This window comes from Vagococcus sp. AM17-17, from assembly GCF_003471765.1.
GTDB classification, from domain to species: domain Bacteria; phylum Bacillota; class Bacilli; order Lactobacillales; family Vagococcaceae; genus Vagococcus; species Vagococcus teuberi.
The window spans coordinates 57,672-115,342 of the sequence record NZ_QRJY01000004.1 but is presented as its reverse complement, the minus strand read 5'-3'; the positions used below and the strand labels follow the sequence as shown (position 1 = coordinate 115,342).

58 protein-coding genes, 3 pseudogenes, 1 riboswitch and 2 other annotated features (2 of these 64 cut by a window edge) are annotated in these 57,671 nt (G+C 33.7%); of the genes and pseudogenes, 25 read left to right on the top strand and 36 right to left on the bottom strand.

Annotated features, from left to right (window positions below; all coding sequences use genetic code 11):
• The 4 genes from DW196_RS07380 to DW196_RS07365 form a co-directional block, all read left to right on the top strand.
• Positions 1 to 1,267: the 3' portion of a helix-turn-helix domain-containing protein gene (locus DW196_RS07380; protein ID WP_118250802.1), read on the top strand. The gene continues 239 nt to the left of window position 1, outside the view; the window shows 1,267 of its 1,506 coding nt (coding positions 240-1,506); the start codon falls outside the window, past its left edge; its stop codon occupies positions 1,265 to 1,267.
• A gap of 11 nt (positions 1,268 to 1,278) precedes the next feature.
• Positions 1,279 to 2,457, top strand: a complete 1,179-nt coding sequence (locus DW196_RS07375; protein WP_118250801.1) for a GGDEF domain-containing protein — start codon at positions 1,279 to 1,281, stop codon at positions 2,455 to 2,457.
• Between the two features lie 69 nt (positions 2,458 to 2,526).
• A complete protein-coding gene (locus DW196_RS07370) occupies positions 2,527 to 3,309 on the top strand; it encodes a PHP domain-containing protein (protein WP_118250800.1) in 783 nt (260 codons plus the stop codon).
• Between the two features lie 132 nt (positions 3,310 to 3,441).
• Positions 3,442 to 4,392 (top strand): AEC family transporter, encoded by a 951-nt coding sequence (locus DW196_RS07365; RefSeq protein ID WP_158563546.1) that lies wholly within the window; start codon positions 3,442 to 3,444, stop codon positions 4,390 to 4,392.
• A gap of 85 nt (positions 4,393 to 4,477) precedes the next feature.
• Here the strand turns inward: DW196_RS07365 and DW196_RS11765 are convergent.
• The 11 genes and pseudogenes from DW196_RS11765 to pepA all read right to left on the bottom strand — a co-directional run bounded on the left by DW196_RS11765 (position 4,478) and on the right by pepA (position 11,455).
• Positions 4,478 to 5,095 (bottom strand): annotated as a pseudogene (locus tag DW196_RS11765) (transposase).
• A 17-nt stretch (positions 5,096 to 5,112) separates the two neighbouring features.
• Positions 5,113 to 5,757, bottom strand: coding sequence for a transposase family protein (locus DW196_RS11760; RefSeq protein ID WP_370447147.1), 645 nt, complete (start codon positions 5,755 to 5,757; stop codon positions 5,113 to 5,115).
• Between the two features lie 176 nt (positions 5,758 to 5,933).
• Positions 5,934 to 6,092: pseudogene (locus DW196_RS07355) on the bottom strand (transposase); the annotation flags it as partial.
• A gap of 1,046 nt (positions 6,093 to 7,138) precedes the next feature.
• Positions 7,139 to 7,591, bottom strand: a pseudogene (gene tnpA, locus DW196_RS07345) (IS200/IS605 family transposase).
• Positions 7,592 to 7,778: 187 nt separating this feature from the next.
• Entirely contained in the window at positions 7,779 to 8,096 is a 318-nt protein-coding gene (locus tag DW196_RS07340; RefSeq protein ID WP_118250798.1) for a DUF1292 domain-containing protein, read from the bottom strand.
• A 68-nt stretch (positions 8,097 to 8,164) separates the two neighbouring features.
• Positions 8,165 to 8,584, bottom strand: coding sequence for a Holliday junction resolvase RuvX (ruvX, locus tag DW196_RS07335; protein WP_079347260.1), 420 nt, complete (start codon positions 8,582 to 8,584; stop codon positions 8,165 to 8,167).
• Complete coding sequence (locus tag DW196_RS07330) at positions 8,581 to 8,850, bottom strand: IreB family regulatory phosphoprotein (protein ID WP_071456343.1); 270 nt, start codon at positions 8,848 to 8,850, stop codon at positions 8,581 to 8,583. The genes ruvX and DW196_RS07330 overlap by 4 nt, the downstream gene beginning before the upstream one ends.
• A 92-nt stretch (positions 8,851 to 8,942) precedes the next feature.
• Positions 8,943 to 9,560, bottom strand: coding sequence for a YtpR family tRNA-binding protein (gene ytpR / locus DW196_RS07325; RefSeq protein ID WP_118250797.1), 618 nt, complete (start codon positions 9,558 to 9,560; stop codon positions 8,943 to 8,945).
• A 29-nt stretch (positions 9,561 to 9,589) separates the two neighbouring features.
• Positions 9,590 to 10,045, bottom strand: a complete 456-nt coding sequence (locus DW196_RS07320; protein WP_118250796.1) for a universal stress protein — start codon at positions 10,043 to 10,045, stop codon at positions 9,590 to 9,592.
• Between the two features lie 14 nt (positions 10,046 to 10,059).
• Positions 10,060 to 10,371 (bottom strand): thioredoxin family protein, encoded by a 312-nt coding sequence (locus tag DW196_RS07315; RefSeq protein WP_071456340.1) that lies wholly within the window; start codon positions 10,369 to 10,371, stop codon positions 10,060 to 10,062.
• Positions 10,372 to 10,378: 7 nt separating this feature from the next.
• The gene (gene pepA / locus DW196_RS07310) at positions 10,379 to 11,455 is read right to left on the bottom strand and encodes a glutamyl aminopeptidase (protein ID WP_118250795.1); all 1,077 of its coding nucleotides are present in this window, start codon (positions 11,453 to 11,455) and stop codon (positions 10,379 to 10,381) included.
• Between the two features lie 174 nt (positions 11,456 to 11,629).
• On the opposite strand from pepA, the gene DW196_RS07305 reads away from it, so the two are divergent.
• On the top strand, positions 11,630 to 11,989 hold the full coding sequence (locus tag DW196_RS07305; RefSeq protein ID WP_071456338.1) for a PepSY domain-containing protein: 360 nt from the start codon (positions 11,630 to 11,632) through the stop codon (positions 11,987 to 11,989).
• Positions 11,990 to 12,087: 98 nt separating this feature from the next.
• Here the strand turns inward: DW196_RS07305 and DW196_RS07300 are convergent, their stop codons facing one another.
• From DW196_RS07300 to DW196_RS07250, 12 genes are all read right to left on the bottom strand, one after another.
• Positions 12,088 to 12,849, bottom strand: coding sequence for a (S)-acetoin forming diacetyl reductase (locus tag DW196_RS07300; RefSeq protein WP_118250794.1), 762 nt, complete (start codon positions 12,847 to 12,849; stop codon positions 12,088 to 12,090).
• Positions 12,850 to 13,073: 224 nt separating this feature from the next.
• The gene (locus DW196_RS07295) at positions 13,074 to 15,776 is read right to left on the bottom strand and encodes a YhgE/Pip domain-containing protein (RefSeq protein WP_118250793.1); all 2,703 of its coding nucleotides are present in this window, start codon (positions 15,774 to 15,776) and stop codon (positions 13,074 to 13,076) included.
• A complete protein-coding gene (locus tag DW196_RS07290; protein ID WP_071456335.1) occupies positions 15,770 to 16,267 on the bottom strand; it encodes an Rrf2 family transcriptional regulator in 498 nt (165 codons plus the stop codon). Before DW196_RS07290 ends, DW196_RS07295 begins: the two co-directional genes overlap by 7 nt.
• 158 nt (positions 16,268 to 16,425) lie before the next feature.
• Complete coding sequence (locus DW196_RS07285) at positions 16,426 to 17,109, bottom strand: metal-dependent hydrolase (protein WP_118250792.1); 684 nt, start codon at positions 17,107 to 17,109, stop codon at positions 16,426 to 16,428.
• 336 nt (positions 17,110 to 17,445) lie between these two features.
• Positions 17,446 to 18,651, bottom strand: a complete 1,206-nt coding sequence (locus DW196_RS07280; protein ID WP_118250791.1) for a M20 family metallopeptidase — start codon at positions 18,649 to 18,651, stop codon at positions 17,446 to 17,448.
• 24 nt (positions 18,652 to 18,675) lie between these two features.
• On the bottom strand, positions 18,676 to 19,524 hold the full coding sequence (locus tag DW196_RS07275) for a MetQ/NlpA family ABC transporter substrate-binding protein (RefSeq protein WP_118250790.1): 849 nt from the start codon (positions 19,522 to 19,524) through the stop codon (positions 18,676 to 18,678).
• A 21-nt stretch (positions 19,525 to 19,545) separates the two neighbouring features.
• Positions 19,546 to 20,226: a methionine ABC transporter permease gene (locus tag DW196_RS07270; RefSeq protein ID WP_071456326.1), complete on the bottom strand. Its 681-nt coding sequence runs from the start codon at positions 20,224 to 20,226 to the stop codon at positions 19,546 to 19,548.
• On the bottom strand, positions 20,210 to 21,289 hold the full coding sequence (locus DW196_RS07265; RefSeq protein WP_071456325.1) for a methionine ABC transporter ATP-binding protein: 1,080 nt from the start codon (positions 21,287 to 21,289) through the stop codon (positions 20,210 to 20,212). Before DW196_RS07265 ends, DW196_RS07270 begins: the two co-directional genes overlap by 17 nt.
• A 65-nt stretch (positions 21,290 to 21,354) precedes the next feature.
• Positions 21,355 to 21,595: a binding site (T-box leader), on the bottom strand.
• A gap of 37 nt (positions 21,596 to 21,632) precedes the next feature.
• Positions 21,633 to 21,865 (bottom strand) — a binding site (T-box leader).
• A 70-nt stretch (positions 21,866 to 21,935) separates the two neighbouring features.
• Positions 21,936 to 22,946, bottom strand: a complete 1,011-nt coding sequence (locus DW196_RS07260; RefSeq protein ID WP_118250789.1) for a branched-chain amino acid aminotransferase — start codon at positions 22,944 to 22,946, stop codon at positions 21,936 to 21,938.
• A gap of 128 nt (positions 22,947 to 23,074) precedes the next feature.
• Complete coding sequence (locus tag DW196_RS11480) at positions 23,075 to 23,773, bottom strand: MFS transporter (RefSeq protein WP_199566564.1); 699 nt, start codon at positions 23,771 to 23,773, stop codon at positions 23,075 to 23,077.
• Positions 23,746 to 24,240: an MFS transporter gene (locus tag DW196_RS11475; protein WP_199566563.1), complete on the bottom strand. Its 495-nt coding sequence runs from the start codon at positions 24,238 to 24,240 to the stop codon at positions 23,746 to 23,748. The genes DW196_RS11480 and DW196_RS11475 overlap by 28 nt, the downstream gene beginning before the upstream one ends.
• A gap of 63 nt (positions 24,241 to 24,303) precedes the next feature.
• Positions 24,304 to 24,858, bottom strand: a complete 555-nt coding sequence (locus tag DW196_RS07250) for a helix-turn-helix domain-containing protein (protein WP_158563545.1) — start codon at positions 24,856 to 24,858, stop codon at positions 24,304 to 24,306.
• 192 nt (positions 24,859 to 25,050) lie between these two features.
• On the opposite strand from DW196_RS07250, the gene DW196_RS07245 reads away from it, so the two are divergent.
• Complete coding sequence (locus DW196_RS07245) at positions 25,051 to 26,469, top strand: MFS transporter (RefSeq protein ID WP_118250787.1); 1,419 nt, start codon at positions 25,051 to 25,053, stop codon at positions 26,467 to 26,469.
• 45 nt (positions 26,470 to 26,514) lie between these two features.
• Here the strand turns inward: DW196_RS07245 and truA are convergent, their stop codons facing one another.
• From truA to DW196_RS11265, 6 genes are all read right to left on the bottom strand, one after another.
• Positions 26,515 to 27,252: a tRNA pseudouridine(38-40) synthase TruA gene (gene truA / locus DW196_RS07240; RefSeq protein ID WP_118250786.1), complete on the bottom strand. Its 738-nt coding sequence runs from the start codon at positions 27,250 to 27,252 to the stop codon at positions 26,515 to 26,517.
• 433 nt (positions 27,253 to 27,685) lie between these two features.
• Positions 27,686 to 28,678 (bottom strand): LacI family DNA-binding transcriptional regulator, encoded by a 993-nt coding sequence (locus tag DW196_RS07230; RefSeq protein WP_118250785.1) that lies wholly within the window; start codon positions 28,676 to 28,678, stop codon positions 27,686 to 27,688.
• Between the two features lie 87 nt (positions 28,679 to 28,765).
• Positions 28,766 to 29,638: a fructokinase ScrK gene (gene scrK / locus DW196_RS07225; protein ID WP_071456319.1), complete on the bottom strand. Its 873-nt coding sequence runs from the start codon at positions 29,636 to 29,638 to the stop codon at positions 28,766 to 28,768.
• A gap of 12 nt (positions 29,639 to 29,650) precedes the next feature.
• On the bottom strand, positions 29,651 to 31,081 hold the full coding sequence (locus DW196_RS07220) for a sucrose-6-phosphate hydrolase (RefSeq protein ID WP_118250784.1): 1,431 nt from the start codon (positions 31,079 to 31,081) through the stop codon (positions 29,651 to 29,653).
• Positions 31,082 to 31,123: 42 nt separating this feature from the next.
• Positions 31,124 to 32,401 (bottom strand): MFS transporter, encoded by a 1,278-nt coding sequence (locus DW196_RS07215; RefSeq protein WP_071456317.1) that lies wholly within the window; start codon positions 32,399 to 32,401, stop codon positions 31,124 to 31,126.
• A 192-nt stretch (positions 32,402 to 32,593) separates the two neighbouring features.
• Positions 32,594 to 32,890 (bottom strand): hypothetical protein, encoded by a 297-nt coding sequence (locus DW196_RS11265; RefSeq protein ID WP_147408677.1) that lies wholly within the window; start codon positions 32,888 to 32,890, stop codon positions 32,594 to 32,596.
• Positions 32,891 to 33,390: 500 nt separating this feature from the next.
• On the opposite strand from DW196_RS11265, the gene asnA reads away from it, so the two are divergent.
• Entirely contained in the window at positions 33,391 to 34,398 is a 1,008-nt protein-coding gene (asnA, locus tag DW196_RS07205) for an aspartate--ammonia ligase (protein WP_118250782.1), read from the top strand.
• Positions 34,399 to 34,424: 26 nt separating this feature from the next.
• On the opposite strand, the gene DW196_RS07200 is transcribed toward asnA, so the two are convergent.
• Both DW196_RS07200 and DW196_RS07195 read right to left on the bottom strand, forming a co-directional pair.
• Positions 34,425 to 34,991: an LURP-one-related/scramblase family protein gene (locus DW196_RS07200; protein WP_118250781.1), complete on the bottom strand. Its 567-nt coding sequence runs from the start codon at positions 34,989 to 34,991 to the stop codon at positions 34,425 to 34,427.
• 33 nt (positions 34,992 to 35,024) lie between these two features.
• On the bottom strand, positions 35,025 to 35,894 hold the full coding sequence (locus DW196_RS07195) for a Cof-type HAD-IIB family hydrolase (RefSeq protein WP_118250780.1): 870 nt from the start codon (positions 35,892 to 35,894) through the stop codon (positions 35,025 to 35,027).
• Positions 35,895 to 35,997: 103 nt separating this feature from the next.
• Here DW196_RS07195 and DW196_RS07190 point away from each other — a divergent pair, with 103 nt between their 5' ends.
• The 4 genes from DW196_RS07190 to DW196_RS07175 all read left to right on the top strand — a co-directional run bounded on the left by DW196_RS07190 (position 35,998) and on the right by DW196_RS07175 (position 38,926).
• Positions 35,998 to 36,672, top strand: coding sequence for a uracil-DNA glycosylase (locus tag DW196_RS07190; protein WP_071456309.1), 675 nt, complete (start codon positions 35,998 to 36,000; stop codon positions 36,670 to 36,672).
• 173 nt (positions 36,673 to 36,845) lie between these two features.
• Positions 36,846 to 37,829, top strand: coding sequence for a phosphate acetyltransferase (pta, locus tag DW196_RS07185; protein ID WP_071456308.1), 984 nt, complete (start codon positions 36,846 to 36,848; stop codon positions 37,827 to 37,829).
• Positions 37,830 to 37,932: 103 nt separating this feature from the next.
• Complete coding sequence (gene tsaE, locus DW196_RS07180; RefSeq protein WP_118250779.1) at positions 37,933 to 38,394, top strand: tRNA (adenosine(37)-N6)-threonylcarbamoyltransferase complex ATPase subunit type 1 TsaE; 462 nt, start codon at positions 37,933 to 37,935, stop codon at positions 38,392 to 38,394.
• On the top strand, positions 38,387 to 38,926 hold the full coding sequence (locus DW196_RS07175; RefSeq protein WP_118250778.1) for a GNAT family N-acetyltransferase: 540 nt from the start codon (positions 38,387 to 38,389) through the stop codon (positions 38,924 to 38,926). The genes tsaE and DW196_RS07175 overlap by 8 nt, the downstream gene beginning before the upstream one ends.
• Before the next feature lie 21 nt (positions 38,927 to 38,947).
• Here the strand turns inward: DW196_RS07175 and DW196_RS07170 are convergent, their stop codons facing one another.
• Positions 38,948 to 39,760, bottom strand: a complete 813-nt coding sequence (locus DW196_RS07170; RefSeq protein ID WP_158563544.1) for a CD1107 family mobile element protein — start codon at positions 39,758 to 39,760, stop codon at positions 38,948 to 38,950.
• A gap of 12 nt (positions 39,761 to 39,772) precedes the next feature.
• Entirely contained in the window at positions 39,773 to 40,531 is a 759-nt protein-coding gene (locus DW196_RS07165) for an exodeoxyribonuclease III (protein WP_071456304.1), read from the bottom strand.
• A 169-nt stretch (positions 40,532 to 40,700) separates the two neighbouring features.
• Here DW196_RS07165 and murB point away from each other — a divergent pair, with 169 nt between their 5' ends.
• The gene (gene murB, locus DW196_RS07160) at positions 40,701 to 41,600 is read left to right on the top strand and encodes a UDP-N-acetylmuramate dehydrogenase (protein WP_118250776.1); all 900 of its coding nucleotides are present in this window, start codon (positions 40,701 to 40,703) and stop codon (positions 41,598 to 41,600) included.
• A gap of 30 nt (positions 41,601 to 41,630) precedes the next feature.
• Here the strand turns inward: murB and DW196_RS07155 are convergent, their stop codons facing one another.
• Positions 41,631 to 42,833 carry a chloride channel protein gene (locus DW196_RS07155; protein WP_118250775.1) on the bottom strand — a complete coding sequence of 401 codons (1,203 nt, stop codon included), beginning with the start codon at positions 42,831 to 42,833 and terminating at the stop codon, positions 41,631 to 41,633.
• A 46-nt stretch (positions 42,834 to 42,879) separates the two neighbouring features.
• Positions 42,880 to 42,957: riboswitch (Fluoride riboswitch) on the bottom strand.
• Positions 42,958 to 43,194: 237 nt separating this feature from the next.
• On the opposite strand from DW196_RS07155, the gene DW196_RS07150 reads away from it, so the two are divergent.
• Positions 43,195 to 44,481, top strand: a complete 1,287-nt coding sequence (locus tag DW196_RS07150) for an anaerobic C4-dicarboxylate transporter family protein (RefSeq protein ID WP_071456301.1) — start codon at positions 43,195 to 43,197, stop codon at positions 44,479 to 44,481.
• A 27-nt stretch (positions 44,482 to 44,508) separates the two neighbouring features.
• Positions 44,509 to 45,951 carry a M20 family metallopeptidase gene (locus DW196_RS07145; protein WP_118250774.1) on the top strand — a complete coding sequence of 481 codons (1,443 nt, stop codon included), beginning with the start codon at positions 44,509 to 44,511 and terminating at the stop codon, positions 45,949 to 45,951.
• Positions 45,952 to 45,992: 41 nt separating this feature from the next.
• On the opposite strand, the gene DW196_RS07140 is transcribed toward DW196_RS07145, so the two are convergent.
• Positions 45,993 to 46,991: a YhdH/YhfP family quinone oxidoreductase gene (locus tag DW196_RS07140; protein ID WP_233541936.1), complete on the bottom strand. Its 999-nt coding sequence runs from the start codon at positions 46,989 to 46,991 to the stop codon at positions 45,993 to 45,995.
• Between the two features lie 198 nt (positions 46,992 to 47,189).
• Here DW196_RS07140 and DW196_RS07135 point away from each other — a divergent pair, with 198 nt between their 5' ends.
• The 11 genes from DW196_RS07135 to DW196_RS07085 all read left to right on the top strand — a co-directional run bounded on the left by DW196_RS07135 (position 47,190) and on the right by DW196_RS07085 (position 57,633).
• Positions 47,190 to 47,732 (top strand): helix-turn-helix domain-containing protein, encoded by a 543-nt coding sequence (locus DW196_RS07135; protein WP_118250826.1) that lies wholly within the window; start codon positions 47,190 to 47,192, stop codon positions 47,730 to 47,732.
• Between the two features lie 15 nt (positions 47,733 to 47,747).
• Positions 47,748 to 48,833, top strand: coding sequence for an ABC transporter ATP-binding protein (locus DW196_RS07130; RefSeq protein WP_118250773.1), 1,086 nt, complete (start codon positions 47,748 to 47,750; stop codon positions 48,831 to 48,833).
• A 13-nt stretch (positions 48,834 to 48,846) separates the two neighbouring features.
• The gene (locus DW196_RS07125) at positions 48,847 to 49,659 is read left to right on the top strand and encodes an ABC transporter permease (RefSeq protein WP_118250772.1); all 813 of its coding nucleotides are present in this window, start codon (positions 48,847 to 48,849) and stop codon (positions 49,657 to 49,659) included.
• Positions 49,656 to 50,489 carry an ABC transporter permease gene (locus tag DW196_RS07120; protein ID WP_071456297.1) on the top strand — a complete coding sequence of 278 codons (834 nt, stop codon included), beginning with the start codon at positions 49,656 to 49,658 and terminating at the stop codon, positions 50,487 to 50,489. Before DW196_RS07125 ends, DW196_RS07120 begins: the two co-directional genes overlap by 4 nt.
• Position 50,490: 1 nt before the next feature.
• Entirely contained in the window at positions 50,491 to 51,561 is a 1,071-nt protein-coding gene (locus DW196_RS07115; protein WP_118250771.1) for a PotD/PotF family extracellular solute-binding protein, read from the top strand.
• Between the two features lie 132 nt (positions 51,562 to 51,693).
• Positions 51,694 to 52,551, top strand: a complete 858-nt coding sequence (ispE, locus tag DW196_RS07110) for a 4-(cytidine 5'-diphospho)-2-C-methyl-D-erythritol kinase (RefSeq protein ID WP_071456295.1) — start codon at positions 51,694 to 51,696, stop codon at positions 52,549 to 52,551.
• Between the two features lie 132 nt (positions 52,552 to 52,683).
• Positions 52,684 to 53,364 carry a metal ABC transporter ATP-binding protein gene (locus DW196_RS07105; protein WP_118250770.1) on the top strand — a complete coding sequence of 227 codons (681 nt, stop codon included), beginning with the start codon at positions 52,684 to 52,686 and terminating at the stop codon, positions 53,362 to 53,364.
• Positions 53,337 to 54,161: a metal ABC transporter permease gene (locus DW196_RS07100; protein WP_118250769.1), complete on the top strand. Its 825-nt coding sequence runs from the start codon at positions 53,337 to 53,339 to the stop codon at positions 54,159 to 54,161. Before DW196_RS07105 ends, DW196_RS07100 begins: the two co-directional genes overlap by 28 nt.
• A gap of 114 nt (positions 54,162 to 54,275) precedes the next feature.
• A complete protein-coding gene (gene purR / locus DW196_RS07095; protein ID WP_071456292.1) occupies positions 54,276 to 55,115 on the top strand; it encodes a pur operon repressor in 840 nt (279 codons plus the stop codon).
• Between the two features lie 80 nt (positions 55,116 to 55,195).
• On the top strand, positions 55,196 to 56,569 hold the full coding sequence (glmU, locus tag DW196_RS07090) for a bifunctional UDP-N-acetylglucosamine diphosphorylase/glucosamine-1-phosphate N-acetyltransferase GlmU (protein WP_071456291.1): 1,374 nt from the start codon (positions 55,196 to 55,198) through the stop codon (positions 56,567 to 56,569).
• A gap of 92 nt (positions 56,570 to 56,661) precedes the next feature.
• Positions 56,662 to 57,633 (top strand): ribose-phosphate diphosphokinase, encoded by a 972-nt coding sequence (locus DW196_RS07085; RefSeq protein ID WP_071456290.1) that lies wholly within the window; start codon positions 56,662 to 56,664, stop codon positions 57,631 to 57,633.
• Positions 57,634 to 57,669: 36 nt separating this feature from the next.
• Here the strand turns inward: DW196_RS07085 and mscL are convergent, their stop codons facing one another.
• Positions 57,670 to 57,671, bottom strand: partial view of a large conductance mechanosensitive channel protein MscL gene (gene mscL, locus DW196_RS07080; RefSeq protein ID WP_118250768.1) — a 2-nt sliver only. 448 nt of this gene lie beyond the right edge of the window; only 2 of the gene's 450 nt are visible here; its start codon lies off the right edge, out of view — the gene reads right to left on this strand; the stop codon is cut by the window's right edge — 2 of its three bases fall inside, at positions 57,670 to 57,671.

The window sequence follows — 57,671 nt, the reverse complement described above, 5'->3', positions numbered from 1 at the left end:
TTATCGCTATGTTTTAAAAAATTCTGAAGCATTTCGCTTAATTGAATCAGTTTTCTTTGATACTACATTGAGCATTGAAAAATGGGGAGAAAAGCTCTTTATCAGTGAATCTTCTCTTTATAGAATTACTAGTGATATTTCTAAATCATTAAGTAAATATGGACTGACTTTAGAAAAAAAACCATGTCGAATTGTTGGAAAAGATGAATTTTTTGTACGGTTTTTCTATACTAGTTATTTTTTTGAAGCCTATCAAATAACCGAATGGCCTTTTCCTTCAGATAAAAAGAAAACAATTCAGTTTGTGAAAGATATTATCAATTACTATAATGAAGATGTTTCTGAAAAAGACATCCTATTAATAAGCTACATTTTATGTATTTCGCTTACTCGTCAAAGTCAAGAATATTTTATTGAAGGTTACGATAAAGGAATATTTACAAAAAAAATGTATCATTCTATTGATAGAAAATCAGATGATTTGGAAGAGATTGTGAAATATTATGGTTTAGTCGTCAATGACCAACTGATTTATGATTTAATGTTTTCTCTTTACTATCATTTAATTAATTGGCACTCGGAAGAAGAATATCTTCACATAACAAAGGAAGTTAAACGCTTGATGAAAAACATTCGTAATGTTTTTGATTTTACATTAACAAATAAATTATCTGATAAAATAGAAAAGTCACTGAAACATATTTATTTACAACATACCATCTATCCTTTTCCAAACTATATTATTTTCAATAAAAATTTTTATAATGCTGTAGCTATTAAAAAATTATTCCCGACAATGTCTTTAGTGATTGAACAAGAACTAATTAAACTTGAAAAGTCGACTAATTTTCCTTGGCATACAGATTATTTTTATGAAGTTCTCTGTACTATGATGATCCAATGGACTGACTTGCCTACTCTTTTAGAAACAAAAAAACAAAAAGCTAAAATATTAGTCATGAGTAGTTTAGGGCAAGATCATTCAGACTTTTTATCGAAAATGATTCACAAGAACTTTGAAAACAAAGCAATTATTGAACCATATATGAAATCAGTTATTTTTATTGAGGATATTCCTAAAGAGTATTTTTTAAGCTATGATATTATAGTGAGTACTTTTGACTCTGAATTATTACCACAAGATAAATTAGTAGTCATTGATGATATTCCTTCAAATTCGGATTGGGGAACTATTCGTAGAGCTATAAACAATACACATCAATTAGATGAAAAAGTTATTACTTATTTAAACAATAATTATTATTAGGGAGCTTTAATATGCTTAATTTTGTTAATGCAATATTGGTAAATTTGTCTATTATCGTCAGTATTTCTTTGACACTCTACTTTCTATCCATCAGACAATCCTTAAAGGACAGCCAGCTCGAGACTGATTTTATTAATACTTCGGGTATGCTTTCATTAACTAAGACACATCAACTTATTTTAGGAGTAATCGTTGGTATTTTATGCTTTTTTATTTCTTTAAATAAAATACCGGTTCCTTTATATAGGGGTATTTCAGTAGATGTAAGATATCTTCCTATTTTCTTTTCTATCTATTATGGTTCTATTTTAATTGGCGTTACGAATGGTACCACTTTAATAATTCTTAAATTGATACAATACTCTCTTAGGGGTGCTTTTGCGTATGAGTATTTTAATAATGTTTTTCTAACGTTATCACTTGTAATATTAGCTTCTATTATTAAAAAACAGCTTCTACCTCAAAAAAGGGCTGTTTTTACATTTTTAATAGTTGCGCTAACTATTCGATTTATTATATTTTCTATTATTTTTTATCCAATTTGGCATTTAGACAAATTCATGAACTTAGTCGTATACATGACTATTTTTTCCCTCGTTTTTCTTTTTACAGCTTGGTTAATTGACTCTTCTATTTCTATTTCAAAGAGGGTACATATTTACAGAACTGCTTCTATCTATGATCATCTCACAAAATTATATAATAAAGAATCCTTTTATTTTTTCTTAGATCATGCTTATAATGACTTAATTATAAACCAATCATCTTGCGGTGTAGCTGTTATAGATATCGACAACTTTAAATCTATAAATGATAAATATGGGCATCTAGCCGGAGATCAGGCATTAACTCATGTAGCGAATTTTTTGACTAAAGATAAAGCACCAACTGAATCTCCTAGAATATGTCGTATTGGAGGAGATGAATTTGCAATGGTCTTTAAAGCACCAATTGACGATCCTGAAAGTTACCTTAAAAAAAAGTTATCTAGCATTCATCATGTGGAATTTAGTTTTAATAATCAGTCAATTGATATTAATCTATCATGTGGTCTAGCTATTATTAGTAAAAATCCATATTCTGATAGCGAAATTAGTACAAATGATTTATTTACTTTAGCAGATACAGCTCTATATGATGCAAAACGAAATGGAAAAAATCAGTTAATTGTTACTCATCATAATATATAAAAAAGCTTTAAAACTGGAATGAATCCAATTTTAAAGCTTTTTTATAAATACAGACTATGGAGGCTTTTTATGAACTACTACGATCAACACTTGCACACACACCATTTGTTTGATTCAAACGAAACTTTTGAAAACTATTTAAAAACTTATTCTCCTACTTACTTCGTTTCGACAGAACATTTAGATTTTGATAATCCATATGTCAAAGGTGCTGATAGCATCCCGGAATTCGAGGCATATAAAAAGGAGATTGAGTCATTAGATAAAAAACATGAGACAACGTTACTTAAAGGAATTGAAGTAGGTTATGTTGACTATCAGCATGATAGAATTACTTCTTTTTTAAATGAAAAGGACTATGATATTATTTTACTTAGCATTCATCAAAATGGCAGATTTGATTATATGGATGATGATGTTCTAGCACTAGAGGTTGTCGATTTAATTGATGATTATTATTCTCGTATGTTAGATGCCGTGAAAAAAGCAGATTTCGCTAACGTGTTAACCCATTTTGATTACGGAATGAGACGATTAGACTTATCTGTTGATGAATTTAAAAAATATGCTGAACCGTATTTGATTGATATTTTTAAAACAATCATTGAGAAAGATATGGCATTTGAATTAAATGCTAAAAGTTTTATCAAATATGGAAATAAAGCGCTGTATGAATATGCCATCCCTTTATACATTTCATTAGGTGGAAAGTTGTTTACACTAGGGTCTGATGCTCATGTTGCTGAAGATTACGAACTTGGGTTTGAAGAGATGGGTTCCTTACTAAAGAAACACGGTATAAATGAGTTAGCTATTTACCAAAAACAAGAATTAACTAATGTTGAATTATAAAAGAGCAGAGTTTCCCTCCTCTTTTATAATTAAAACCACACACAAAATATATAGAAATTTCTTATAATATTAATCAATGTGTTTCATCTCTAAGTTAAACTATTAATTGACTATCGTAAGGAGATGACTTCTATGTTAACAAGCTATTCAACGATTCTTGTTTTGTTTATTATTATTGCACTGGGTTATATATTGGCGAAAAGAGGTATTTTCACAAATGACGTCAGTTCTGCCCTTTCATTCTTTGTGATTAACTTTGCCCTACCTTTAGAAATATTCCTTCGAATTATGCGTGATTTTAACAAACAAAAACTAGAAAACTTATTTAAAGAATCTTTTTTTCCAATCCTCGTTATTTGTTTCGTGCTTCTCATTGGTTACTTTAGTTCCTCACTTTTTAAAGTATCTAAAGAACAAAAAGGAGCGTTCACCTTATGCTTTGCTTCACCAAGTGCCGCTTTTATTGGGATGCCGATTATTTTAGGTCTATATGGTGATAAAGGACTTCCTTATGCTTTACTCGTTTATGTGGTGACTAGTTTATCTACATGGACAATCGGTATTACTCTTCTCAACCGAGATAGTGAACTGAGCACTCATACACACACACCGTTTGATTTATCACGAACTATCAAAGAATTACTTAGTCCACCAATTGTTGCATTTATCATCGCTAGTTTACTCGTTGTGCTAAATATCCCTCTACCTTTTTTTGTTAAATCATTATTTGGCTATATCGGAAATACCACATCAGCTTTAGCCATGCTGTTTATTGGAACAACCATTTTTCGCACTGGAATTAAAAATCTGACGTTTTCAAAAGAAGTATTGGGGATTCTTTTTGGTAGATTTTTCATTACACCTTTAATCGTTCTTTTATTCGCTCATCTATTTCATATTTCAAATACTATGGGCGCTATATGTTTACTTCAATTTAGTATTCCTGTTTCGAATACAGTAGCCATCCTAGCTGGCGAAAAACATGTAGATGTTGGTTTTACGGATTCTTCATTAACCTACTCATTGTTAGCCTATCTTTTTCTTTTCCCTATTCTGATGAAACTTGTTACAGTCTTTTTTTAAATAGCTCTTTGTCAAATAGGACTGATGAGTTAAATTTACAAGATGATGAATTTGAGAGTAATCTCATATTTATCATCTTTTTTTGTTATTTAATTTTTATTAGGACGTTTATCAAGAAAATTCTTATTCTCATATTACTAAATGATTTGAATCCATATGACACTCGTTTAAGTGTTTTTATATGGGTGTTTTTGGCGTCAATTTTCCCATTGGAAAAATCATAAATAAGAGCATTGCGAATGCCTTCTTCATAAACAAGTAAGTTTTCTAGTTTGTCTTTAAATTGTCTATCTAAGTTAGTAGGCAAGTTTTTCAACAAGTCAAAAAATGATGAAGCTTCTTTATTTCTAAAATGATACGTTAGTAGTTGGAAAGTATCATAAGCCTCTTTTAGATTAGAAGAGAATTAGAGTAGTCGATCAATCATCATTGATTCTGTTAAAAGTGGATACTTAGGAGAAGGGACCTTCTCCAGGTTTTGAAATCAGAAATAGAAATAGTTAGTTGATTTTTTTTTAATTTCCAATTTGCTTTTAGTTTATTCGCTTCTGACTTTTTTATTTTGACTACTCAAGACCTTCATTTCTCGCACCCTAAATTCATTAAAAGCAGTGTTTAGATGCTTTATAACATGGAATCGATCAATGATGATATCAGCAGTTGGAAAGACGTTTTTAGTTAATTGAAAATAGGTAGCATTCATATCAGTCACTAAGAATTTTACTTTAATCGTACTTCCAATGGCGTACGATTAAAGTAAACAGTCAGTTTATTTAATTTTCTACTAGGTAGTATGTCAATTAATTCTCCTGTTTTTCTATCAGCACAAATAAAACTCATTTTATCTTCTCTATTAGTATGTGATCCAAATTCATCTACCATTAAAACTTCGGGAAAACAACGAGGTTTTAGTTGATGTGGTAGTTGGGCTTCAACAGACTTAAGTAGTCTTGAAACAGTCGGTAATGAGACTTGGAATACTTTAGCAATCAATGTCATAGAGATTTTTTCAGTTAATAGTTCTAATATTTTTAAAGTGGTAAATTTACTAATATGACAGTTTTTATCAACAATAGAGCATTGAGCGGTCCAATTGTGGCAACAGTTTTTACAATAAAAACGTTGTTTTTTTAGCTTTAAAAGAGTCGGTAAGTTTTGGTAAGGCAATAGACGAATAGTGACTTCTTTTTTCCCATTCTTCACAATATTAGTGTTTCCTTCTTTATCAATAACAGAGGAACGACACTTCTTACAAGCCGAAGGTACAGGAGAATAAGTACCTCTGATAACTAACGTGTTAACTCCATTAATATTAGCTTCCTCTGTACTAGTTAACTCCAAGTTATTATCTGTTATTCTTAGCATTTTTTAAAATGACTATTCATGACATGTCGCCCTTTCTATCTAATATTTTTGTTTGGTACTTAAATTTTACTAGATAGACGACATGTTTTTAAATAAAACAAACTATATAGGATTGATAAATCAGATTTTGATTCATCAGTCCTTTAAATTATAGAGCCGAAATTTCTCTCGCTTTTTTATTTAACCTGAAAAACTTGATTTTGAATCAAAAAGATACGTCGTTTGAATAGTAGAAAGTTTCGATAGCCATAGGCCACACGTTTAATCACTTTAATTTTATTGTTAATGCCTTCTAAGAAAACATTTGAATAGGAGTATTTAAAGACATTCATGACTTATTAGGAGAACTTACCAAATATCTTGAATTTATCTCTAAAATACTTTGGTAAAACAGGTATCTATGAACATCACTCTAAAAATAAGACATAATCGTTGGTTCTATAAGTATACTTCAATTCTTGAATAAAGGACGATAATAAGAGTGTTTATAGTTTCATTCAGAATTTTCCTTTAAAAGGTGTTTCCAATAACGCTTTAACCTTCAATACAGCTTTTTTTCTTCTTGATTTTGGCGTTTGGAAAGACTATTTTTAACAGTTGACTGTAACTTAGCTTCATGCTCATGACCAAAAATTTTACTTTTAAACGTGCTTTTCTGGAATACTTCATAAAGTAAGAACTAACTTTTGTAATCTTTTATCAGGTAAGATATCGATTATTTTTTAGATGTCGCATCAGCACAAATAAAGCTCCTTCCAACACGACAATCAAAAGTAGAGCTAAACTCATCTACACAAGAGCCGTGGGCGAGAAGTTAAAATTCGGTTGCTAATTATTAGTAAATGATACTAACACACGTTTAACAGTATTTTCAGAAACACAGCGGCATTTTGCGATTTTTTTACGTGATCGATTCTCTTTTAAGTCAAATGTAATTTGGTATTTAAGTTTTTTAGAAATGTGACAATAGTCGTCTACTAGAGAATTAGATGCACTAAAAGTTGATCCACAGTTTCTACAAAGGTAACGTTCTCTGTGAAGTTTTAGATAAATTGGCGACGTTCAAATTCAGGCAATTGACTAATGGTTTGATACATTCCGTTTTTTATAGATTGATAAAATATACATTTTTGCATTCTTTATCTTTATTCACTAATCATCATGTTAACTGAGCGGTTGTTTCTCGATTCGTGAGACAATTAATCCTCATTAAAAATAAAAGAATCATCTGTTAAATTGAGTAGTTTTCTTGTATTATTCATAGGGATATTGTCCTTTGTAATGTTAGTTATGGATGACTTAATTTTACCAATAAGAATGTCCCTTTTTCTATGCCTAAAGTAACTATCCACCCGTGAAAACGGGTAGATTTTTCATAGCACTAGAAGAGCTCACTACCCGCATACCCTCTAAAGAGGGCTTTTAAAAGACTGCCAACCGCTTCTTGTTTTCGAATATATTTTTGTATTTTCTTTTGATTTAAACCTACTGTGCTAACATAATAGCTTCTCGACCGAAAACTTCTATTTTCATATTTATATTTCGAATTTCCATTTTACTCGTGAATTAGCATAGCACTCCTTCCTTTTAGAAATCCCATAAATCCTGAAACTGATTCCTTTGGTGGAATACTTACTAACATATGAACATGATCTTTACATGCGTTAGCTTCTATTATTTCAACGCCTTTTCTCTCACATAACAGTCTCATAATTTCTCCGATACTCTGTTTGTATTTTCAATAAATAATTTATCGTCTGTATTTAGGTGCAAAAACGATATAATACTGACATTTCCATGTTGTGAGTAATAAACTTTGATTGCCCTTTTTCATAAGGAACCTACTATATGATTGATAAATTGTGGACGGGAAACCTAATCTATCTTATCATTTTAGGAGTATTTTTTAATACCATGCTAAAAACTCTCTAGAACCACCCGTATAGCAGGTGGTTTTCAAAACATATAATAAAAAAGCTAAACCCAATCATATCAAGGGTTTAGCTCTTATTTTAAGATGTTTAATCTTCTTCGGCTTCGAAGGCATTGAAGACTTCTTCAATCATATCCCATTCAGCTTCTGTTTCAACTTCCATTAGACGGCCTTCTGCTTCATTATCAGCTTGTTCATAAGCATATGCTAATAACTCAACTTCTTCGCCTTCTGGTGTACTTGCATCATATAATAATACGTACTCTTTACCAAATTGTTCTTTTCCATCAATTGTTAAATGAATACGGAATAGTACCTCATTACCTTCATCATCAATTAATGTAATTAAATCATCTGCATCATGTACATGATCGTGATCATGGTTATGTTCATGTTTGTCTGTCATTTTATATTCCTCTTTTCTATTTAACTTTGCTTCTCTTTTATTATACAAAAAAAAAGATAAAAAGGCTATTAAACCTTTTTATCCAAATAATTTTGAAGAATCATCACAGCAGCTAATTTATCAATCACTTTTTTACGTTTCGCTCGAGACGTATTGGCTTGTTCGACTAGCATTCTCTCAGCTGCGACTGTTGACAATCGCTCGTCTTGATAAACGACTGGTAAATTAAAGGTTTCTTTTAATAAATCACCATAAGCCATCGCTGCTTCTGCTCTTGGTCCAATGGTATTGTTCATGTTTTTAGGTAAGCCAACAACAAATTCCTCGACTTCATATTGTTTGACTAACTCCGCAACACGCTCAATCCCAAATTCGCCTTCATCTTCATTAATTTTTATAATTTCTAACCCTTGGGCTGTCCAACCTAATAGGTCACTTACTGCAACACCAACAGTTCTAGATCCTACATCTAATCCCATTTTTCTCATAATAGATTGATTCCATTATGCACTAAATAGTTTTTTACCAATTCTTCCATAATTTCGTCTCTTTCATGACGACGAATTAAATTACGAGCATCCTGATAACGTGGAATATAGGCTGGGTCTCCTGATAATAAGTAACCAACAATTTGATTGATTGGGTTATAACCTTTTTCTTTCAATGCCATATAGACAATCGCTAACGTTTCACTTACTTCACGTTTATTATTATCCCCAAAATCAAATTGGACTGTTTCATCAATAAAACTCATTGCAATTCCCCCCTTTAATATGTCTCATGTGTTATTTTAACTCATACTAATTCAAACAACAATTATTAACTCAAAATTTTACAAACAATTAACTATTGAGGTAAATTAAAACGTTCCCCTACTTCATAGCTATCATCTAATTCTAAAATTCCTTTTTCTTTAGGCGCATCTGGTAAATGTAATTCTTTTGCTGAACATACCATACCAAAACTTTCCACACCTCGTAATTCTCCTGGCCAAATAATTAATCCTTCTGGCATCATGGCACCAACTTTTGCTACAACTACTTTTAAGCCAGCTTTAATATTTGGTGCACCACATACAATTTGTAAATGCTCACCATTATCAACTTCAATATCATTGACTGTTAAGTGGTCAGAATCTTCATGTGGTGTACATGTGTGAACATATCCTACAACAAATTTTGGCGAATTATCTACTTCAAACTCATGAGCAAATCCCGCCTCTTTTAATGCCAAGTTCAGTTCAGTAATTTGTGATGGTGATAACTCGATTTGGCCATTTCCATTTAAATTTGTAATATGATGTGATGCTTCAAAAATATTCCATCCAAGAATTTGTTCTGTTTCTTTGTCGACTATACAAGCAACGTTTCCTTGTTTAATAACTGAAACCTCTTTATTTTTCCCTTGAGCTGTCACAATGATTAATGTATCACCTACAGCTTTTAAATTATAACTAACAATCATTAATTTTTTCCTCACCATTCATTTCGTTTTTATTCTGGTCGAACAACTAACACATCACACGGTGCTGTACGAATGATATGATCACTCACACTTCCCATAACCAATCGTTCCACTGCGTTAAGTCCTGACTGCCCAACCATAATTAAATCTGTGTTGTATTTCTCTGGTAATTCTGTCGCCATCATGACTTTAGGAGACCCAAATTCTAATGTTACTTTCACACGATTATACCCTAAATCTTTGGCTATTTTTTTATAGCTTTCAAGCAACTCTTTGGCTTGATTTGTTTCTTCTTGGACAATATCTGGAGAAAAAGTAGAGAATGCCATCGTTCCACCATATAATTTATTTTCAATAATGTGAGCAACGACAATTTCTGCATTGTTTCGTTTTGCCACGGATACAGCTTTTTCAAACGCTTGTTGCGCTTGTTCACTACCATCTGTTCCGACTAAAATTGAACGATATTCTTGTGCTTCTAACATACTATCTCCTCCTTTTATAATTCACTGATAAACGTCATAATTTCTTCTTTCGTTTTACGGTTTTTGCTAACAAAACGACCTAGTTCTTTACCGTCTTCGATTGCCACAAAACTTGGAATACCTAATATTCCCCATTTTTGGCAAATATCGATAAACACATCTCTATCCACTTGAACGAACGTGTATTCAGGAAAACTTGCTTCAATTTCTGGCATGTCTGGTTTAATAAAGACACAATCACCACACCAATCAGCTGTAAAAAATAGCATGGTTTTTCCTTCTTCAAGTGGTTTAGCTAATTCTTCATACGTTGTTGGGATTAACATATCTTCACTACTTTCCGTATATTATTGTATCAACTTCTGTTTTATCTAATGTTGTGATTAATTTCAAGACCATTTCTCTTGCAGCTTCATAGTCTTTGATACTAAACATTGTTTGATGAGTATGGATATAACGACCTGGCACACCAATTACCGCACTTGGAACCCCGTCATTGACTAAGTGTGCTGCACCTGCGTCTGTTCCACCTTTTGAAACAAAGTATTGATATGGAATGTTATTATCTTCTGCTAATTCAAGGATGTATTCACGCATACGACCTAACATAATCATTCCTGGATCAAATATTCTTAATAAGAATCCTTCATCTAATTGACCGTTTGCATCTTTTTTACCTGACATATCATCAGCTGGTGAACAATCCACTGCAAAGAATAAATCAGGGTTAAATTTGTGAGTCGATACTTTTGCTCCACGTAACCCAACTTCTTCTTGCACGTTTGCTCCTGCAATTAAGGTATTTGGTAATTCTTGACCATATAATTCTTCTAAAACATCTAACACCAGTGTACAACCATAGCGATTATCCCACGCTTTTGAAATGAGTCGTTTACCGTTTGCTGTTTTAATTGTTTCAGCTTGAGGAACAATCCCGTCTCCTGGACGTACGCCAAATTCTTCTGCTTCTTCTTTTGATACAAATCCTGCATCAAATAAAATATCCGCAACATCTATTCCCTTTTGCTTATTTGCTCCTCTTAATAAATGAGGTGGAACTGATGTCGAAATAATTGGGTAGTCACCTTTTTTTGTTTGTAAAGTAAAACGTTGTGCCGATACAGTGTAAGGATTCCATCCACCTAAAGGAACGACTCTAAATAACCCATTTTCTAAAATTTGACTCACCATAAAACCAACTTCATCCATGTGAGACGCTAACATGATACGGGGTGCTTCGTTTGATTTGTTTTTACGAATACCAAACACACCACCTAATCCATCATATTCCACTTTATCAACAAAAGGTGTCATCTCTTTAGCCATAACACGTCGCATGTTATCTTCAAGACCACTGACACTTTGAATTTCCGTTAATGTTTTTATACGATTAAATAATTTATCATCCATGATTATCTACTAATTAAATAATTAGTAGTTCACCTCTCTTTCTTCTTCACTTAATTATAACATAATGACCGCATACGCAAAAACCTATCACTTAATTCTTGCTTCTTTTTTTCTTCCTATTTGATTCATTTATGCTACAATAAGAACATCAGTATTACCATAGGAGGTAACGACATGTTTCATAAAAAACAAAAAACAAAAGAAGTTTATCATTATGGCTTAACAACTGGTTTAGGTATTGGTTTAGCATTAGGTGCCGTTGCTGGTGCTTTAGTCACAAAATGGTACAACGACAACAAAGTGCTTTCAGCAGATGATATCTTAGAACAAGTAAAATCTGATTTTCTACAAGATGGACCAATTGAAGGATCTTGGATTCACTTTAAAAAAGAACCTTTAGATAAGTTTGCTATTAAAACAGATGTCTATACAGGTGGTATTTCTCGTATTGAAGAAGGACAACTTGTCCAATATGAATTTACAGCAGATGCTCATACTGGTTCAATTATTGATATCCATAAAATTGAAAATTAATAGATAAAAGAGTGTTGACTATCTAATCAGCACTCTTTTTTTGCAATAAAAAACTCCCTCAGCATTTCTTCTAAGAGAGTTTAATTTATAAGTAACTATTAATGGAATTGCATTCCACCATCTACAATAATTGTTTGACCAGTAATGTAATTTGAGTCTGGTCCTGCAAGGAATGATACCACACTTGCTACTTCTTCTGGTTCAGATAAACGTTTCATTGCAATGTCTTTAGCAAAAGTTTGCATTCCCCATTCATCATCTTTTCCTGCATTTTTACCAACTTGATGAGCAATGTCATACATCATAGGTGTTTTAACAATCCCTGGTGCATAAGCATTTACTGTGATTCCTTCTTCAGCTAAATCACGTGCCGCGATTTGAGTCATTCCGCGAACCGCAAATTTTGATGAACTATAAAGCATTAAATTAGGGTTTCCTACAACACCAGCTTGAGACGTTGCGTTAATTACTTTACCACCATGACCAAATTTACGGAACACTTCTGTTGCGATTTGAGTTCCCCATAAAACTCCACCAACATTAATGTCATAGACTTTTTTGAAAAGTTCTGGAGTAATTGTTTCGATTGGTGTTGTTGGTGCGATACCTGCATTGTTTACCATAACATGTAAGTCACCAAATTTTTCAACAATCGCGTTAACAGCTGAGATTACTTGTTCTCTATCTGATACATCTGCTGTAGTAGCAAACGCGTTTTCACCTAGTTTTTCAACCGCTTGTTGTGCCATCTCTTCGTTATAATCGATAATCCCTACTTTAAAGCCATCCTCATATAATCGTTTTGCAATGGCAAAACCAATCCCTTGACCTGCACCTGTAACTACTGCAACTTTACTCATCTTTCTTTCCCCTTTTTTGATTGTCATTACGGCAATCCTTATTTTTTCTTGTTTAGTATACTGCTACTATTAATTTGTTGCAAATTACTTTTTATTGTTATTTAATTTATTGATAAATACCCACATTTTATGCTTTGTTAACCTTTTCTTAAATACATTATTGTTTTATTTATAACAAAAAAGAACCTAGAGTTATTCTAGATTCTTTTTTATATAATTTAATGTTAATGAAGAATTCGTCCTTCTTTAAGGTTATCTCCAACTTTTTTAAATAGTTTTTCAGCACGAGGATATAAAATATATCCGGCTACGAAAAAGCCAATAGTAATACTTACTAATATAGTAATAGCTGTGAGTGCTGATGGCCAGTAGATACCTCCCACAGACTCTCTTAGTAAATTCACAGCATATGTAAATGGAATATAAGGATTAATTGCTCTAAAGAATGGACCGGACATTTCAATTGGGAAGTTTCCTCCACCTGCTGAAATAGAAAGAACCAAGATAATAATGGCAATTCCTTTACCAAGATTATCAAATAAAGCAACTAGCACATACACCATCATCATAAAGGCCAAATCAATAATTAAAGCAAATATCACATTCCAAACTGGATTTTTTGTGTATGTTCCTAAAAGTAATTGGTTCCCAACTGTTACAATCAATGCTTGGAAGAATCCAACTACAAGGAATGTTCCCATACGAGCTAAGAACTGTTGACGTTTTGAATATTTTCCAACTTGTTCTTCTTCTAAATGGAATTTAGTTGATGCAATACTTGAGAATAATACTGCCCCAACCCATAAACAAAGAGCTGTATAGAATGGTGTACTCGCTGAACCATAATTAGGAACAGGGTATACATCTTTTGTTTTTAGTTTAACAGGACTTGAAATAAATTTACTTTCGGCATTGGCATCACCTTTTAGATACTTCAATGCTTCATCTAAATCAATGTCTTTTTCACCTTTTCTGATGGCATTGGCTGCTTTTTGAACGCCTTCTTTAATATTTGGCCAATCTTCTTTAATCATGACTTCAGCTGCATTTAATGCTGTCTCTAACTTAGGTGCTTTTTCATTTGCCTTAGCCATCGCTTCTTTTACGTCGTCTTCAATACCTGGTAAGTCATTTTTAATAAATAATGTTGCCTTGTTCATTTTACTTTGTACAACGGGAAAATCGTTTCTAAAGAAATCCGCCCCTTGGTTAATACCATTAATAATTAAATTCATATTGCCATTTAACATCACATTAGCTGTATGAATTTCATCTCGAATCGCTGGCATCTCTTTTTGATAATCTTTTAAGAATCCTATCGCTTCATTAATAATACCTGTTGTATTTGTTAATAAACTATCCAACGTTTTCATTGTATTGTTATCAATAATTGTACCAGTAATATTCCCAGCGGATGTTAACATGTGTTGAACATTTTTTAATGTTTGATCAACTTGTGCTTCAATTTCTTGCGGGTTAATTGATACAACAATCTGATTTAATGTATTGCTGATTTCAGTTAGTTTTGCTTGTAATTTAGCTGGTGCGTCTGCGTAGCTTTCCCAATTATCTAAAATAGATTGAACGTTTGATTGAGCGTGACTCACATGATTTTCTAAATCAGCTAATTGCGCCAATGCATTAGAAAAATCAGGTGCATTTGGTAAGGTTGATAATTGAGTCAATGTCTCTTTTAATGACTGAATAATTTGTAGTTGTGTGCTTAATTGTTTATCCAACTTTACAAGTTGATCATGAATTTGCGCTGTGTGTGTTGCAGTATCTAACGCAGCAATATCAGCTGCTAATTTAGCTGATACTTTAGATAGGGTATCTAACACTTCCAATCCTTGTGTCAATCCTTCTGTTACAGTTGGTAATACTTCAGCAATTTCAGTCAATTGTTTTTGTAAATCTGGAATCATACCATCAGCTGTGTTAATCAACTCCGTCACGTCTGGCAATACTTTTTGTGCTGTAGCAATCACTTCTAGCCCTTTTGTTGCTTCATTAATGGCATCATCCATCATCTTCACAATTTTATCCATATCATTGTCAGCTTTGTTTAACTGAGTTCCGGCATTTTTTATTTTTGGAATATTTCCTTGAACGTCATAAACAAGTTGCCCATACTGTGCAATTTCTGGTAATTTACCATTTAATGCCACCACTTTGTCCGTTGTTTTATTTAATTCAGGAATATAATCAACAAACTCATTTGCCATATCAAGTTTTCGTTTAAATTCTGGCATTTTAGCTTGTAGTTGTAGCACTTCTTTTGTATAGCCATCAATTTCATCAATATTTTCATCCACCGTTAAAATTTTAGATGTAATTTTTCTAATAGAAGGCAAGTTTGCATCAAGATTAAATCCAATTTCATTAAATACTTCTAGCAATGTTTTACTCGCTGTTTCAATAAACTCTTTTGAAATTGTATCTTGAATGGTTCCTGCACCTTTATCAGAAATTTTTGGTGCAATGGCATTAATTTTTTGGTTCACTTGATACTCGATCTCAGGATAATCAATTTCACCTTTTGTAAAACTTAATAAATTTTCAGTGAAGTTCTTCGGTAAATAAATTCCTGCATAATACTTACCAGTTTTCACTTTATCATCAAGCTCTTGCTTTGATGACACAAATTGCCATCCAATTGTTTTATTATCTTTTAAATTTTCAACTATCTCTTCACCAATATTTATTTTTTTACCTTTCAAATCAACCGTTTGATCGTCTGAATAGATACCAATTTTGATACCACCAGTATTTGAATAAGGATCCCATAAAGCTGCAATGTTAAACCATGCATATAGCGATGGGATAATCATTAATGCAATTATCAAAACAAACGTCAGCTTGTTATGAAAAATCCTTTTCCAATCTAGTACAAATAAATCCCATACATTTTTTATTCTATTTAACATTGAACTGACCCCTCATCCTCTATAAAATCATTCCAATTTCGATGTGGTATTTCGCCATATTCTCGAAATACATCAGATAATATATCTTTGACTGTTATTCTTCCTAATTCTTCATTCCATTTTCTATCTGCTTTTGCAAAACAATCTGCTATCTGTTTATCACCTGTTTGAGCTATTTCAGTAAAATCACTGAACGCTCTCTCCAAAACACCTATCTTGGGAAATGAATGAAATGGCTCTTCTATTGCTTCGACAATATTTAATAACGTAATTTCTGATAAATCTTTTTTTATATAAAATCCACCGTTATTGCCAGAAACACCTTCTATTATATTCGATACCACGAGTTTTCTTAGTAGCTTTCTAATATATGAAGAAGAAACAGATAATTTCTGATAAATTGCTATTGATGACACAGGAACATCTTTTTCCTGAGTTGACAATAATGCCATAATCGCCAAAGCTTGTTCCGTTGCATTGGTTAGCTTCAAGGTATATCACTTCCTCTCATTTCTTACATTTGGCTATTATAGACTTTTTTTGTCCACAATGCAACGGGAAAGTTTTCGTTATTTATGTTTCGTAAAAAAAGTTACATTTACAGTACTAAAAAAGAACAGCTTTATAGAAAACTGTTCTAATATCGTTTTTAATATTCAATAAATTCTCCTGGTTGAAGCACTTTTCCCTTATCTTTAGGTAACGAATTAACAAAGTATTTTGGGTCTTGTTCTATAACTGGAAACGTATTGTAATGAATTGGGATATTAACATTGGCATTGATTATTTTAGCTGCCTTCACTGCATCTTTTATTCCCATCGTAAAGTTGCCACCAATCGGTAAAAACGCTACATCGATTTGAAAATCATCAGCTAACAATGATAAATCACTATAAAAGGCCGTATCTCCAGCATGATAGATCGTTGTGCCATCAATCTCAAATACAAATCCGGCAGGCTCACCCATATAAATCATCTCACCATTAAACTCATAGCCAGAACTATGTTGTGCAAATACCATTTTTACTTGCCCAAATGGAAAGTTAAAACTTCCACCGATATTCATGTTGTGTACATTTTCTATTCCCTGACTCGTCGCAAAATGACATACTTCAGGAATTGCCACAACTTGGGCTTTCGTTTTTTTAGCTAAATATACCATATCACCTATGTGATCTGCATGACCATGAGTTATAAAAATATAATCTACTTCTACGTCATCTAGTACTAAATCTGTCAAATCATTTCCAGTGATAAATGGATCAACTATTAATCGCGTGCCGTCATTTGTTTCTATACTAATTACCGAGTGACCATGATATCCTATTTTCATCTTTATGACCTCCTAATTGATTCAATAGTTCAATTATACCTTAATAGTCCTTAATAGTCCTTAATAACTCAAAAAACTGAATGATTTTCATCATCCAGTTTTTTGTCGACTTGTTGATTAGAAGAAAATTAACAAAAAACAACTAGGGGATAGTGTTTTCTATAGTTAAAGAAGTCAGGTTGTTCTATTTCCTTGACAAGTCATTTAACTATTAACATACCAATTATAAGCCGATTGTAATAACACCATCTTTAGTGACAATTACTACACTCTTACTATACAACGCTAGTGTAAAGTCTCTATCGTAACTTTGTAAATTGTTTGTAAATTAACTCTTTAGTTCCCTTTTATTTTTTGTTCTTTGTGTTCTTCTTTTATTTTATTTAGTAACTCTTCATCTAATAATAAATCCAGTGCTGTTTCAGCTAATAACTCTGCTGCAATTCCTATAGAATCTAATCCCTTTTCACTTTTAGCTGCTTCTCTAAATTCTTCAGAGTGACCTGCAATGTATTCATTAGATATAGAGACAGTTGGTTGAATCGTTGGAATAACTTGGCTCACATTCCCAACATCTGAAGAACCAAGATTCTGCCTTTCACCACTATATACTTCTTCTTCTGGAATACCAATTTTTTCAAAATGACTAACAAATACCTCATCAAATGCTGGTGTCACAATGATGTCATCTACCCCATTTTGAAACAAACCAAATTTATAATCAGTACCTGTTGCAAGTGCTGCACCCTTAATCACATTCTCAACTTTTTTGTAAACATCGTCTAAAGTGGCTCTGTTAGAAGCTCTTAAGTAAAATCGACCCGAAGCATACTCTGGTACAACATTTGCAGCCACGCCACCATTTGTGATAATACCATGGATGTTCACATCCTTTGGTAAATGAAGTCTTAATGCATTGATACCATTAAATACTTGAATTAAGGCTTCTAATGCATTCACCCCTTTATCAGGAGCAGCTGCAGCATGTGAGGCAATCCCGAAAAACTCAACATCTACTGGATCGTTGGCTAATCCTAATGCTGTTTTTCCATATTTATGCGCTGGATGAACACAAAGAGCTGCATCAACATCATCAAAAAATCCTTCCCTTACAAAACTACCTTTAGCTGACCCATTTTCCCCACCTTCTTCACCAGGTGTTCCATATACTCTTATTTCTCCACCAACTTCATCTACCACTTGTTTTAACGCACTAGCAGCTAGCGCGGAATAATTTCCAAATAGATTGTGCCCACAAGCATGACCAATACCAGGTAAAGCATCGTACTCTGCTAAAAATGCTAATGTTGGACCATCTTTTTTAGATTTATAACGTGCATCAAATCCCGTATGATGTCCTGCCACATCTTTTGTTACATCAAATCCTTCTTTTTTTAATTGATTGATTAATACATCTGATGAGTAAACTTCATAGTTACTGACTTCCGGATGAGCGTGTATGTCTAATGCTAGATCTTTATATATAGGTAATTGTTTTTTAATATAATTTTTTATAATTGCTGATTGTTCTGCTCTTGTCATAGTCCTTTTCTCCTTTAAGTATCTTTATTTTTTACCAAATGTATCCCAAGCTGGAATACTTGAGCCTTTAGATGTTTCTTCAATCACTTTTTTCGTATCTTCTGTTTGATAAGCATCTACTATTTTTTGGTATGTTTCATTATCTTCGTCTTCTTTTCTTGCCACAATAATATTGACATATGGTTTTGATGTATCGTCTACTGGTTCTAAGAATATCGCATCTTTCGTTGGATTGTACCCAGCATCTACTGCCACACCACTATTGATAATAGCTGCTGCAACATCTTGTAAAGAACGAGGTGTTTGAGAAGCATCTAATTCTTCAATTTTTAAATTCAATTTATTCTCTGTAATATCACTCACTGTTGGTGATTGTTTTTTGGCTGGATCAACTTTGATTAACCCTGCTGTTTGAAGAAGTAATAACGCACGTCCCCCATTTGTTACATCATTTGGAATAGAGATTGTATCTCCATCTTTTAGTTCTTTAACATCTTTAATTTTTTCTGAATAGATTCCTAAAGGTGCATTCACTGTATTACCAATTGATACTAAATCTGTCCCATGTTCTTTATTAAAGTTATCTAAAAAGATTTGATGTTGGAATGAGTTTAAATCAATATCACCACTATCTAAAGCGACGTTTGGTTGACTGTAATCAGTAAATTTTACATATTCTAAATTAATGCCTTCATCTTTTAATCTCTTTTGTACATTATCCCAAACATCTGTGTCTGATCCGACAACACCTAATTTCACTGTCTCTTCTTTTCCGTCTGTTGACTTAGATGTTGCCCCTTTATTCCCTGAACCACACCCTGTAATAACTAATAATACTGCAACTGCTACGATATATCCGACAAATTTTTTCATATTTCATTCTCCTTTTGATTGTTAATGGCTTATTTTTTTTATGATAAAGTTACTAATTCCCTGACAAATAAATACAATTAATAAAATAATAATCAATGATGCCCAAGTGACATCACTTTGAAATCTATTATGACCTCTTGATATGGCTAGATTTCCTAACCCTCCAGCCCCAACTGCTCCCGCCATCGCTGTTAACCCAATCACATTGATGATCGTGAGAGCTGAAACTCTGACAATGCCTGGTAAGCCTTCTTTTAAATACACTCTAAAAATAATTCCTAAAGGACTTGTTCCCATTGCTTCAGCCGCCTCAATAACTCCCGGGTCAACTTCGAGTAACGCGACTTCAATCTGTCTTGCAAAAAATGGGACAACTCCTGCAACAAGTGGTACAAGTGCTGCTGTTGCGCCAATTGTTGTTCCTGCAATGACACGTGTCACAACATTTAATAAAGCCAGTAAGATGATAAATGGTATAGAACGAACCACATTCACAATTTTATCTAATAGGTGATACAAATATTTTTGTTCTAATAATCCACCTGGTCGAGTGACGACTAAAACAACACCAAATACCAAACCAAATATTCCCGCAATAATGGCTGTCCAAAACGACATGTATAATGTTTCTATAGTCGCTTGCTTAAATTCATCTGGAATTTGACTCACATTTGGTAGATACTTTTCAATTAACCCTTGCATAATGATTCACTCCTTCCACTTCAACTGGCTCATCTGCTTTAACTATTGTAATTTTCACGCCTTCAGCAATAAGATACGCTACTGCTTCTTGTCGTTTATCAATGTCACCTGACAAACTGACCACTAAGCTTCCCAATGGAACATCTTGAATAATTTCAACATTTCCATAAAGAATATTGGCTGATACTTGGAAACGACTGTACAGTTGTGAAATTAATGCTTCATTGGTTTGACTTCCTATATAAGATAATTCAATTAGCCAAACATCGTTGGATGAATCAATAAATGATTTACTATTCAATATCGTTTCTAGGGCTTGATCAATATGTGAAGCTGTTCGAATAAATGTCTGAGTCAATTCTTTTTCCGCTTGGCTGAATAACGTGACACTGTCTCCTTTTTCAACAATCTCGCCATTTTCCATTACTGCGACTTTATTACATATTTCTTTAACCACTTGCATTTCGTGGGTAATAAGTACAATGGTTAAATTTAACCGTTTATTCAATTCTTTTAATAGGGATAAAATCTGTAATGTTGTTTTTGGATCAAGAGCACTTGTTGCTTCATCACATAAAAGAATTTCTGGGTCATTTACTAAAGCTCTTGCAATAGCAACACGTTGTTTTTGACCTCCTGACAATTGGCTTGGATACGCGTCATGTTTATCAGATAAACCAACTAATTCTAATAATTCTGTTACTTTTTCTTTTCTCTCTTGTTTTGATTTTCCTGAATACTTTAGCGAAAAATCAACATTATCAAAAATAGTACGACTTGCCATTAGATTAAAATGTTGGAAAATCATCCCAATGGACTGTCTCTTCCTTCTTAAATCTTTTCCCTTTAAATTCGTGATATTTTCTCCTTTTATAATGACCTCACCTGATGTCGGTCGTTGTAATAAATTAATCACTCTCACTAACGTACTTTTTCCTGCACCAGAAAAACCGACAATGCCATAGATATCGCCTTTATCTATAGTTAGATTAACATCTTTGACAGCATTAATTTGTCTGTCTGGTTGATGGAATGTTACTGATATATCTTTCAACTCAATCATTTTATTTCCTCCAAATTCATTTATAAAAAAACATCCTCAAGAAAACAAACCCTGTCATTTGTTTTCTTGAGGACGCTTGTGCGTGTTACCACCTCTAATTTGACTAATTCTCACAAATTAATCCTTATCAAGTACTATCATACTCTAGCAAGTTAACGGTTGCGCTCGTTGCATTCTTACAATGTTTTGCTCGAATCCAAATTACTCAATGGCCATTTTCAGTTACATCATTTTTCCTCTTCTCAGCTAATCGAGGTTCTCTGTAAAAAATAAAAATCAACCTACTTACCATATCATCGTATGTCTATAAAAATAAAAAAGCCCCTTTACATAGTGAACTATGTAAAAGGACGAGTTATCGTGTTACCACCTTAGTTTAGAAGAATTTATTCTTCCCTTAGCCCGACAAAAAATCTATCGGCGTTTCTTTTAACGGTGAAACAATCTCCGAGAATACCTACTTATCGATATCCTTTCCTCATAGGCCATTTTCTACTTATCTGAACTTAACTCTTTTCACCAACCAGAGTCTCTCTAAAAAGCATCAAAGTATACTTTCCTAATCAACAGAACGTTATTTATCTATGGTTATAAATTTACATGATTTAACTCATGATGTCAACACTATTTTTTAATCTTTTTCTAATTATACTTTTGTAATCCATCCTTCTGGTGCGTCAATATCTCCAAATTGGATTCCTACTAATTCATCATATAACTTTTTAGTTACTGGACCAACTTCTGTTTCAGAATAAAACACATGGAAGTCATCTCCAACTTGTATACCGCCTATTGGTGAGATAACTGCTGCTGTTCCACAAGCTCCTGCTTCTTTAAAGTTATCTAAATCTTTGAGATATACATCTCCCTCACTCGTCTTTAAACCCAATCTTTCTTTTGCAAGGTACAATAAAGAATACTTTGTAATACTTGGTAAGATAGATGGAGAGTATGGTGTGACAAACTCATCATCTTTTGTTATACCAAAGAAGTTTGCTGAACCAACTTCTTCGATTTTTGTATGCGTTGCTGGATCAAGATAAATACAATCTGAAAAGTTTCGCTCTTTTGCGATTTTCCCTGGGTATAAACTCGCTGCGTAATTTCCCCCAACTTTTACTGCCCCTGTCCCTTGAGGTGCCGCTCTATCATAATCAGAAATGATAAAGTTTGTCGGTTTTAGTCCTCCCTTAAAGTAAGGTCCTACTGGCATACAAAATACCGTGAACAAATACTCAGGTGCAGGGCCCACGCCAATATAATCACCTGTCCCAATTAATAATGGTCGCAAATAAAGTGTCGCTCCACTATCATATGGTGGACAAAACTCTTCATTAGCTTTCACTACTTGTTTTACAGCATCGATAAACATCTCTTCTGGTACTTCAGGCATCATCAAACGTCTTGCACTAACCTGCATTCGTTTGGCATTCTCATCTACTCTGAATAAATTAATTGAGCTGTCTTTACAACGATAAGCTTTTAATCCTTCAAAACACTGTTGTCCATAATGAAGTGCGGTTGAGCCTTCACTAATATGTAACATATTATCCTCAGTTAACTCTCCCTTAGACCACTCGCCGTCTTTCCAATATGAAATATATCTAAATGGTGTTTTGATATAATCGAACCCTAAATTATTCCAATCTAATGCCATACAACACACTCCTCTTCTCATTTTTTTCTAATTTTACCACATCTTACTGTCTATCACTATCCTTTTTGAATTATTTATATATAAACAATTTTGAAAACAGATTATCAAACATATCAATATAAAACGTATTATTTAATCGCTCTATTTTTTGCTGAATTTAACCCAACAAATAATAATAAGACTGTCATGACTAACAAAATAATGAGAGACGTTTTCCATGTATTCGTAACATCATGTAAAAAACCAAATAAAAAGGGGCCAGTTGCAGCTAGTAAATAACCGACAGATTGAGCCATACCTGATAATTCAGCAGCTTGTTTGGCACTCGTTGTTCGTAAATTGAAAAACATCATAGATAAACTAAATGCTATCCCTCCAGCGACACCGATCCCCATAATTGAAAACGTCGCAATCGTCATATTATTTCCCATAAACCCTACAATACCTGAAGCAAATAATAAAAAGGCTACCCACACAAAACTTTTTTGATTCGGCCTTTTTTCGGCAATAATTGGCACATTAAAGGTGACTGGTAATAGTGTCATTTGTAATAATGACAACATTCCACCAGCTTGTGCAGTTGATAATCCTTTATCTACTAACATTTCTGGCATCCAAGCGACTAATACGTAAAAAATAAATGATTGAATTCCCATAAACAATGTTACTGACCAAGCTAATGATGATGTCCAAATAGATGAATTTTCTTCTGGTTTTATTTCAGTGACATCTTTATCGGGACGCTTTAATTGAGGAAGCCAAAAAATAAATGCTATAAGTGCTAATACTGACGACACTCCTAAAGCAACGTTCCAATCAAGACCCACTTTTTTACTAATGGGATACTAATACCAGATGCAATCGCTCTTGTTAAATTCATACTAACTGAATAAATTCCTGTTACTAAGCCACTTTTATCAGGAAACTCTTTTTTAACAATCCCTGGAATCAATACATTACAAATCGCAATAGCAGCACCAAGTAAAGTTGTTCCTAAAAATAAAAATACTAATTGAGGTATTGCTTTTAGAAACATCCCTACAATCAATACCATCAACGTACCAAAAATAGTTCGCTCAATCGTCCATTTATTGGCTAATTTTGGTGCTATCGGTGAAATAATAGCAAAAGCCATTAGTGGTATCGTCGTAATCAACTCAGCTTGCCCACCTGATAAGGATAATTTTTCTGAAATAATGCCGACTAAAGGACCGACTGAAGTGATAGGCGATCGTAAATTCATCGCCACAAATATTATCCCCAACAACAACGCACTATTTATCTTTCTCTCCATCATGGTTCTCCTTAAACCAAAAAAGTATATTATAATATATAAACATATATCATAATATACTTTTTAATATTTCACAACAATGTTCAGTAGTACATCGTCATCTGTGTCATTAATGTATTCATGAATCATACCTGAACGAAAATTAATCGTATCAAACGCTTCTAAATGATACATTTTCCCTTCAACTTTTATGGAGATTTTTCCTTTCATAACTGTTAACACTTCGACTGAATCTTGTGGTTGATGTTGTGCTGTATTTACTGAATGAGCTTTTAAACATACTCTGAATACTTCGATATTATCCTCTTGAAACAGTAGTTGAACTAACCAACCTTTCGTCAAATCACTCATAAAATATGTGCTACTATCTTTTGAAACAGTATTCGTTAATGTAGAGTAACCTATCAACTGAGATAGCGTGATATTTAGTACTCGAGATAATTTCCATAAAATATTAATGGTTGGATTTGTACGTCCGTTTTCAATATTTCCAATTGATAGCACACTGACGCCGGATTTTTTTGATAATTGTTCCATCGTTAAGCCTGACTCTTTTCTCACTTTTCGAATATATTCACCTAATTGATGAACCACTTCTTTTTCATTACCCTCTACCAATAGCAATTCCTCCTACTTATATGATCTTACTTTTTAGTTTATCATAAACTAAAAAGTTCTGTTTAAATAAAATATTCCCCCAAAAATAAAAGTTTGTAGTAAGATAGTTAAGTGGATAATGAATGTGTTTAATTGTTGTCACAAATCAGTTTAAAAAGAACGACTATTTTATATTTATCGGAGGAATAATTTATGGATACAACAAATCAAACACTAAATAAAAATAGATGGCTAGTATTAGTCGCTATTGGTTTATTTACCTTTATGTCAACACTTGACGGAAGTATTGTCAATATTGCATTACCTGTCATGTCAAAAGACATGCGGATTCCTATGAACCAAACAGAATGGATTGTTTCAATTTATTTAATGACCGTCTGTGCGTGCCTTCCCTTATTCGGGAAAATTGGGGATAGTATAGGGAAAATCAAAATTTTCCGTATCGGGACATTAACTTTTGTTATAGGATCATTACTCTGTGGTGTCACACATACATTTGAGTTATTACTGTTCTCTCGTATTATTCAAGCAATTGGAGCAAGCATGACCATGTCAACAAACACTGGCATCATTACAGAAGTTTTTCCTATCAGCGAGCGTGGTCGTGCATTGGGAATGATTGGGGCTTTTGTTTCACTTGGGTCTATTATGGGGCCAGGATTAGGTGGTGTCATTTTAGCTAAATTCACCTGGGAATATATTTTTCTAATTAATGTTCCTGTCGGGCTGCTTACGATTATTCTTGGACAAAAAGTATTACCAAAAGACTCAACTAAATCAGGGAATCCAATTGATTTTCTTGGATTCTTATTATTTGCCACAACCATTCTCACGTTATTTGGTGGAATTTTTATTGGGCAAGAACTTGGTTATGTCCATACTCTGCCAATCATTTTAATCATCATCGCACTCATGTCAATGATTCTTTTCTACCGTGTCGAAATAAACAGAGATAACCCTTTAATCCAGTTTTCATTATTCAAAAATAAAGTATTCACTCTAAGTTTATTGACAGCATCGATGATATTTGTCACAAACTTTTTCACTAATGTTGTGATTCCATTTTATTTACAAAATACACGAGGTTATTCTGCAAGTTTCTCAGGGCTACTTATGATGGTTATTCCTTTTACCATGATAGTTGGTTCACCTGTAAGTGGATATATCACGGATAAAGTTGGTGCCAAGTTATTAACCTTTGTTGGACTTATCTTAATCACTATATCGCAAGTCCTTTATTTAGTATTAGGACAACAGACATCGCTTATCTTTTTTGTTTTTGCATCTATCTTTGTCGGATTAGGTAATGCTTTATTCCAAGCACCTAACAATACACTCGTCATGAGTAACGTCGAGAAAAAAGATTTAGGGGTCGCTGGTAGTTTAAACTCACTGGCTAGAAACCTAGGTATGGTTATTGGGATATCTCTTTCCACCACTGTCTTATATGCAGCCATGAGTCATAATTATGGACAAAAAGTCACTACCTATATTTCTGGTCGTCCAGATGTCTTTATTTATGGCATGCATGCTGTTTACATGACCTCTTTTGTAATTTGTTTAATTGCAACCATTTTGACTGGTATTCGATTTTTCAAAAAAATTAACTAAAAAGACGTATCTATGCTAGTCATAGTTACGCCTTTTTTCATTTATTTAATAAAATACTTCATCTAAGAATAGTCCTTGTGCTGGAACCGTGTCTCCAGCGTTACTTCTGATTTTCGTATCAAATACTTGGTCAATATCCTCTAATGACATTTTTCCTGTTCCCACATCCAGTAACGTGCCCATCATAATACGAACCATCTTATGTAAAAAACCATCTCCAACAAAGGTAAAATGAAGAATAGCGCCTTCTTGTTTAACAGATAATTCAGTAATCGTGCGTGTCGTTGATTTTTTCGTTTTCTTTAATGCTGAAAATCCACGGAAATCGTGTGTGCCTGTTAATTTCTCACAAGCTAATTCAACTTTTTCCATGTCTAACTTTTCAGGAACATGCATACTATAGTTTTTATAGAAAGCTGACGGAATACGCTGATTCCAAACATAGTAACTATATTGTTTTCCTTTCGCATTATATCTTGAATGAAATCTTTCAGGCATCTCTTCAAGTTGTGTTACAACAATATCTTGAGGCAAATATTGGTGAAAGAAATCCAACATATCATCTAATGATAAATCAGATTCTGTTTTAAAGTTTGCTACCTGCCCTTTTGCGTGTGTCCCAGCATCTGTTCTACCAGACCCGACAATTTCAAGTTTTTCACCGGTCATTTGATGAATAATATTTTCTATTTTCCCTTGAATTGTTTTGTCTGAATCACCTAATCGTTGCCAACCTTGGTATCTTTTTCCATCATACTCTATTGTCATCTTTATATTTCTCATGATTATTTATTAATCTCCTTTATAACTGTCATACCTTGTCTATCATGACACAATTTCACTCATTATAAAAGAGCATTTAATTTAGTTTTATAAGTCTCTATATCGTCATTTGTTAATTTAAGAGGAAAATCGGATTGTCTTTCCCTCAATAATTTTATAAACCAATCTGTCACTTGTTGAAAATCATAAAGAGACATTTTAAATTTCAGTTCATTTAATAGAGCGGTCCAAAAATTTTTTATTACGCTCTGAAGCATGGCTATACATCGTTTTAGGCTCAATTTTTTATCTTGTTTCAACCATAATTGATATTGCCACTTCTCTTATCATACCACCAGTGATTGTAGTCCTTATACTGCCTCCAGTGATTATTTCTACTGCATTTTTTACAGCTTTACGCTTTTTAAATGCAAAATAAAAAGACATCCCTCTATTAATGAATGTCTTTTTTTGACGTCTTACCTTCCCATAGCGTAACTGGTAAAATGTATTCATGTTCTGTTTCTTTTTTGTTGATTCGTTTCATTAATATACTGATAGCCATCTCTGCCATCTCATCAATCGGTTGCACAATTGTTGTTAAATCCGGCAAAATACTACGAGTCATAATCGTTCCATCATAACCAACTAATAATAAATCCTCTGGTACACGAATCCCTTTTTCTTTTGCTATTTGTAAAATCAGTGCCGCATCCATATCATTCGAGGCAAATATTCCATCAACATCAGGATATGTTTCAAATAATTGATAAAAAATACCTTTTTTCTCTTGATACGATATATTAAAATCAACTGTTACTGTTTGTGGTGACAATCCATGTGCTGTCATTGTATCCTCATAAGCCTCCCGACGTCTTTTAGCTGGCGTTTCTAATTCAACAGGACCATTAGTATGAATGATATGTTTAGCTCCTTGTTCTATTAAAACTGTTGTTGCTAATTTTCCACCTTGATAATTATCAGACTCAATCACAGGAATATCTTCATTCATCACACGATCTATCGCAACAATCGGTAAGTTTTGGTATTTGTATTCTTGAATACCTTGATTATGCGTTCCAACAATCAAGCCATCTACTTGCTCTGATAATAATTGATTCAAATAATCAGACTCTTTTTTGGTATTATTCATTGAGTTACCTATCAAAACTTTGTACCCATCTTCATACAACTTTTTCTCAAGTGCTTCAACTAATTCACCAAAGAATGGATTGGCAACAGTTGGAAAGACTAGTCCAATAATATTTGTTTTTTTATTATACAATTGTCTTGCCACAACGTTTGGCTGATAATTTAATTCCTCCATAGCCTCGTGCACTCTATCAATGGTTTTCTGGCTTAAATACCCTCTATTATTTAATACCCTTGATACAGTAGTTTTTGATACATTTGCTCTTTTGGCTACATCTTCTAACTTTGGTCTCATAAAACTACCCCTCATCATTATTCTCTGTCTAGAATAGCATAAAAAAGGCCTTTATAACAATTCATTATAAAAGCCTTTTCACTAGTATTATTCTTGTAATTGGATTAATCCTAAAGCAAAGTTACCCAATGTTGCTGAACCATTATTTTTAATTAATGGTCGAGTAATGTATTTGTCTAGAGGTGGTAATTCAACATAATCATTTAAGAGTTCAGCCACATTTTGACGAACTTTTTCAAGTAATGTTTCATTTGCCACACTTCCGCCAAATACGATTTTATCTGGGCGAATAATCAAGGTTGTTTGAATCACTGCTTGTGCTAGATAATAAGCCATAATATCCCACACTGGATCAGTCAATGGCACTGTTTCACCTTTTTGACCAAGACGCGCTTCAAATGTTGGTCCAGAAACTAATCCTTCTAAACAGTCACCATGATATGGGCAGATACCTTTAAACTCTAAATCATCCGGATGACGTTTTACAAATGTATGCCCCATCTCTGGATGTCCTGCTTCACCTAGAAGTTCGCCATTAATCACTGCTCCACCACCGACACCCGTTCCGACAGTGTAATAAACCAACGAATTAATTTTTTCATTTGATAAAGTCGACATAATGTATTCACCATATGCTGACCCATTAACATCTGTTGTCCAAGACATTGGCACATCTAATTCTTTCTGTAAATAACCTAGAACATCAACATTTTTCCAACCTGGTTTTGGTGTAGTTGTAATATAGCCAGATTTAGGTGAATGTTTTCTGATTTCAATTGGTCCAAATGATGCTACTCCAAGTGCCTCAATATCAAACTGTTTAAAATACTCCACCGCCTGTTTTAATGTTTCTTCTGGTGTCGTTGTCGGAAACGTTATCTGGTCTTTTACTCGGTAATCTTCATCACCTACTGCACAGACAAATTTTGTTCCACCTGCTTCAATACTACCAATTAACACAATAAAACCTCCTTAGTTATAAGAAACTGCATTATAATCTAGTTGATAAACTGTATAAGAGATAGTTTCTTCTTCACTAACCGTCACACAAACATCTGTTTTTTCTCCTGTATAGAAACGTTCAGTAAACACAAGCTCCCCTTCATTAATGAAGATTTCAATCGAACTTGTATCAATAAACACTCGTAATGACAGCTTATCACATGGTTGAATTGTACCATATCTTAAGTCATCTTTGTCACTACGTTTTAAAATAAACTCATTCGTTGCTTTAGAATAGGTTAATAAAACTAATTCTTCATTAGATGTTTTTAACGAAAAGCTGACTTCTTCTTGATCAGTTCCTGTAAGAGGAATATCTACTAGCACTTCACTAGATGATGCATCTTCTGCTACTAATAATTCTTTAGCAACAACTGAAGAATTATTTGAAACTTCTTTTATTCTTAAGTCTTCTAATTCTTTTACAGGTGTCATATAAAGATGATCATTTTTTAATCTCAATTCACGTGGAATAGTCAACGCTCCAGCCCAACCATCTTCTTGTTCTGGAAATAGGCTTTCCCACATATCCATCCATGCAATGACAATACGTCTGCCATCAGGTGCTTCAGTTGTTTGAGTTGCATAAAAATCATGACCCTTGTCTAATTCATGGAACTCTCCGCGTGTGAATGTTGCTGTTTTATAGTCATAATCACCAATGAAATAACCTGTTTGGAATAGATTTAAGTAATCTTTCCCTTGAGCATCTATCCCTTGTGGTGATAATAATAAGATGTCTTTTCCATCAAGATTGAAAAAGTCTGGGCATTCCCACATAAAGCCTTCTGTTTTTAATCCATTTGCTTTAGAAATAGGTCCTTCATATTTCCAATCCAATAAATCTTTAGATGAATAAACAATGGCCCTACCTAATCCATCTTCACCTTGACTACCTAAAATCATGTAATAAACACCATCTTTTTCCCAAACTTTAGGATCTCTAAAGTGATGTGTATTATCTCCGGGTTCTTTAGCAATGATAGGATTGTTTTCATATTTGGTAAAATGAATACCATCTGTACTGTAAGCCATATTTTGATTTTGCCAAAAATGATCTTTATCTCCATCACCATAATAATGATGTCCAGTATAGAATAAGTATAATACGCCATCTTTTTCGATTGCACTACCAGAGAAACAGCCATCCTCATCTTCTTTATCACCAGGTGTTAAAGCAATTGGTAGACTTTCCCAATGAACTAAATCTTTACTTCTTGCATGTCCCCAATGCATTGGGCCCCATTCAGCACTGTATGGGTAATGTTGGTAAAACACATGATAGTACCCATCAAAGTAGCAAAAGCCATTTGGATCATTAATCCAACCAGACGGTGCAGCAACATGATATCCTAAGCGATAACGTGAATTAGTTAATTCGATTGGTTCTTTTTTTGTCATAATAAATCTCCTACTTTCTTTTATTTTATAATTATTTTTATATTAAGCTCTAACAAATGGATCTCCTTGCACATCTTGATCATCCTTTTTAATAATGAAGAAAGCATATACACCTGCGATAAGAACAATAAATGAAATAATTCTAAATGTTGATTGATAACCAACTGCGTCTCTTAAAATACCAAGTGGGGTAGATAAGATAACTTGTCCAACTTGTGCGGCAATTTGGAAGCCGATCATATAAAGTGTGGCAGATAACTTAGTATCAAAATGTAAGGTGAAGTAACGGAACATTGGTAATATAAACATTGGTACTTCTAAAGCATGTAACATTTTAATACAAGAAACAGCAATTGGAGATGTTGTAAAACCACATAATCCAATACGAATACACATAATTGTCACACCACATAATAATGTATTTCTGACACCAATTTTTCTCATGATGATTGGGACAACTCCCAACATAATAGCTTCACAGAATACTTGAACAGCATTTAATGTTCCATACATTTTTTCCCCAGCAGCTGAAGTTGAAAATAAACTAGTGTAAAACCCTGGAAACATTTGTTGATCAAATACATTGTAAAAAGTCCAAGAAAAAACGATAAAAATAATAATTGCCCATAATTGTGGTAATTTTAATAAACCAAACATTTCTTTTAATGAAGGAACACTACTCGATTCAGCTTGTTTGTCTTCAAATTCTTTATTTGCTACTCTTTCAGCTTTTGGTTTCCAAAGTAATAAATTTAGTAATAATAATAATCCAAAGAATGAACCAGCCCAGAAGTTTAAGTTTGGATTTTGTACAAAAAGGAATCCAGCGAGTAATGCCACAACAGCATAACCAAATGATCCCCATGCTCTTGCTTGACCATATTCAAAATCAAACAAACGGCTAAAACGTTCTGTTACTGCTTCAAAAATACCAACCGATGATAAGAATCCGGCTGATAATACCACTGCTCCAACAACAATACCTAAATTGAAATTATTTTCTAATAATGGTGCGTACACCCAGATAAAGAATGGACCAACGAGTGCTGCGATAACTGCTGAAAAAATTAGCAATGTTCGTTTGATATATAATTTATCTTGCAATGTTCCATAGATAAACATGAATATCAATGTGACAAGTGAATTGGCTGAAAAGATAGTTCCGACAGCGCTACCACTTAATCCCAAACCATTAGATTCAGAAGTCAGCCATAGCTGGAAGAATGACCACCATACTCCCCATGATGCAAAAAATAGTAATAAGGTTAATGAACTTTGTAGATAAGATGGATTTTTAAATGACTCTTTAAATTTTAACATATTGGTTTCCCCCAATTATAATATATTCTCCCGGACCATGACAACCGGTTAACATTTTCATTTTAAAAAGCGCTTTCTATATTTCAAAGTATAAATTAAATCCGCTTTCATGTCAACCGGATAACATAAATTATTTTGTGAATTTTTTTAAAACAAAAAAGAAGCCTACAACAGCTTCTTTTTAAACACTTATTAAGGTGTTAATCGGTCAATAAAATGGGAATATGGAATATCCAACTCATTTCTCCAATACTCATCTGTTTCCTTTAGAAATTCCATTGCTCGAATATGTTGGTTGTTCTGTTGATAATAATAATAAAAAATCTCTACGTAATCCTCTTCTAATAACAAATCTTCTTTAAATTTATAAAGGATTCTTGTCATGATAGATTGGTCGACACAATTCTGCTTAATGGCTTTCATTAGATATTCCAATACTATTTGATGAAAATGTTGACTATACTCTTCTGCCCATAAATAATCACTCATTGCAAAATAGCGTTCCTTATAGATATCAAGAACTTTCATAATATTGTGCAGCATTATAGGTTCTTTGAGAAGTACTTTTAATTTATTTAATGGTGTTTCAACAGGATAAGTTAAAATGTATCTACCTTGTTTATACATAATTGGGTTTTGTAACTTATTCTTTTTAAACACTTGGCGAATTTGATAAATCGTTGTGTAATTCCTTGTAGAGGAGAAACAAACTGAGTTAGTATAAATAACAATAAAATCGTTATAGTTACTTTCTTTTCCATATCTCTACTCCTTATTTTTCTATATAATGCATTATATCAATCAGCCAACGAACTTCGACTGAACAATCCGTTCGATTACTTTTTATATTGATATTGATATAAATAAAACATGTTAGATTCTTCATAAAATTTTATCTTTTATGTTTATATATAAAATAAATTTATTTTTCCAATTATTAACGATATATGATAGAATAATTAGAAATCATTGATTAGGAAGTGTTTTATATGAAGAAAAAAACAATTGTACCAAAAGATTACCAGTCTTCACTGTCTGTTTATGACACACAAAAAGCGATTGGATTAACCAAACATTGGTTTGAAGAAGCTTTAACTGGAAGTTTAAAACTAAAAAGAGTATCTGCTCCATTATTTGTAGATGCATCATCTGGGTTAAATGATAATTTAAATGGGGTTGAACGTCCTGTTCAGTTTGATGTTCCTGCTCTAGAAACACCTGCTGAAGTTGTTCATTCATTAGCCAAATGGAAGCGTACAGCGTTAAAACAATATGATTTTCATATAGGAAATGGTATTTATACTGATATGAATGCAATTCGTCGTGACGAAGAATTAGATAACCTTCATTCTATCTATGTCGATCAGTGGGATTGGGAACGGGTGATTTCAAGAGAACAACGTAATCTAGATTACTTAAAACAAACCGTTCAACAAATTGTCAATGCAATCATTGAGACTTCTAGCCGCTTGCATACTAAATACCCTTCTCTATCTATCGAGGTTGATAGCAATGTCTCGTTTATCACGACACAAGAGTTAGAAAACTTATATCCTGATTTCAATGATAAAGAGCGTGAACAAGCTTATGTAAAAGAGCACCCAACAACATTCATTATGCAAATTGGAGATAAATTATTAAGTGGAAAACCTCATGATGGCAGATCACCTGACTATGATGACTGGCAATTAAATGGGGACTTGTTGTTTTGGCATGAGCCACTACAAACAGCTGTGGAAATATCTAGTATGGGGATTCGTGTGGATGAAACATCTTTAAAAGAACAGTTGGAAAAAGCTAATGCAACTGATCGCTTAAAATATCCATACCACCAACAAATTTTGGCAAATGAACTACCGTTAACAATTGGTGGCGGGATTGGTCAAAGTCGTTTATGTATGTTACTACTTGAAAAGGTGCATATCGGTGAAGTACAAGTCTCTTTATGGGATGAAGAAACACTTGATGCATGTCGTGGAAAAATAAACTTGCTATAATAGTAGAAAAGAGCACTTCAAGAATATCATCTTGAAGTGCTCTTTATTTTTTCTCTTATTAATTCCATTGACTGATAGGAGGCTTTGGGACTTAAAAAAGAATTCACCTTTTGCCAATTCTTTTCATTATTCTTTGCCCAATAATCCATCACTGCTCCTATACAGATACAGACTGGTGCTAATGTTTCATTTTTAATTGATAACTTATAGTAATCACCTTGATAAACTGTATGCTTTTCCATGAGCATCAATCGCTCTTTAAAAGAGTAGATACGATACGTCTGTTTATTTACGTTAGCCAAAACGAGCCAGTTTAATTGTTTCACTAAATAAATATCACGATTAAACGAGATCAACCGTCCTAACGAGCCAATTTTTTCGTGTCTATCATACAAATCAAAGCGTGAAGGAAAAGCATAAGTTGTTTGTTTCACTGTCGCTAATACTTCTCCGTTCATATTATATACAGATAACACATCACCTTTTACACCCCAACGACCTACTAAAATATACATTGGTTTATCTTGAGCATTTTTTATCACTGTCCGAACATTGGCTGACAGCACATGTTCATTGATGTAATATGTTTCCATCGTTATCAACTTCCTTTAATTAAAATCTTTTATTTAAAGATTTTCTTCAATTGCACGTAGAATAGCTTTTCCTACACCATCGTCAACATTTGTATCTGTTTGATATTTAGCCACTTCTTTTACTTTATCTTCAGCATTTCCCATGGCAAAACTCACGCCAGCAACTTCTAACATTGGTAAATCATTAAAGTTATCACCAATTGTAAAGACCTCATCCAGTGAAATACCACGTTTTTCGGCAATAAACTTCACAGCATGACCTTTTGTCGCATTAACATGATTAATCTCTAAATTATTGGCACCTGAAGAAGTCACATGGATATCCTTCAATTGATGTAATTTTTCCAAACTTGCCTCAAAAGCCTTAGCACCTTCTTCATTAAATGCAATGACTTTTAAAATTTCAACTGATGGGTCGTCAACTAAAATGTGATAATCTTCGGTATATTTTACTGGCAACATTTTTAATTGTGTTGATGCCATAGCAATAGCCATCTTAAATGTTAGATGAGGAATATTTTCAGATAATAAAATAGCAAATTTTTCAATTCGTTGTGCCTCATTATTTGAATAAACACCTTCTGTTGTCATTAATTCATAATACAAATTATCTTCTTCTAAAATATCCATTGATTGTTTGACAATCTCTTTATCTATGCTAACTGTGTACAGAACATTATCAAATTCATCAAATATCTGCGCCCCATTTCCTGTAATCATGCCACAGTGAATACCGGCTTCATTTAATACTGGACGTGCCTCAGAATATCCTCGTCCTGTTGCTACCATAAACTCGACACCGTTTTCGGCTGCCGTTTTAATCGCTTGTTTATTTAACTCAGAAATATCTAGATGGGATGATAAAAGCGTGCCATCCATATCAGATGCTATCAATTTAATCATAATGTTCCTCCTAGTTCTTTTATTACTATTAGTGTACCATTTTTTTTTGAAAGATACATTTATAATAAAAAAATTATGATAAACTAAAAAAGAGGTGACGATAATGTTAAAAAACTTAATTACAACAGATTGGAAAGACGTTTTACAAGATGAGTTCAATCAAGCTTATGTAGAAAATTTAGAAAGCTTTTTAGAAGATGAATACAACAATAAAACAATTTTCCCCAAGAAAGAAGAAATATTCAGTGCTTTAAACCACACATCTTTTAACGACACAAAAGTCGTTATTTTAGGACAAGACCCTTATCATGGTGACAATCAAGCTCACGGACTAAGCTTTTCTGTTTTACCTGGCACCAAGCTTCCACCGTCATTAGTTAACATTTTTAAAGAGCTTGCTGATGATTGCCAAATAAACATGCCCTCTACAGGTGATTTAACTCCTTGGGCAAAACAAGGGGTTTTACTACTAAATACTGTCCTAACTGTCGAAAAATCAAAAGCTCATTCACATAAAAATAAAGGATGGGAAAACTTCACAAACGATATAATTAAATCACTAAACAATAAAAAAAATCCTATCATTTTTGTTTTATGGGGAAAACCAGCTCAACAAAAAAAGAAGCTTATTGATCAAGAGAAACATATTATTATTGAAGCACCTCATCCCAGTCCTCTATCAGCTTATCGTGGTTTTTTTGGTTCAAAACCATTTTCTAATATAAATTTATCACTTGAAAAAATAGGACAAACACCAATTGATTGGTCGTTATCTTAATCTGTATTAATTATACATAAAAACTGTTTTGTTTATATACAAAAAAAACGTAAGATAATTATGTAAAGTCTAAGTTTTTTATAAAAAACAGAACAAAATACTGTTCTTTTTGTTCAAAAACATGATATGATAAATAGGTGAAAAAAAGTATAAGAAAATTGGAGGATGTTTTCGTGGAATTATTTGACCAACTTAAACATAAAATTATTAACAAAAATATACGTATGGTATTCCCTGAACCAACAGATGAACGCGTTTTAGGTGCGGCTGTCCGTTTAAAATCAGATAACTTAATCGAACCAGTTTTAATTGGAAACCCAGATGTTATTAAAGAATTAGCTGCTTCACGTGGACTAAGCGTTGATAACTTAGAAATTATTGATCCAGACACTTACGAAAAATTTGACGAAATGGTTGCCGCTTTCATTGAACGTCGTAAAGGAAAAGCAACTGATGACCAAGCTCGTACTATTTTAAAAGATGAAAATTACTTTGGTACTATGTTAGTTTATATGGATTTAGCTGACGGACTTGTAAGTGGCGCTATCCACTCAACAGGTGATACAATTCGTCCTGCATTACAGATCGTTAAAACAAAACCTGGTGTAAGTCGTACAAGTGGGGCATTCTTAATGTTAGGTAACCGTGATTCAGAAAAATATATTTTCTCTGATTGTGCTATTAATATTAATCCTGATGCTCAAGCATTAGCAGAAATCGCTGTTGAAAGTGCTAAAACTGCTGAATTATTTGATATTGATCCTAAAGTTGCTTTATTGAGCTTCTCAACAAAAGGATCTGCTAAATCAGAAGAAGTAACAAAAGTTGCCGAAGCGACACGTATTGCAAAAGAACTTGCTCCAGAAATGGCGATTGATGGGGAGTTACAGTTCGATGCATCATACGTTCCTTCTGTTGCAAAACAAAAAGCACCTGAGTCAGATGTTGCTGGTCAAGCAAACGTCTTTATATTCCCTGAAATCCAATCAGGAAATATTGGCTACAAAATTGCTCAACGTTTAGGCGGATTCCAAGCCATTGGACCTATCTTACAAGGTTTAAATAAACCTATCTCTGACTTGTCTCGTGGATGTAATGAAGAAGATGTTTACAAATTATCTATCATTACTGCTGGACAAGCAATCATGAGTAAATAAATGCTATATACTAAAGGTACGTAAATCTTTTATGATTTGCGTGCTTTTTTATTTTTTTCTAAATGATATACTATGACTAAACAACTGTTAAAGGAGTACGTTTATGACCGTTTATTTAAACAACGATGACCAAACGCAGCGATTTGGTGAGCAACTTGCCTCTCTAGCTAAACCAGGAGATATATTCATCTTAACTGGTGAATTAGGAGCTGGTAAAACAACTTTTTCTAAAGGATTTGCTAAAGGACTTGGCATTAAACAAATGATTAAAAGCCCAACCTATACTTTAATTCGTGAGTATGATACAGGGCGTCTTCCTCTCTATCACATGGATGTTTATCGAATTGAAGGTGACGCTAGTGATCTTGGACTAGAAGAATATTTTGATGGGGATGGCGTTTGCTTAATCGAGTGGGGAGAAATTATTAAAGATTCTCTAGATAATGATTTTATTGAAATTTTTCTACATAAAACACCTGAAGACACACGATTTATTACCGTGGAACATCGTGGTGCTAAAGAGAGATTCAATCAAATAACTGACATGATGGCTGCCTATGACTGAGATAAATATTACATTAAGACAAGCTATCCCAAGTGATGCCGCCAATTTAATACAAGCGATTCGTTTTCTTAATACGGAGACCCCGTATTTGGTTGTGAGCCCACATGCATTAAATATGTCAGTTGATGCAATGGAACATGAGATAGATTATATTTTTAATCAACCAAATCAATTTATTTTACTCGCTTTTAATCATAAAGACATTATTGGTATAGCAACGATTGTCAGCGAAGAAGAAAATTGTTTTAAACACGTAGGAGAACTTGGTATTACCATAAAAAAAGAATTTTGGGGTCTAGGTTTAGGAACTGCGATGATTCAAGAAATGATCGAATTATGTCTTGAGAGTCAAATAATAAAACGAATTGAAATAAACGTTCAAACTAGAAACACTCGAGCGATTGGTGTCTATGAACAAATTGGATTTGTTTTAGAAGGAATTAAACGACAGGCTTTTTTATCTGAAGATAATAAATTAATTGATGTTGCGGTGATGAGTTACTTATTCCCAAAAAAAAATTCAACGACTTAAACACACAGTCGTTGAATTTTTTTATTTTCTAGATGATTTCTTTTTTTTACGTTTTGTTTGATCTACTTTTTTCTTACTTCCTGATTTGAGAGAAGAATTTCCATTAGAACGTTCTTTCGAACTACTTCCACTTGACTTTCTTCTTCCTTTTGTTTTTCCTTTAGACTTCGCTTTATTATCTTTTTGTTTACCTTTGCCTTTTTTAGCTTTTTGTTTACTTGTCCAGAAATAATATCCAGCTCCACCAGCAGCGACAACTGCTACGACAGCGACAATCCATACCCATATTGGTGTTGATTTTTTCGTTTCAGTCGCTTTTGTTTTCGATGAATCTGTTTTATTAACATCATCACTTGAGGTATTTTTTTCACCATCATTTGACGTGTCTTCACTTTGAGCACTTGATTGTTCATTAACCTTATTTTCTTCACTAGAATTTTTTTGACTATCATCTGTTTTTTCTTTTGAATCGTTTGTGTCATCTTTTTCCGACGCTTTCGTTTCTTCTGTTTCGATGACTTTACCATCTTCAAAATTATAACGAACATCTGTTGACTTATCACCTTCTGCATCTAACATACCTATCATAGCTTCTTTTGTTCCTTTAGGTATTGGTACCTCAAACTCACCTTTATCGTTGGCAACAATTGAGCCTGCCAAATTTGTTAAAAAGATATTAGCATTTGGTGTGGTCTTTCCAGTTAAAACATTCCTATCCTTATCGTAAGTCAAATCGTATAGTAATTTATCATCGGCTGCATGGACTACACCAGAAAAACTCGCTAATCCAATTATGACAAAACCTAAAACGATAATTTTTTTCCATTTATCCAACATATTCCCCCCTTATCTTACATCTATCAACAATTCTACTGGACAATGATCGCTTCCGTAGACGTCTGATAGAATAGTGGCATCTGTCAATTTTTCAGCTAGTGCTTTAGCAACACAGAAGTAATCAATACGCCATCCAGCATTATTTTTTCTTGCATTAAAACGATAGCTCCACCAACTATATGCCCCTTCTTTATCTGGATAAAAGTAACGATACGTATCAATAAATCCACTATCTAATAATCGAGAGAATGCTTCTCTTTCTTGGTCAGAAAAACCTGGATTATTACGGTTACTCTTCCAATTTTTCAAATCAATATTCTGGTACGCTACGTTTAAATCTCCACATAAAATAACTGGTTTATCTTCATTTAGGTTAGCCAGATACTCTCTAAATTGCTTTTCCCATGCTAATCTAAAGTCGATTCGCTTTAACTCAGCTTGAGCATTTGGCGTATAACAGTTAACCAAATAAAATGTATCATACTCTAGCGTGAGTAATCGTCCTTCCATATCAAACTCTTCAACACCCATTCCTTTTTTAACAGAAAGTGGTTCAATTTTTGTAAAAACTGCAACACCAGAGTATCCTTTTTTTTCAGCGTAATTCCAATACTGATAATAATCCGGTAAATCTATCTCTATTTGACCTTCTTGTAATTTGGTTTCTTGCAGTGAGATGATGTCTGCGTCTATGTTTTTTATATCATCGTAAAAATTTTTTTTTACAACAGCTCGTAATCCATTCACATTCCACGAAATCAACTTCATGTCGTTCCTCCTATTTTTCTCTGTGTATATATTTTATCATAAAACCCTAGGATATTGTACCTTTAATCTGATTAATCGCACATGCACTTTATAGACTCACCAACTATTTAACTAAATTTATGTTAAAATAGTAACACGATGATTATTTGAATTAAGAGAGGGTATTATTGTGATAACTAAAACTATTGTTCAACATTTTCCAAACATAACTATACTAACAAACGAACCACTTTCAAATTATACCTATACAAAAACAGGTGGCCCGGCTGATTTTTTAGCTTTCCCAAAAACAAAACATGATGTCAAACAATTGATAGACTATTGTAAACAAGAAAATATCGAATGGATTTGTCTTGGAAATGCGAGTAACTTAATCGTTCGTGATGGTGGCATTAAAGATGTCGTCATTATGTTAACCGAAATGAATCATGTTTCTGTCGATGACACATCGATTACTGCTGAGTCTGGTGCGAAATTAATCGATGTCTCTTATGATGCATTGAAACACAGTTTGACAGGTCTTGAATTTGCTTGTGGTATACCTGGAAGTATTGGTGGCGCAGCTTACATGAATGCAGGGGCTTATGGTGGCGAGTTATCTGACGTCTTTTATTCGGCTGATATTATTTTTGAGGATGGTTCGATTAAAACATTCTACAAAGATGACATGGATTTTTCTTATCGACATAGTGTTTTACAATCCTTAAAAGGAATTGTTTTATCCGTTACATTCAATTTAGAAAAAGGTGACGCCGTGTATATAAAAGAAAAAATGGACGAATTAACACATCTTCGTGAATCAAAACAACCACTTGAATATCCGTCTTGTGGTAGTGTATTTAAACGTCCTGAAGGGCATTTTACTGGTAAATTAATCCAAGATGCTGGTTTACAAGGTCATATGATTGGTGGAGCTCAAATTTCTGAGAAACACGCTGGTTTTATTGTTAATATCGATCACGCAACAGCTACTGACTATGTTACTCTAATCAAATATATTCAAGATGTTATTTTAGAAAAATTTGATGTGTCTCTTGAGCCTGAAGTTCGAATTATTGGAAGAAAATAAAAAAAGTATGACGTTGCTTTTTAGCAAACGTCATACTTTTTGTTTTGAATAAATTGAATCATTACCATTTACCAAATAGGCCAGTACAATAGCAAAAAATGCGTATGGAATTAACTCAAACCCAAATATTTCACCTGCAATAAAAAGTGGCCCAATAATAGTATTGGTTGCACTTGAAAATACCGATACAAATCCAAGTGATGCGACAAATTCAATTGGCAAGCCAAAGAGATTCGCTAGTAACACACCACAAGTTGCGCCTATAGAAAATAGTGGTGTCACTTCCCCACCTTGAAATCCTATTGCTAATGTAAAAATCGTAAAAATAAGTTTTAGTATAAAATCATACGAATAAACTGTTCCTTGATTAAATGCTGCTTCCACTAAATTACTTCCAAGACCTGAATATCGTCCCTTTCCAACTATAATCAAACCTATCATTAAAACAATTGATAATAAAAACACTTTTTTATACTGTGATAAAGAAATCGCTTGAACCCATTGTTTCACTTTTTTTAGTCCAATAGAAAACAGACGTCCCACTAAACCAAATACAACACCAAATAAACATAATATTCCAACCAATCCGACTGTTAGTTTAGGCACGACTGAAATAGTAGATGAAAATACTGTTAACCCTAATAACTGTGACACGTAACTGGATGTCACTGCTGCAATACTTGCTGATAAAAGAGACTCTATTGATAAAGTTCCGACTACTAATATTTCCATTGCAAAAAATGTTGCTGCAATAGGTGTATGAAATAATCCGGCAAAGCCTGCGGCCATACCTGTTACTAATACTATCTGCTGTTTTTTTCCATAGTTGGGTAAAAATCTATTCCAAATTTTTTCAGTAAACCAATTAGTAAACGTTCCCCCAATTTGGATAGCAACACCTTCTCGTCCAGCACTTCCACCAAATAAATGCGTGAGCCATGTACTTAACGTCACGATTGGTATCAACCTTAAAGGAATCACTTCTCGCGTGTCTTGCCCTACCTCAAAAAGAAGGGTTATCCCTTTTTTACTTTCCTTGCCATATGTTTGATAAAGCCATTCAATAAATATCCCAACAAATGGTAAGAAAAAAATAAGCCACATAAAGTACGTTTGCCTTACTCCAGTCACAAAAAGCAATACTCTACCAAAAATAACTTCTAACACACCAACGATTATGCCAATTATTAATCCAAACACAATCCATTGTGCTTGTTCTTTTATTTTTCCCATCTTATTCACCCTTCTTTTTCACACAAAAAGTCTACATACCTAAATAAAGCATGTAGACGTCATTAGCTATTTAGCAGTTTTAGTTAAATTTCAACTATGGGAGAACATCATTCCCGTTTAAGTTATTTTCATTTTACTCATTTTTTTGAAAAATATCAATAGACTATTATCTATTTTATCGTTTAGAGTATAACACTAATTTAATTCCAATGTTTAAAAAATCACATAAAATTCATATAAAATGAATAAAAAACACACATGCAACTGATAATATTCACATATATCCTAATTAAGTCTTTTTTTAGGAGGTTTGAAGAATTATTCATTTTTACCACATTATTCTATTGTTAGGAGGAATTAAATGTCATTATTACTAATTGAAATTTTTATCATGGTTGGAACAATTATTTATGGACTTATGAAAGGAGGCGCGCTAGGTTCTGGGGTATCAGCCATTGTGGCCTTGTTTATCATGCTATTCATTTTTAAATTGCCGCCATCATCACCACCTGTTACGGCTGTTTTAATCATTATGTCTATCGGTATAGCAAGTGGTGCACTACAAGCCTCAGGTGGGATGGATTATATGATACGCGTTGCAACAAAAATTATTCAAAAGTTTCCGAAAGCGATTACAATCGTTGCACCACTTGTTTGTTTTCTATTCGTTTTTGGCATGGGGACAGCAATGATTGCTTTATCATTAGAACCAATCATCTCTGAAACTGCTCTTAAATCAAAAGTTAATCCAAAAGGTGCTTTAATTTCTTCTGTATTAGCTTCTAACATGGCTCTACTGTGTAGCCCGGCATCATCTTCAACAGCATATGTTGTAACCTTATTAGCAGCGTATGGTATTTCTTTAGGAACATATCTGACAATCGCCTTGCCTGCCACTTTATTATCTATTATCATGTTAAGTATACTATTAAGCTTAGTTAATAAAAAATTACCTTTTGATGAATCTATCTTAGAAGATATGATTATTGCAGAAGAAGAAACTGAACTAGCTCCTGCTGCTAAAAAATCAACTATAGTTTTCTTACTTTGTGTGCTATGCATTATTGTTTTAGGTTTGTTCCCAAGCTTATTACCAGAGTATAATGTAGATGGTGATCCTGTTAGAATTGCAACTGCTGACTTAGTTCAGATGTTTATGTATTTGTCTGCTGCAATCAATATCATACTCTTTAAAGTGAAATCAAAAGATATTTTACATGCTCCAGCTACTGCTAACGCTTTAGGCGCAACCTTAATTGTATTGGGTCTTGGCTGGGTTGGTTCAACTATCTTTGGTGCTCCAAAAAATCAAGCCGTTTTAGTATCAAGTGTCGGACAGATACTAGCTGACTATCCTTGGGTTATCATCTTTATCTGTGCGTTTGTTGCGATGATTATTGGTGCCCAAACGGCCGTTGCAGCAATTATTTTCCCATTAGCACTGACACTAGGTATATCACCAATGTTACTTATTATTATTGTTCAGTGTCTAAATGTTAACTTTGTGATTCCAGCACAACCGACGTTGTTACTTGCAGTTGAATTAGATAGAACTGGGCGGACTAAGGTCTTTAGTTTCATCATACCAGGAATAATTATAACCGCACTTTCTATTGCTCTATCTTATGGTATCACACTATTTATGTAATCATTGAATATTAGGAGGATATAATATATGTATAAACAAATCGAAAAATTAATTACTCAAAAACAACACACTTATTTCCAAACAAGTGATAAAATTTGGGATATTGCCGAAACAAAATTCCATGAAAAAGAATCAGCAGACGTGTTGATTAATGTATTAAAAGAAGAAGGATTTAGCATAGAAACAAATATTGGAGAGATTGACACAGCATTTGTTGCAAGTTTTGGAAATGAAGGTCCTGTCATTGGATTTTTAGGGGAATATGATGCACTACCTAGCATGTCTCAAAAAGCAGGTTCTACACAAAAAGAAGCAAATCCGGATACAGAAAACACAAATGGACATGGCTGTGGACATAATTTACTTGGTACAGCTTCACTTGCTGCTGCAATTGCGACCAAAGATTATATTACAGAGCACAATATCCCTGCGCAAATTAAATATTTTGGTTGTCCTGCTGAAGAAGGCGGATCTGGAAAAACATTTATGGCAAGAGCTGGTGCTTTTGATGGATTAGATATGGCGATTTGTTGGCATCCAGGAACAGATAATGCCATTTGGGGTGTAAAAACACTAGCTAATATCCAAGCAGCTTTTGAGTTTAAAGGAAAATCAGCTCATGCTGCAAATGCTCCAGACATGGGACGTAGTGCACTTGATGCTTGTGAATTGATGAATGTCGGTGGAAATTACCTTCGTGAACATGTGACACCAGAAGCAAGATATCACTATGCGTATATGGATGCTGGGGGTGTAGCTCCTAGTGTTGTCCAAGATCATGCAAAACTTTTATATTTAATTCGTGCACCAAAAGGAAGCCAAGCAAAAGAAATTTATGATCGTTTATGTAAAATTGCAGAAGGCGCGGCTCTTATGACTGAAACAGAAGTAACCGTACATTTCGACAAAGCTTGTTCAAACTATATTCCAAACGTTGTGTACTCTCGCATTATGGGAGACGTGATGATGCATTATGGTGGACCGGAATTTGATGAGGAAGATCAAGTATTTGCTAAAGCAATTCATGATACATTAACTGAAGAAGAAAAACAATTTAGAATGATTCCACCTGCTACACCTGTTGAACAAAAAGTCTTAAAAGAAAATGTGGGTAAAGTATTAGCTGACTATGTTTACCCATTCAATGAGGTATTAACTAACGTTACTCTCCCTGGTTCATCTGATGTGGGGGATGTCAGTTGGATTGTCCCAACTGTTCAATGTATCGTTGCAACAGAAGTTCAAAATACCGCCATGCATACATGGCAATGGGTTACAAACGGAAAAAGTGGTATTGCTAAAAAAGGAATGATTCAAGCATCTAAAATAATGGCAGCAACAGCTGTTAAAGTGCTTGAAGAACCTGAATATATTGATCAAGCGAAGGCTGAGCTAAAAAATATAACAGATGTAACGCCTTACGTGAATCCAATTCCAGCAGACGTTAAACCAAATAGTTTAGCATTCTAACAAAAAAAGGTGAAGCAATTAATTTTGCTCCACCTTTTTTATTATTTAATTTTGACAATCGTTCTTCCTGAATGCGTGCCTTCTAATAATTGTTTCGTCACTGGAATGATATCCTCTAACGAGATTTCATTAGCTATAGTCGCCTCAATCATCTCTTTTGTGATACTTTCTTTAATTGTATCCCATAACGCAGATTTTTTTTCTGTTGTTAATTGAACTGAATCAATTCCAAACATCGTTACACCGCGTAAAATAAACGGTAAAACTGTCGTGCTAAATTTAATACCGCTTGCATTTCCACATAGAGAAATTCCCCCACCGTATGAAATTTTAGGTAGTATTGCTTCTAGTGTTGCCCCACCAATCGTATCAATGACATAATCAAATAATTGTTTTTGTAATGGACGAGTATTTTCAAGCATTTCTTCGGTACTAATAATATGTTGCACACCTAAAGAATCCAAATAATCCGTCGATTTTTTGCGTGTTAATGCGGTGATATTGTTGAATCCTTTAGCTTTTAATAAATTAATCACCATACTTCCAACTCCACCTGTTGCTCCGGTTATTAAAATACTGGCTTCTTTGTTTTCGCCTAAACCAACAGATTCTAGACGATGAATCGCTTGAGCGGCTGTTATTCCAGCTGTCCCAACAAACGCAGCTACTTTTAAATCTAAATCTTGTGGCACAACTTGAATCCATTCACCTGGAATACGTGCTATTTCACTAAAACCTCCTGTGTGACTTACACCTGTCCCTTGACCAGTTACAACTACTCTATCGCCAACAGATAATCCTTCGTGAGTTGTTTCTATAATAGTTCCTGAAAAATCGATACCAGGAATCATAGGATATGACCGAATAACTCCCCCATTTTTTATCGTTGCTAAGGCATCTTTATAATTTATCGCTGAATACTCAACTTCAACAAGTGTGTCCCCTTCTGATAATCTGTCAACTGACCAATCTTCTATACTTGAGATAATGCTATCATCTTTTTCACTAACAATAAGTGCTTTGAATGTTTTATCCATCATTTACATCGTCTCCTCATCTCTTTGATAAACTTAGTTTATCATAAAAAAACAACAAAATGTGATATCAAAAAAATGAATTGATTTGTTGAAAATCATCTTGTATACTACCATCAGAAAGTAAACTAAAAGTTTAATATTAATAAACATCTGTCATTTGAAGTTTAGTATATATAAACTATTAGACTGGAGGTGTTGACCATACTTATCGGGAAAAAAATCAAAAACTTACGAATACAAAAAAATTTAACACAAGAAGAATTAGGAGAACGAACAGATCTCACTAAAGGATACATTTCTCAATTAGAACGGGATTTAAGCTCCCCTTCCCTAGAGACATTTTTCTCCATTTTAGAAGTATTAGGTGTGTCTCCAAAACAATTTTTTGATGAAAAATATCAAAAACAACAAGTCGTCTATCCTAAAGAAGATCAAACCATACATCTTGATGAAGATAAAGGGTATGAAATAAATTGGTTAGTTTCTGACTCTAATGAAAACGAAATGGAACCTATATTATTAACTCTAGAAAAAAAAGGTGAATACAAAGAATTTGAACCATCACAATCCGAAACATTTGGTTATGTGTTACAAGGAAAAATCTATGTTACCATAGGTGAAGATACCTATATTGCGTCAAAAGGTGAAAGTATTTATTACCAAGCACTCAACCAGCACCAAATATCTAATGCTCACGATGGAGTTAGCAAACTCCTCATTGTTGCAACAAATTCTTATTTATAGTAAAGGTGGGAGAAAATGAGTCACACAATTATTGAATTTAAAGATGTCGTGAAAGAATACGACGACACCACTGTATTAAAAAAAGTGAGTTTTGAAATCGAACAAGGAAAATTTTATACCTTATTAGGTCCATCAGGATGTGGTAAAACAACGATTTTACGCTTGATTGCTGGTTTTAGCGAACCAACATCTGGAGAAATTTTATTTGATGGAAAAGTGATTAATAAAGTTCCCGCAAATAAACGTAAAGTAAATACTGTATTCCAAGATTATGCTCTTTTTCCTCATATGGATGTTTATGAAAATGTGGCATTTGGGTTAAAAATCAAAAAATTACCTAAAGAACAAATTGATGTAAAAGTACGTGAAGCTCTACGTTTAGTTCAGTTATCTGGTTTAGAAGAAAGACAAATCGGTGAGATGTCAGGTGGACAAAGACAACGTGTCGCAATTGCTCGTGCCCTTGTAAATGAACCTGAGATTCTATTATTAGATGAGCCGTTATCCGCTCTTGATTTAAAACTTCGAACTGCCATGCAATCAGAGTTACGTGAATTACAAAAACGTTTAGGGATTACGTTTATTTTTGTTACTCATGATCAAGAAGAAGCATTAGCTATGAGTGATGAAATTTTTGTTATGCATGATGGAAAAATCGAGCAAAGCGGCTCTCCTTCTGATATTTATGATGAACCGATTAACCGTTTTGTAGCGGATTTTATTGGAGAAAGCAATATTGTAAAAGGGGTTATGATTGAGGATAACTTAGTTGAATTTGTCGGAAAACAATTTGAATGTGTCGACAGTGGTATGAGGGAAAATGAGCCCGTTGATGTAGTAATGCGTCCTGAAGATATTTCCCTAGTACCTGTCGAACAAGGAAAATTAAAAGCGACAGTTGATACCTTATTATTCAGAGGGGTTCATTATGAAATTTTCTGTATTGATTCTGAAGGAAATGAATGGGTGGTGCATTCAACTAAGAAGCCACTTGAAGGACAAGCAGTTGGTTTATTTTTTGAACCAGAAGACATTCATGTCATGCGTTTTAATGAATCAGAAGAAGATTTTGATGCCAGATTAGAAAGTTATGACGACTAAGGAGGGTTGATAAGTGACACAATCAAAACGATTCTATACTATTCCCTATTTTTTATGGATAGCTCTATTTGTTATTGCACCAGTAATTTTAATTATTTATCAATCATTTTTTGATATTAATGGGCAATTTACTTTAAGTAATTACCAACAATATTTAACAAGTAAAACTTACTTGAGTATGACCTTTAACTCATTATTCTACGCTCTACTTATTACCCTATTTACACTAGTGATTAGTTATCCAACAGCTTATTTTTTAACAAAATTAAAACACAAACAACTGTGGCTCATGTTAATTATCTTGCCTACTTGGATTAACTTGTTGTTAAAAGCTTATGCGTTTATTGGGATTTTTAGTATCCATGGTGGAATAAATAACTTTTTAGATACTGTTGGTATTGGGACGCAACAACTTCTTTTTACAAATTTTAGTTTTTTAACCGTTGCGACCTATATTGAAATCCCATTTATGATTTTACCTATTTTTAATGCCTTAGAAGAAATTAACCCTTCTCTTGTGTTTGCCAGTCGTGATTTAGGCGCGAGTAATTTTGAAACATTTAGACGTGTCATCTTCCCACTATCTTTAAATGGCGTAAAAAGTGGTGTGCAAGCCGTATTCATCCCATCACTTAGTCTATTTATGCTAACTCGCTTAATTGGGGGAAATCGTGTGATAACACTTGGAACGGCCATCGAACAACATTTCCTTGTCACACAAAACTGGGGGATGGGTTCAACCATTGGTGTCGTTCTGATTATCGCGATGTTTATCATTATGATGATAACTGGTGAGAAGAAAAAGAAAGGAGCGAAGAAAAAATGAGCAACCATAAATTTAATTGGAGCCATCTCTATTTGATTTTAGTTTTCATTATTCTGTACGCACCTATCTTTTATCTAATTTATTATTCATTCAACGCCGGTGGAACGATGACATCATTTACCGGATTTACGTTAGAACATTACCAAGCTGTCTTTGAAGACACCAGGTTAATTGGCATTGTGATAGACACGTTCTTACTAGCTTTTCTATCTGCTTTAATCGCTACTATTATTGGAACGTTTGGTGCAATGGGGATTCACTACACCAAACAACGTGGCGTACGACATACATTACTAAGTTTAAACAATATTTTAATGGTGTCTCCTGATGTTATTATTGGGGCAAGTTTTTTAATCCTATTTACTTTTCTAGGGACTTGGTTTGGGTTTCAATTAGGTTTTATGTCTGTACTACTCTCTCATATTGCTTTTAGTATCCCGATTGTCGTTTTAATGGTCTTGCCAAAAATGCAAGAGATGAATCCATCACTTATTGATGCTGCACGAGATTTAGGAGCAAACAACTGGCAGGTACTAAGACAAATTATCTTACCTTATTTAACACCAGGAATTATTGCCGGATATTTTATGGCATTTACCTATTCATTAGATGATTTTGCTGTGACGTTTTTTGTAACAGGGAATGGATTTAGTACTTTATCTGTTGAAATTTATTCTCGTGCCAGACAAGGGATTAGTTTAGAAATCAATGCCTTAAGTGCCCTTCTATTTCTGTTTTCTATTTTATTAGTGACTGGGTATTACTTTATCAGTAAAGACAATAAACCAAAATACAAAAAGAAAAAAACACAAAAAATAGGAGGTAAATAAGATGAAGAAACTCAATGCTCTTTTTTCAGGTATTCTTCTTATCATTGTCCTTCTAGCTGTTACTTCTTTTAATCTTGAAAAAAACAGTGGTGCCTCTGGTGGTCGTGTATTAACTATCTATAATTGGGGAGATTACATTGACCCTTCGCTAATCAAACGATTTGAAAAAGAATATAACTATAAAGTCATTTACGAAACCTTTGATTCGAACGAAAGCATGATGACCAAAATCAAACAAGGTGGAACAGCCTATGATTTAACCATTCCCAGTGAATACATGATTCAAAAAATGGTTAAACAAGATATGCTCATTCCGCTTGATCATTCTAAAATCAAAGGACTAGAAAACATAGATAGTCGTTTTCTAAATATTCCATTTGACCCTAAAAACAAATTTTCTATCCCCTATTTTTGGGGAACATTGGGAATTATATACAATGATGAATTCGTTAAAGAAGGTCAGATTAAACATTGGGATGATTTATGGAATCCCTCACTAAAAAATAATGTGATGTTAATTGACGGAGCTAGAGAAGTCATGGGATTGGCTTTAAATAGTGACGGGCATTCATTAAATAGTAAAAATGATAAACAACTAGATAATGCTTCAAAAAAATTAGATGGACTAAGTTCCAACGTCAAAGCGATTGTAGCTGATGAAATCAAAATGTACATGATAAATGGTGAAAGTGCTGCTGCGGTCACATTTTCTGGTGAAGCTGCTAGTATGCTAGAAGAAAATGAGCACTTGCATTATGTGATTCCAGAAGAAGGCTCTAATCTTTGGTTTGATAATTTTGTGATCCCAAAAACAGCAAAAAATATTGATGGTGCGTATGATTTTATTAACTTTATGTTAAAACCAGATGTCGCTGCTCAAAATGCCGAATACATTGGTTACTCTACGCCAAATAAAAAAGCGTTAAAAATATTACCTAAAGAAATTACAAGTGACCCACAGTTTTACCCAAGTGACAAAATTATCGAGCACTTAGAAGTGTATGAGGATTTAGGACAAACCTATTTAGAGCGCTATAATGATCTATTCTTAAAATTTAAAATGTATCGTTAAAGATAGGATTTTTTCCTATCTTTTTCTTTATTCAATAAAATCTCTAAAGTCAGTACTTAAATTGTTTTATATTCACTCTTTTTTCATGTATAATCAAACAAATAGAATATTTTGAAGAATTGGAGGTAGTCAATGGAAATCATCGAAAAAGCCCCGGCAAAAATAAACTTGGGACTTGATGTCCTTTACAAACGTGATGATGGTTATCATGAGCTTGAAATGATTATGGCAAGTGTTGATTTATCCGACCGATTGATTTTAACAGCTATTCCAACTGATGATATCATTATTAAAACTGACAATGGCTTCCTACCAGTAGACCGTAAAAATAATATTTATCAAGCAATTGATATCATGAAAAAAACATATGGGTTTACTCAAGGTGTTGAAGTAAATTTAAAGAAAAACTTACCCGTTGCGGCTGGTTTAGGTGGTGGTAGTAGCGATGCTGCTGCGGCATTTAGAGGGGTCAATCGTTTGTTTAACCTGGGTGCTACATTGGAAGAAATGGCTAAATTATCCGTTCCAATCGGTACAGATATCCCGTATTGTTTATATGGACAAACAGCTCTTGTTACTGGCGTTGGAGACCGTGTTACACCACTCTCTCACCCAATGCCACAGTGTTGGATTGTTCTAGTCAAACCCAAAATCAGTGTATCCACTCCTCGCGTGTTTTCAAAAATACAAGTTGACTCACTTTCGCATCCAAATATAAAAGCTATATATCATGCAATAGAAAACCAAGATTACCAAGAAATGATTCAACATTTGGGGAATTCTCTAGAATCTTACACGATGGAAGTTTTTCCTATTGTTAAATATGTTAAAAATAAAATGTTAGAATTCGGAGCAGATGCAGCCGTCATGAGTGGCAGCGGTCCTACCGTTCTTGCGCTTTGTAAAAAACGTTCACGAGCTGTTCATGTGGCAAATGCTTTAAAAGGATTTTGTGATGAAGTGTATTTAGTTAGGACATTAAACAGATAAGAAGTAGAAGCTAATCTGCTTTTTATCTGTTTTGTTATGGACAACCGATTAACTATTCTTGCTTTATTTTGACACAAGTGTTATGATTCTTTTGGTTTTAAAACGTAACGTTTACGATTAAAGGAGGTTACTATGAATTATATTGACGTCAAACACCTCACTTTTTATTATGATGATGAACCTGTGTTGGAAGACGTTTCTTATACGGTCAGTCCAGGTGAATTTGTCATACTAACTGGTGAAAATGGTGCGGCAAAATCAACATTAATAAGAAATACACTAGGGTTACTAAAACCTAATGAAGGAGAAGTTTATATCTCCCCTACCAATATAGATGGACAAAAATTAACAATTGGTTATATTCCACAACAAATCGCCTCATTTAATGCGGGATTTCCAAGTACTGTATTAGAGTTCGTTCAATCGGGCAGATTTCAACGTGGAAAATGGTTTAAACGTCTAGATGACGTTGATCATCGACATGTCGAAAAAGCTCTTAACTCTGTTGGCATGTGGGATATGAGAAAGAAACGCATTGGGGATTTATCAGGTGGACAAAAGCAACGTGTCTGTTTAGCCCGTGTATTTGCGACTGATCCAGATTTATTTGTACTTGATGAACCCACAACAGGGGTGGATGAATCCTCTCGAAATGATTTTTATAAATTACTACAACACAGTGTCAAAGAACACAATAAAGCAATTTTAATGGTGACACACGATCATGAAGAAATAAAAGGTTATATGGATCGACATATCCACCTTGTTAGAAAGGAGGAGACCGAATGGAGATGTTTTCATATGAGTTCATGAGACGAGCACTTATTGCTGCTTCTATGATGGCTGTAATCGCCCCATCTCTTGGTGTATTTTTAGTATTACGTAGACAATCACTTTTAGCAGATACCTTATCACATGTTTCCCTTGCAGGGATTGCTCTTGGTTTTTTTATTAATGTTAACCCAACAATCACCACATTAATTGTCGTAATTGCTTCTGCCTTTGTTTTAGAGTACATTAAAAATCTTTACAAGTCTTACTCAGAGGTATCTACTGCGATTTTAATGTCAGGTGGATTAGCTGTTGCATTAGTTTTAATGAATTTAACTAAAGGGAAAAATTCCATGAATATTCAACAGTATTTATTTGGCTCTATCGTAACAATCAATTGGCAACAAGTTAAAATACTAGCTGTCTTACTAGTTATTATAGTTAGTTTATTTTTGGTATTGAGGAAACCAATGTATGTATTAACTTTTGACGAGGACACAGCACATGTTGACGGACTGCCAATTCATGTACTATCTATGCTATTTAATGTTATTACAGGTATCGCTATCACTGTGATGATTCCTATTGCTGGAGCATTACTTGTGTCAGCTATTATGATTTTACCAGCCACTATCTCGATGAAGATTGGGAAAACTTTTTCGACTGTTATTTTAAGTAGTATCGTAGTTGGATTTATTGGCATGACTTCTGGTCTTGTTACATCGTATCAATTAGATACACCACCAGGCGCAACCATCACATTAATCTTCATTGTGATGTTTATTCTAATTAATTTACTAACTAATGTTCGTAAAAAAAACAGACAGGTTTCCAAATAATCTGTTCGTTTTCACGAACATTTTTTATTTATTTTCAAAAATACTTTGCTTTTTTAAATTTACATACTATAATAGTCTATATTACTTAAATTTAACTTTAAAAGGAGTATCTTAATGAAAATAAAACGAAGTGAACGCTTAATTGATATGACTGCTTATATCTTAAATCACCCCCATACATTAACTCCTCTGACTTATTTTGTAAAAAAATATGAATCAGCAAAATCTTCAATTAGTGAAGATTTAACAATTATCAAAAAAACATTTAAAGAGCGTGGTTTTGGTGTTCTTGAAACAGTGGCTGGAGCTGCTGGTGGCGTTATTTTTACACCATCTATTCCATTTAGTGAATCAAAACAAATGATTGATTCATTATGTGAACGCTTATCTGAACAAGATCGATTACTTCCTGGTGGGTACGTTTATCTATCTGATTTACTTGGAGAACCGCAACTACTTAAACAAATTGGGCAAATCATTGCAACGCAGTATGCTAATAAAAACATCGATGCTGTTATGACGGTCGCAACAAAAGGTGTGCCAATCGCTCAAGCGGTATCATATTACCTAAATGTTCCATTTGTTATCGTGCGTCGTGATTCTAAAATCACTGAAGGCTCTACTGTAAGTGTCAATTATGTATCAGGGTCATCTGAAAGAATTGAAAAAATGGAGTTATCAAAACGTAGCTTAAAACGTGGGTCTAGAGTGTTAGTCGTAGATGATTTCATGAAAGGTGGCGGAACGGTTAATGGAATGAAAGCCTTAATCGAGGAATTCGAAGCCGAGCTTGTTGGTATCACTGTATTTGCCGAATCAACGTTCAGTGGTCGTCGTATGGTTGATGACTACACTTCACTTATTTGCGTTAAAGAAGTCGATACAAAAACTAAAAATATAACGGTTGTTCCTGGTAACTATTTTTCTGTTATGGGTGCAGACGCCACAGATTAATAAATTTAAGGACTTGAATATCAAGTCTTTTTTTTGTTAAAATAAAGTGTTTAAAAATACACTTAAGGAGTGTCAATATCGTGAAAAATAGATTTGCTATCATTTTAGCAGCTGGAAAAGGCTCTCGTATGAAGTCTTCTCTATATAAAGTGCTGCATCCAGTCGCTGGAAAGCCGATGGTTGAACATGTTCTAGAACAAATCGAACCTTTAAACACAACTGAAATTGTAACGGTTGTTGGGTATGGTGCTGAGAAGGTACAAGAACAATTAGGAGAGCGCTCAAAATATGCTCTACAAACAGAACAATTAGGGACTGGGCATGCTGTTTTAGCAACGTCTGATTTATTAAAAGACAAAGATGGTACAACATTGGTTATCTGTGGAGATACCCCCCTACTAACTAAAGAGACACTAACTAAATTAGTCAACCATCATGAACAATTAAATGCCAAAGCAACTATTCTATCAGCTGTTGCTGAAGATGCTACAGGTTATGGCCGTATCATTCGAAATGATGAAAACTTAGTCGAAAAAATCGTCGAACAAAAAGATGCTTCAGAGGCAGAACTTGCCGTAACAGAGTTTAATACTGGAACATATTGTTTCGATAATAAATTTTTATTTGAAGCATTAGAAAAAGTTGGAAATGATAACGCACAGGGTGAATATTACTTGCCAGACGTGATTAGTATTTTAAAACAACAAGGAGAAGTTGTCACAGCATATATCATGGACTCTGAAGAAGAATCAATGGGGGTTAATGACCGTGTTGCATTGGCTAAAGCAAACCAATTAATGAAGCAACGTATCAATGAACAACATATGCGTCAAGGCGTTTCATTTGTCGATCCAGACAACACATATATTGAATCAGATGTCGTTATTGGATCTGATACTGTGATTGAACCTGGTGTGATAATTAAAGGCAACACAACGATTGGTCATAATTGTATCATCCGTTCAAATTCTACTATTACTGATAGTAACATTGGCGATGACGTCGAAATTAAGTCCTCTACGTTACAACGAGCAGTCGTTGGAAATCATTCTGATGTGGGACCTTATGCCCACCTACGACCTAATACTGTGATTAACGAAAACGTCCATATAGGTAATTTTGTCGAGATTAAAAATGCTTCCATTGATGATGGTTCAAAGGTTGGTCACTTAACTTATGTTGGAGACGCAACTCTTGGTAAAGACATCAATATCGGATGTGGCACAGTATTCGCTAATTATGATGGCAAAAACAAACACCATATAACTGTTGGCGATCATGTATTTATCGGTAGCGGAACTATTTTAGTTGCCCCATTAACTGTTGAAAACAATAGTATGACTGCAGCTGGTTCTACTATCACTAAAAATATCAGTGAAAATGACTTAGGTATTGCTCGTGCTCGTCAGGAAAATCTAGAAGATTATGCTAAAAATTTACCCTATAATAAATAATTTCACTGCAAACACTTGATTTATTAGTAGAATATGTCTAATATTTGTATGTAAGTTTATACTCAGTTAAAAAGAAGAAAGTGGAGGTTCTCATGTCTAATCATTACTTTGATCCAAAGTTAAAAATCTTTTCGTTAAATTCAAACAAGCCTTTAGCAAAAAAAATTGCTGATGCAGTTGGTGTGGAACTTGGTAAGTCTGAAGTAAGAAAGTTTAGTGATGGTGAAATTCAAATCAATATCGAGCAAAGTATTCGTGGTAGTCACGTATACTTAATCCAATCTACAAGTAACCCTGTAAACGACCATTTAATGGAATTACTGATTATGATTGATGCTCTAAAACGTGCAAGTGCACAAACTATTAACATTGTTATGCCATATTATGGCTATGCAAGACAAGATAGAAAAGCTCGTTCTCGTGAGCCGATTACATCAAAACTTGTTGCTGATATGTTAGAAACTGCTGGAGCAACTCGTTTATTAACACTAGACTTACACGCTGCACAAATTCAAGGATTTTTTGATATTCCAGTGGATCATTTAATGGCTGCTCCTTTACTAGCAAACTACTTTATCGATCATGGTTACGAAGGCGATGATGTAGTGGTGGTTTCACCTGACCATGGTGGCGTAACACGTGCTCGTAAATTAGCTGAAAATCTAAAATCTCCAATCGCGATTATCGACAAACGTCGTCCAAAAGCTAATGTTGCCGAAGTGATGAATATTATCGGTGAAGTAAAAGGTAAAAAATGTGTCATTATCGATGACATGATTGATACAGCTGGAACAATTACTCTTGCTGCTGAAGCCTTGAAAGAAAAAGGCGCAACAGAAGTCGTTGCATGTTGTACTCACCCTGTTTTATCCGGACCTGCAATTGATCGAATCAACAACTCATCAATTGAAAAATTAATCATCACAGACTCTATCCTTTTGCCAGAAGAGAAAAAGTCTGATAAAATCGAAATAGTTAGTGTTGCAGAATTAATGGGCGATGCAATCAAGCGTATCCATGAGAACAAGCCAGTTAGTCCATTATTTGAAAAAAAACGTAAATAAAAAACCGTGGGGAGTTATTCTCCTCGCGGTTTATTTTT

Excerpts from the sequence above, each read along its gene's own strand:
- DW196_RS07375 (WP_118250801.1), top strand. The coding sequence starts at position 1,279 with ATGCTTAATTTTGTTAATGCAATATTGGTAAATTTGTCTATTATCGTC.
- DW196_RS07370 (WP_118250800.1), top strand. The coding sequence starts at position 2,527 with ATGAACTACTACGATCAACACTTGCACACACACCATTTGTTTGATTCA.
- DW196_RS07365 (WP_158563546.1), top strand. The coding sequence starts at position 3,442 with ATGTTAACAAGCTATTCAACGATTCTTGTTTTGTTTATTATTATTGCA.
- DW196_RS11760 (WP_370447147.1), bottom strand. The coding sequence starts at position 5,757 with ATGCTAAGAATAACAGATAATAACTTGGAGTTAACTAGTACAGAGGAA.
- DW196_RS07340 (WP_118250798.1), bottom strand. The coding sequence starts at position 8,096 with ATGACAGACAAACATGAACATAACCATGATCACGATCATGTACATGAT.
- ruvX (WP_079347260.1), bottom strand. The coding sequence starts at position 8,584 with ATGAGAAAAATGGGATTAGATGTAGGATCTAGAACTGTTGGTGTTGCA.
- DW196_RS07330 (WP_071456343.1), bottom strand. The coding sequence starts at position 8,850 with ATGAGTTTTATTGATGAAACAGTCCAATTTGATTTTGGGGATAATAAT.
- ytpR (WP_118250797.1), bottom strand. The coding sequence starts at position 9,560 with ATGATTGTTAGTTATAATTTAAAAGCTGTAGGTGATACATTAATCATT.
- DW196_RS07320 (WP_118250796.1), bottom strand. The coding sequence starts at position 10,045 with ATGTTAGAAGCACAAGAATATCGTTCAATTTTAGTCGGAACAGATGGT.
- DW196_RS07315 (WP_071456340.1), bottom strand. The coding sequence starts at position 10,371 with ATGTTAATCCCAACAACGTATGAAGAATTAGCTAAACCACTTGAAGAA.
- pepA (WP_118250795.1), bottom strand. The coding sequence starts at position 11,455 with ATGGATGATAAATTATTTAATCGTATAAAAACATTAACGGAAATTCAA.
- DW196_RS07305 (WP_071456338.1), top strand. The coding sequence starts at position 11,630 with ATGTTTCATAAAAAACAAAAAACAAAAGAAGTTTATCATTATGGCTTA.
- DW196_RS07300 (WP_118250794.1), bottom strand. The coding sequence starts at position 12,849 with ATGAGTAAAGTTGCAGTAGTTACAGGTGCAGGTCAAGGGATTGGTTTT.
- DW196_RS07295 (WP_118250793.1), bottom strand. The coding sequence starts at position 15,776 with ATGTTAAATAGAATAAAAAATGTATGGGATTTATTTGTACTAGATTGG.
- DW196_RS07285 (WP_118250792.1), bottom strand. The coding sequence starts at position 17,109 with ATGAAAATAGGATATCATGGTCACTCGGTAATTAGTATAGAAACAAAT.
- DW196_RS07280 (WP_118250791.1), bottom strand. The coding sequence starts at position 18,651 with ATGACAAGAGCAGAACAATCAGCAATTATAAAAAATTATATTAAAAAA.
- DW196_RS07275 (WP_118250790.1), bottom strand. The coding sequence starts at position 19,524 with ATGAAAAAATTTGTCGGATATATCGTAGCAGTTGCAGTATTATTAGTT.
- DW196_RS07270 (WP_071456326.1), bottom strand. The coding sequence starts at position 20,226 with ATGCAAGGGTTAATTGAAAAGTATCTACCAAATGTGAGTCAAATTCCA.
- DW196_RS07265 (WP_071456325.1), bottom strand. The coding sequence starts at position 21,289 with ATGATTGAGTTGAAAGATATATCAGTAACATTCCATCAACCAGACAGA.
- DW196_RS07260 (WP_118250789.1), bottom strand. The coding sequence starts at position 22,946 with ATGGCATTAGATTGGAATAATTTAGGGTTCGATTATATCAAAACACCA.
- DW196_RS11475 (WP_199566563.1), bottom strand. The coding sequence starts at position 24,240 with ATGGAGAGAAAGATAAATAGTGCGTTGTTGTTGGGGATAATATTTGTG.
- DW196_RS07245 (WP_118250787.1), top strand. The coding sequence starts at position 25,051 with ATGGATACAACAAATCAAACACTAAATAAAAATAGATGGCTAGTATTA.
- truA (WP_118250786.1), bottom strand. The coding sequence starts at position 27,252 with ATGAGAAATATAAAGATGACAATAGAGTATGATGGAAAAAGATACCAA.
- DW196_RS07230 (WP_118250785.1), bottom strand. The coding sequence starts at position 28,678 with ATGAGACCAAAGTTAGAAGATGTAGCCAAAAGAGCAAATGTATCAAAA.
- DW196_RS07220 (WP_118250784.1), bottom strand. The coding sequence starts at position 31,081 with ATGACAAAAAAAGAACCAATCGAATTAACTAATTCACGTTATCGCTTA.
- DW196_RS07215 (WP_071456317.1), bottom strand. The coding sequence starts at position 32,401 with ATGTTAAAATTTAAAGAGTCATTTAAAAATCCATCTTATCTACAAAGT.
- DW196_RS11265 (WP_147408677.1), bottom strand. The coding sequence starts at position 32,890 with ATGAGTGATTATTTATGGGCAGAAGAGTATAGTCAACATTTTCATCAA.
- asnA (WP_118250782.1), top strand. The coding sequence starts at position 33,391 with ATGAAGAAAAAAACAATTGTACCAAAAGATTACCAGTCTTCACTGTCT.
- DW196_RS07200 (WP_118250781.1), bottom strand. The coding sequence starts at position 34,991 with ATGGAAACATATTACATCAATGAACATGTGCTGTCAGCCAATGTTCGG.
- DW196_RS07195 (WP_118250780.1), bottom strand. The coding sequence starts at position 35,894 with ATGATTAAATTGATAGCATCTGATATGGATGGCACGCTTTTATCATCC.
- DW196_RS07190 (WP_071456309.1), top strand. The coding sequence starts at position 35,998 with ATGTTAAAAAACTTAATTACAACAGATTGGAAAGACGTTTTACAAGAT.
- tsaE (WP_118250779.1), top strand. The coding sequence starts at position 37,933 with ATGACCGTTTATTTAAACAACGATGACCAAACGCAGCGATTTGGTGAG.
- DW196_RS07175 (WP_118250778.1), top strand. The coding sequence starts at position 38,387 with ATGACTGAGATAAATATTACATTAAGACAAGCTATCCCAAGTGATGCC.
- DW196_RS07165 (WP_071456304.1), bottom strand. The coding sequence starts at position 40,531 with ATGAAGTTGATTTCGTGGAATGTGAATGGATTACGAGCTGTTGTAAAA.
- DW196_RS07155 (WP_118250775.1), bottom strand. The coding sequence starts at position 42,833 with ATGGGAAAAATAAAAGAACAAGCACAATGGATTGTGTTTGGATTAATA.
- DW196_RS07150 (WP_071456301.1), top strand. The coding sequence starts at position 43,195 with ATGTCATTATTACTAATTGAAATTTTTATCATGGTTGGAACAATTATT.
- DW196_RS07145 (WP_118250774.1), top strand. The coding sequence starts at position 44,509 with ATGTATAAACAAATCGAAAAATTAATTACTCAAAAACAACACACTTAT.
- DW196_RS07140 (WP_233541936.1), bottom strand. The coding sequence starts at position 46,991 with ATGATGGATAAAACATTCAAAGCACTTATTGTTAGTGAAAAAGATGAT.
- DW196_RS07130 (WP_118250773.1), top strand. The coding sequence starts at position 47,748 with ATGAGTCACACAATTATTGAATTTAAAGATGTCGTGAAAGAATACGAC.
- DW196_RS07120 (WP_071456297.1), top strand. The coding sequence starts at position 49,656 with ATGAGCAACCATAAATTTAATTGGAGCCATCTCTATTTGATTTTAGTT.
- DW196_RS07115 (WP_118250771.1), top strand. The coding sequence starts at position 50,491 with ATGAAGAAACTCAATGCTCTTTTTTCAGGTATTCTTCTTATCATTGTC.
- ispE (WP_071456295.1), top strand. The coding sequence starts at position 51,694 with ATGGAAATCATCGAAAAAGCCCCGGCAAAAATAAACTTGGGACTTGAT.
- DW196_RS07105 (WP_118250770.1), top strand. The coding sequence starts at position 52,684 with ATGAATTATATTGACGTCAAACACCTCACTTTTTATTATGATGATGAA.
- DW196_RS07100 (WP_118250769.1), top strand. The coding sequence starts at position 53,337 with ATGGAGATGTTTTCATATGAGTTCATGAGACGAGCACTTATTGCTGCT.
- purR (WP_071456292.1), top strand. The coding sequence starts at position 54,276 with ATGAAAATAAAACGAAGTGAACGCTTAATTGATATGACTGCTTATATC.
- DW196_RS07085 (WP_071456290.1), top strand. The coding sequence starts at position 56,662 with ATGTCTAATCATTACTTTGATCCAAAGTTAAAAATCTTTTCGTTAAAT.